The organism is Mycobacterium sp. THU-M104, assembly GCF_049197365.1.
In the GTDB taxonomy this organism is placed as follows: domain Bacteria; phylum Actinomycetota; class Actinomycetes; order Mycobacteriales; family Mycobacteriaceae; genus Mycobacterium.
This window is the reverse complement of sequence record NZ_JBMIOP010000229.1, coordinates 1-47,651: the sequence shown is the minus strand read 5'-3', so window position 1 is coordinate 47,651 and position 47,651 is coordinate 1. Positions and strand designations below refer to the sequence as shown.

Annotated in this window: 45 protein-coding genes and 2 pseudogenes; 12 read left to right on the top strand and 35 right to left on the bottom strand. The window is 68.7% G+C overall.

What is annotated here, in order from left to right:
- Positions 1-314 precede the first annotated feature (314 nt).
- From ACOJVU_RS17505 to mutA, 10 genes and pseudogenes are all read right to left on the bottom strand, one after another.
- A complete protein-coding gene (locus tag ACOJVU_RS17505) occupies positions 315-731 on the bottom strand; it encodes a type II toxin-antitoxin system VapC family toxin (protein WP_421530928.1) in 417 nt (138 codons plus the stop codon).
- The gene (locus ACOJVU_RS17500) at positions 728-979 is read right to left on the bottom strand and encodes a FitA-like ribbon-helix-helix domain-containing protein (RefSeq protein WP_421530927.1); all 252 of its coding nucleotides are present in this window, start codon (positions 977-979) and stop codon (positions 728-730) included. Before ACOJVU_RS17500 ends, ACOJVU_RS17505 begins: the two co-directional genes overlap by 4 nt.
- A gap of 96 nt (positions 980-1,075) precedes the next feature.
- Positions 1,076-1,405, bottom strand: coding sequence for a type II toxin-antitoxin system PemK/MazF family toxin (locus tag ACOJVU_RS17495; protein ID WP_421530926.1), 330 nt, complete (start codon positions 1,403-1,405; stop codon positions 1,076-1,078).
- A pseudogene (locus tag ACOJVU_RS17490) lies at positions 1,402-1,662 on the bottom strand (antitoxin); the annotation flags it as partial. The gene ACOJVU_RS17495 and the pseudogene ACOJVU_RS17490, both read right to left, overlap by 4 nt.
- 70 nt (positions 1,663-1,732) lie before the next feature.
- Positions 1,733-4,333: an SEC-C metal-binding domain-containing protein gene (locus ACOJVU_RS17485; RefSeq protein ID WP_421530925.1), complete on the bottom strand. Its 2,601-nt coding sequence runs from the start codon at positions 4,331-4,333 to the stop codon at positions 1,733-1,735.
- 78 nt (positions 4,334-4,411) lie between these two features.
- Positions 4,412-5,698 (bottom strand): serine hydrolase domain-containing protein, encoded by a 1,287-nt coding sequence (locus tag ACOJVU_RS17480; RefSeq protein WP_421530924.1) that lies wholly within the window; start codon positions 5,696-5,698, stop codon positions 4,412-4,414.
- 123 nt (positions 5,699-5,821) lie between these two features.
- Positions 5,822-6,856 carry a patatin-like phospholipase family protein gene (locus ACOJVU_RS17475; RefSeq protein WP_421530923.1) on the bottom strand — a complete coding sequence of 345 codons (1,035 nt, stop codon included), beginning with the start codon at positions 6,854-6,856 and terminating at the stop codon, positions 5,822-5,824.
- A 36-nt stretch (positions 6,857-6,892) separates the two neighbouring features.
- The gene (gene meaB, locus ACOJVU_RS17470; RefSeq protein ID WP_421530922.1) at positions 6,893-7,873 is read right to left on the bottom strand and encodes a methylmalonyl Co-A mutase-associated GTPase MeaB; all 981 of its coding nucleotides are present in this window, start codon (positions 7,871-7,873) and stop codon (positions 6,893-6,895) included.
- Positions 7,874-7,955: 82 nt separating this feature from the next.
- A complete protein-coding gene (gene scpA, locus ACOJVU_RS17465; RefSeq protein WP_421530921.1) occupies positions 7,956-10,178 on the bottom strand; it encodes a methylmalonyl-CoA mutase in 2,223 nt (740 codons plus the stop codon).
- A gap of 5 nt (positions 10,179-10,183) precedes the next feature.
- Positions 10,184-12,073, bottom strand: coding sequence for a methylmalonyl-CoA mutase small subunit (mutA, locus tag ACOJVU_RS17460; protein ID WP_421530920.1), 1,890 nt, complete (start codon positions 12,071-12,073; stop codon positions 10,184-10,186).
- 178 nt (positions 12,074-12,251) lie between these two features.
- On the opposite strand from mutA, the gene ACOJVU_RS17455 reads away from it, so the two are divergent.
- On the top strand, positions 12,252-12,974 hold the full coding sequence (locus tag ACOJVU_RS17455) for a TVP38/TMEM64 family protein (RefSeq protein WP_421530919.1): 723 nt from the start codon (positions 12,252-12,254) through the stop codon (positions 12,972-12,974).
- The gene (locus ACOJVU_RS17450) at positions 12,968-13,444 is read left to right on the top strand and encodes a nitroreductase family deazaflavin-dependent oxidoreductase (protein ID WP_421530918.1); all 477 of its coding nucleotides are present in this window, start codon (positions 12,968-12,970) and stop codon (positions 13,442-13,444) included. The genes ACOJVU_RS17455 and ACOJVU_RS17450 overlap by 7 nt, the downstream gene beginning before the upstream one ends.
- Here the strand turns inward: ACOJVU_RS17450 and ACOJVU_RS17445 are convergent.
- The 4 genes from ACOJVU_RS17445 to ACOJVU_RS17430 all read right to left on the bottom strand — a co-directional run bounded on the left by ACOJVU_RS17445 (position 13,441) and on the right by ACOJVU_RS17430 (position 15,765).
- Positions 13,441-13,797, bottom strand: a complete 357-nt coding sequence (locus ACOJVU_RS17445; RefSeq protein ID WP_421530917.1) for a DoxX family protein — start codon at positions 13,795-13,797, stop codon at positions 13,441-13,443. The genes ACOJVU_RS17450 and ACOJVU_RS17445 overlap by 4 nt on opposite strands.
- 76 nt (positions 13,798-13,873) lie before the next feature.
- Positions 13,874-14,149 (bottom strand): hypothetical protein, encoded by a 276-nt coding sequence (locus ACOJVU_RS17440; protein ID WP_421530916.1) that lies wholly within the window; start codon positions 14,147-14,149, stop codon positions 13,874-13,876.
- Positions 14,150-14,153: 4 nt separating this feature from the next.
- A complete protein-coding gene (locus ACOJVU_RS17435) occupies positions 14,154-15,296 on the bottom strand; it encodes an SPFH domain-containing protein (RefSeq protein ID WP_421530915.1) in 1,143 nt (380 codons plus the stop codon).
- A 37-nt stretch (positions 15,297-15,333) separates the two neighbouring features.
- Positions 15,334-15,765, bottom strand: coding sequence for an NfeD family protein (locus ACOJVU_RS17430; protein WP_421530914.1), 432 nt, complete (start codon positions 15,763-15,765; stop codon positions 15,334-15,336).
- Positions 15,766-15,831: 66 nt separating this feature from the next.
- Here ACOJVU_RS17430 and ACOJVU_RS17425 point away from each other — a divergent pair, with 66 nt between their 5' ends.
- Positions 15,832-16,755 (top strand): hypothetical protein, encoded by a 924-nt coding sequence (locus ACOJVU_RS17425; RefSeq protein WP_421530932.1) that lies wholly within the window; start codon positions 15,832-15,834, stop codon positions 16,753-16,755.
- 93 nt (positions 16,756-16,848) lie between these two features.
- Here ACOJVU_RS17425 and ACOJVU_RS17420 read toward each other — a convergent pair whose 3' ends face one another.
- The 3 genes from ACOJVU_RS17420 to fabG1 are packed head-to-tail and all read right to left on the bottom strand — an operon-like array spanning position 16,849 to position 19,457.
- On the bottom strand, positions 16,849-17,856 hold the full coding sequence (locus ACOJVU_RS17420; protein ID WP_421530913.1) for a ferrochelatase: 1,008 nt from the start codon (positions 17,854-17,856) through the stop codon (positions 16,849-16,851).
- Positions 17,857-17,862: 6 nt separating this feature from the next.
- Positions 17,863-18,672, bottom strand: coding sequence for an NADH-dependent enoyl-ACP reductase InhA (gene inhA / locus ACOJVU_RS17415; RefSeq protein ID WP_421530912.1), 810 nt, complete (start codon positions 18,670-18,672; stop codon positions 17,863-17,865).
- A gap of 17 nt (positions 18,673-18,689) precedes the next feature.
- Positions 18,690-19,457 (bottom strand): 3-oxoacyl-ACP reductase FabG1, encoded by a 768-nt coding sequence (fabG1, locus tag ACOJVU_RS17410; protein WP_421530911.1) that lies wholly within the window; start codon positions 19,455-19,457, stop codon positions 18,690-18,692.
- A gap of 185 nt (positions 19,458-19,642) precedes the next feature.
- On the opposite strand from fabG1, the gene ACOJVU_RS17405 reads away from it, so the two are divergent.
- Complete coding sequence (locus ACOJVU_RS17405; RefSeq protein WP_421530931.1) at positions 19,643-20,485, top strand: hypothetical protein; 843 nt, start codon at positions 19,643-19,645, stop codon at positions 20,483-20,485.
- Positions 20,486-20,543: 58 nt separating this feature from the next.
- Here ACOJVU_RS17405 and ACOJVU_RS17400 read toward each other — a convergent pair whose 3' ends face one another.
- From ACOJVU_RS17400 to ACOJVU_RS17375, 6 genes are all read right to left on the bottom strand, one after another.
- Positions 20,544-21,551 (bottom strand): VWA domain-containing protein, encoded by a 1,008-nt coding sequence (locus tag ACOJVU_RS17400; RefSeq protein ID WP_421530910.1) that lies wholly within the window; start codon positions 21,549-21,551, stop codon positions 20,544-20,546.
- Positions 21,548-22,459, bottom strand: coding sequence for a DUF58 domain-containing protein (locus ACOJVU_RS17395; RefSeq protein WP_421530930.1), 912 nt, complete (start codon positions 22,457-22,459; stop codon positions 21,548-21,550). The genes ACOJVU_RS17400 and ACOJVU_RS17395 overlap by 4 nt, the downstream gene beginning before the upstream one ends.
- Before the next feature lie 50 nt (positions 22,460-22,509).
- On the bottom strand, positions 22,510-23,643 hold the full coding sequence (locus ACOJVU_RS17390; RefSeq protein WP_421530909.1) for an AAA family ATPase: 1,134 nt from the start codon (positions 23,641-23,643) through the stop codon (positions 22,510-22,512).
- 163 nt (positions 23,644-23,806) lie between these two features.
- Entirely contained in the window at positions 23,807-24,541 is a 735-nt protein-coding gene (gene ripB / locus ACOJVU_RS17385; protein ID WP_421530908.1) for an NlpC/P60 family peptidoglycan endopeptidase RipB, read from the bottom strand.
- A 10-nt stretch (positions 24,542-24,551) separates the two neighbouring features.
- A complete protein-coding gene (gene ripA, locus ACOJVU_RS17380) occupies positions 24,552-25,985 on the bottom strand; it encodes an NlpC/P60 family peptidoglycan endopeptidase RipA (protein ID WP_421530907.1) in 1,434 nt (477 codons plus the stop codon).
- Positions 25,986-26,210: 225 nt separating this feature from the next.
- Entirely contained in the window at positions 26,211-26,765 is a 555-nt protein-coding gene (locus ACOJVU_RS17375) for a DUF6676 family protein (protein ID WP_421530906.1), read from the bottom strand.
- Positions 26,766-27,027: 262 nt separating this feature from the next.
- Here ACOJVU_RS17375 and ACOJVU_RS17370 point away from each other — a divergent pair, with 262 nt between their 5' ends.
- A complete protein-coding gene (locus ACOJVU_RS17370) occupies positions 27,028-29,847 on the top strand; it encodes an aconitate hydratase (protein WP_421530905.1) in 2,820 nt (939 codons plus the stop codon).
- Between the two features lie 68 nt (positions 29,848-29,915).
- Positions 29,916-30,497, top strand: a complete 582-nt coding sequence (locus ACOJVU_RS17365; protein ID WP_421530904.1) for a TetR/AcrR family transcriptional regulator — start codon at positions 29,916-29,918, stop codon at positions 30,495-30,497.
- A gap of 54 nt (positions 30,498-30,551) precedes the next feature.
- Here the strand turns inward: ACOJVU_RS17365 and ACOJVU_RS17360 are convergent, their stop codons facing one another.
- The 4 genes from ACOJVU_RS17360 to ACOJVU_RS17345 are packed head-to-tail and all read right to left on the bottom strand — an operon-like array spanning position 30,552 to position 33,650.
- Positions 30,552-32,180: an ABC-F family ATP-binding cassette domain-containing protein gene (locus tag ACOJVU_RS17360; RefSeq protein ID WP_421530903.1), complete on the bottom strand. Its 1,629-nt coding sequence runs from the start codon at positions 32,178-32,180 to the stop codon at positions 30,552-30,554.
- 15 nt (positions 32,181-32,195) lie between these two features.
- Positions 32,196-33,050, bottom strand: coding sequence for an enoyl-CoA hydratase (locus ACOJVU_RS17355; RefSeq protein WP_421530902.1), 855 nt, complete (start codon positions 33,048-33,050; stop codon positions 32,196-32,198).
- Positions 33,051-33,066: 16 nt separating this feature from the next.
- On the bottom strand, positions 33,067-33,426 hold the full coding sequence (gene trxA, locus ACOJVU_RS17350) for a thioredoxin (RefSeq protein ID WP_421530901.1): 360 nt from the start codon (positions 33,424-33,426) through the stop codon (positions 33,067-33,069).
- A complete protein-coding gene (locus ACOJVU_RS17345) occupies positions 33,423-33,650 on the bottom strand; it encodes a hypothetical protein (protein WP_421530900.1) in 228 nt (75 codons plus the stop codon). Before ACOJVU_RS17345 ends, trxA begins: the two co-directional genes overlap by 4 nt.
- 130 nt (positions 33,651-33,780) lie before the next feature.
- Here ACOJVU_RS17345 and ACOJVU_RS17340 point away from each other — a divergent pair, with 130 nt between their 5' ends.
- Positions 33,781-34,599: a DUF5666 domain-containing protein gene (locus ACOJVU_RS17340; RefSeq protein ID WP_421530899.1), complete on the top strand. Its 819-nt coding sequence runs from the start codon at positions 33,781-33,783 to the stop codon at positions 34,597-34,599.
- 275 nt (positions 34,600-34,874) lie between these two features.
- Here ACOJVU_RS17340 and ACOJVU_RS17335 read toward each other — a convergent pair whose 3' ends face one another.
- Positions 34,875-35,456, bottom strand: coding sequence for a transposase (locus ACOJVU_RS17335; RefSeq protein ID WP_421530898.1), 582 nt, complete (start codon positions 35,454-35,456; stop codon positions 34,875-34,877).
- A 148-nt stretch (positions 35,457-35,604) separates the two neighbouring features.
- Here ACOJVU_RS17335 and ACOJVU_RS17330 point away from each other — a divergent pair, with 148 nt between their 5' ends.
- Positions 35,605-36,465, top strand: coding sequence for an acetamidase/formamidase family protein (locus tag ACOJVU_RS17330; protein WP_421530897.1), 861 nt, complete (start codon positions 35,605-35,607; stop codon positions 36,463-36,465).
- Positions 36,466-36,514: 49 nt separating this feature from the next.
- On the opposite strand, the gene ACOJVU_RS17325 is transcribed toward ACOJVU_RS17330, so the two are convergent.
- From ACOJVU_RS17325 to ACOJVU_RS17295, 7 genes are read right to left on the bottom strand one after another with little or no spacing between them, the layout of a single operon-like run.
- Complete coding sequence (locus ACOJVU_RS17325; RefSeq protein WP_421530896.1) at positions 36,515-36,865, bottom strand: metal-sulfur cluster assembly factor; 351 nt, start codon at positions 36,863-36,865, stop codon at positions 36,515-36,517.
- Positions 36,862-37,329 (bottom strand): Fe-S cluster assembly sulfur transfer protein SufU, encoded by a 468-nt coding sequence (gene sufU / locus ACOJVU_RS17320; protein ID WP_421530929.1) that lies wholly within the window; start codon positions 37,327-37,329, stop codon positions 36,862-36,864. The genes ACOJVU_RS17325 and sufU overlap by 4 nt, the downstream gene beginning before the upstream one ends.
- Positions 37,326-38,576 (bottom strand): cysteine desulfurase, encoded by a 1,251-nt coding sequence (locus ACOJVU_RS17315; RefSeq protein ID WP_421530895.1) that lies wholly within the window; start codon positions 38,574-38,576, stop codon positions 37,326-37,328. The genes sufU and ACOJVU_RS17315 overlap by 4 nt, the downstream gene beginning before the upstream one ends.
- A complete protein-coding gene (gene sufC, locus ACOJVU_RS17310) occupies positions 38,577-39,386 on the bottom strand; it encodes a Fe-S cluster assembly ATPase SufC (protein ID WP_421530894.1) in 810 nt (269 codons plus the stop codon).
- Complete coding sequence (sufD, locus tag ACOJVU_RS17305; RefSeq protein WP_421530893.1) at positions 39,383-40,543, bottom strand: Fe-S cluster assembly protein SufD; 1,161 nt, start codon at positions 40,541-40,543, stop codon at positions 39,383-39,385. The genes sufC and sufD overlap by 4 nt, the downstream gene beginning before the upstream one ends.
- Positions 40,540-43,113: a Fe-S cluster assembly protein SufB gene (gene sufB / locus ACOJVU_RS17300; RefSeq protein WP_421530892.1), complete on the bottom strand. Its 2,574-nt coding sequence runs from the start codon at positions 43,111-43,113 to the stop codon at positions 40,540-40,542. The genes sufD and sufB overlap by 4 nt, the downstream gene beginning before the upstream one ends.
- On the bottom strand, positions 43,110-43,877 hold the full coding sequence (locus tag ACOJVU_RS17295) for a helix-turn-helix transcriptional regulator (RefSeq protein WP_421530891.1): 768 nt from the start codon (positions 43,875-43,877) through the stop codon (positions 43,110-43,112). Before ACOJVU_RS17295 ends, sufB begins: the two co-directional genes overlap by 4 nt.
- A gap of 103 nt (positions 43,878-43,980) precedes the next feature.
- Between ACOJVU_RS17295 and mptB the strand changes: the two genes are divergently transcribed.
- From mptB to ACOJVU_RS17275, 4 genes and pseudogenes are all read left to right on the top strand, one after another.
- Positions 43,981-45,687: a polyprenol phosphomannose-dependent alpha 1,6 mannosyltransferase MptB gene (mptB, locus tag ACOJVU_RS17290; protein ID WP_421530890.1), complete on the top strand. Its 1,707-nt coding sequence runs from the start codon at positions 43,981-43,983 to the stop codon at positions 45,685-45,687.
- Positions 45,684-46,637 carry an ABC transporter ATP-binding protein gene (locus tag ACOJVU_RS17285; RefSeq protein ID WP_421530889.1) on the top strand — a complete coding sequence of 318 codons (954 nt, stop codon included), beginning with the start codon at positions 45,684-45,686 and terminating at the stop codon, positions 46,635-46,637. The genes mptB and ACOJVU_RS17285 overlap by 4 nt, the downstream gene beginning before the upstream one ends.
- Positions 46,634-47,410 (top strand): ABC transporter permease, encoded by a 777-nt coding sequence (locus tag ACOJVU_RS17280; protein WP_421530888.1) that lies wholly within the window; start codon positions 46,634-46,636, stop codon positions 47,408-47,410. Before ACOJVU_RS17285 ends, ACOJVU_RS17280 begins: the two co-directional genes overlap by 4 nt.
- A gap of 141 nt (positions 47,411-47,551) precedes the next feature.
- Positions 47,552-47,651, top strand: a pseudogene (locus tag ACOJVU_RS17275) (heme A synthase); the annotation flags it as partial.

Genomic DNA, 47,651 nt, shown 5'->3' with positions numbered 1-47,651 from the left:
GTCCGATTGTCGCACCGCGCAGCGAAAATCTGCGTCCACCCGCCTGATCGCAGAGATCCAACGGGCGAGCTGTCGGGATGGTGGACCCGCCGCGTCGGTGACCAGTGTCGGCTGTGAGCTCCCCACGAGCGTAACGCGGTTGCGAAATCCGGCTCGGAATGTCGCGGTGCCGTTACGCTCGCGGGGCCGCCAGCGCCGCCAGCATCGCGGCGTCACCAGCGTCGCGGCGTCACCATCGTCGCCAGCGAATTCGGAATCCCTTGCTCTCCGTGATCACTGGACCTGGGGAATTCTCAAGGAATCCGGGGTAGACGTCAGTCCCAAGGGTTTACCAGGTCGACGCCCGCTCCGTCGAAGTGGGGAGTATTGCGGGTAGCCACAGTTGCGTGCCGGGATGCGGCGATGCCGGCTATCTGCACATCACGAATTTGCACCGCGCGCCCGACTCGTTGACGGGTGGCGGCGATGGTCCCAGCGGAAATCGCGGCCGTCAGGTCGAAAGATTGCACACGACCATCAAGGTCTTCGTCGAGGAGTTGAGTAAACATCTCGTCGAGCCGCTTGCGCCGCCGGCTTGACGCCAAAAGTTCGATGCCGGTGCGGATCTCGAATACCGTCACCGATGTCGTCCAGATTGATTCGGTGGGCTGATGATCGAGCCATGCCACGACGGCCGGATCGGGTGTGTCCCGCATCAACGCGGAGAGCACATCGGTGTCGAGCACGATCATGATTCGTTGAACTGCGCAGGCTGGACGGGCTGGCCCCGCAGTTCGGGAATGTCCTCGGTGAGGCCCATGCCCGTGAAGCGCGACGCGATGCGAGACCCGAGCCGCCCGGGCGGATTGTCGACGTTCCGGACTGCGTTCCGCAGGATCTCGCGCACCTCTTCCTCGGTGCTGCGACCGTGTCGACGGGCTAGTCGCTGCAGTTTGGCCTTGGTGTCGTCCTCAAGTTGACGGATGAGAATCTGCGCCACCGAGCAACGATATCATGATATCGTTCAGAAAGTGCATTGACCTCGCGGTCGAGTTTGTGGAGCACTCCAAGAATGGCCCCGTTGACGGTGGTGCCATCATTCAGCGCAGTCGACCGCGGCCTCGAGAGCCACGCAAATGGCGCGCATCCGGGTGGCGGCGAGCCGGCCGAGCCGATTCACCAACACTGCGACCGAGACACTTTCGACCGAGTCCAGATTCACCGCAGAACGCCGCGGAATCGGGTCGGAACCGGGTTCGAGGACGACCTCGCTGACCAATCCCCGGATGGTTGTGGTGCAGGGCGCCACGAGTGCGCGTCGAAGCCGAGGGATCGCCGCATCGCGCGAGAGCACAACAACCGGACGCCGGCCGATCCCGGACATCTCACACCACCACACCTCGCCGCGTGCCGGAAGTGAGCTCACGAGTCTCCCACCGCCCGCCGCCACGACGCCAGGTCGCCCCACTCGTCGGGCTCGTCAATCGGGTGCTTGTCGTAGGCCGCATAACTCGCATCCACCTCCGCCGATCGATGGCGAGCAAGTAATGCCCGCAGGGCCTCGTCGATGAGCGCGGCGTCAGTGCTTCCCGCCCGCACGTCGCGTGCGCTGCTCAACAGCGCGGCGTCGACAGTAGTGCTCAGACGTATGCGGTTCATGCCACGATTATGCCACCGCCTGGGCAAACTCCTCTGCGCACATCTGGGCGCATCAGCGCACGCCGGCGACACTCGTCCTCCCGCGGTGGCGGAATCAATCCAGCCAGAGCGCCTCGCGCAGCCGCGCCGGACTCATGGCGCCGGGCCGGCCCGTGTCCGGCGGGAACGAATCGAGCAACCGGATCAGGTCCGGGCGCCGGGTCGGGTCGTCGGCGCATTGCCGGGGTGTGTGACCGGCCAGGGCGGGGAGCGATTCGTCGAGCCAGGCCGCCTCGTACGTGTGGATCATGTCCTGGAGGGCCGCGGCGAGGGCCGGGTCGGCAGCCACGTCGTCGATCACCTCGCTCTGCGCGTCGTCGCCGGCGAGCCGCCGGGCGTCGCGCAGATCGCCGAGCGGCTCCCGGGTCTCGCTGAGCACGCTCACCGACGCGTCGAGCGCACGCACAGCGGCGAGCACCCGGTCGAAGCGTTCCGCGCTGTTGGCGTGCACGTGCAGCTCGTCGCCGGTGAGCTCCAGGTGCGCCCGAACCCGCTGCATGCCGTGGGTGACGACGTGCTCGAACCACACCAGCGTGTCCCCCGACTCGCCTTCCTCCCGTTCGTAGAGGCCGTCGAGCCCGCGGGCCAGCGCCCCCGGGTCGGCGGCGCGCAACACCGCATCGCACATCGTCAACGACTCGCCCTCGGTGTTGAGCAGCACCGGCGGGGCGAACCGCCGCGACAGCGCCGCGACCAGCTCGACCGGGTCGGGCTCGTCGTCGAGCAGCGCGATCAACCCGTCGCGCTCCCCGAGCGAAACCGGCTCCAACCCGCCGAACACCTGCATCGTCTCCCCCGCGGGAACAACTCTGGCGCAATAGAATTCACCGGCCTTGACCTGCGTGCTGGCGGCCCGTTCACGCACCTCGTGCACGTCGCCGGTGCGCACGTCGCGCACCGTGAAACCCTGCCCGCGCGACACGTCGAGCACCTCGTACACCGACCGCTGCACCAGCAGCCACTGCTGGGCCAACGACTGTTCGTCGTCGGGCAACAGAACGCCACGGGTACCGACGAACTCGGCGAACGCCCCTCCCTCGAACAGCATCACGTCGGCGACCAGAGGATCGCGCAGCCCGTCGACGAGCGAATCGGGTGAGTCCCGGTGCTGCGACCGGACACGGGCGATCTCGAGGAACTCCGCCACGAACGGGCCGTCCAGCAGATCGATGGCCGCCTTCTGATACAGCCAGGCCGCCCGCTCTTCCAGCGGCAGCTGCTCGCGGTTGAGGTGGCACACCTTGTATTTGCGCCCCGAACCGCACCAACACCGCTGATTGCGACCCAGGTCGGCGCGCGGAGCCGGCCGGAACGCCTCGAGCAGTTGCTGAAGATGATCGTCGGGGGGCGCCCCCGCCCGGCGCAGCAGCGACAACCCCCGCTCGGCGTCCCCCCGATCGCCGGCGTAGCGGGCCAACTCCAGCAGCGTCAACGGCCACGACGGGTCCAGTGACTCGGCGTCATTCAGCGCCGCCTCGGCCTGTTCGACGTCCCCGAGCGCCTCGTGGGCCTTGGCGCGCATCCAGCGCAAGGCCGGGCGGGCAGCCCGCGGCGCCATCGGCTCGGCCGATTCGGCGAAGACCCCCAGGGCCATGGCCGAGGTCTCGTCGTCCACGTCGATCTCGCGCAGCACGGCGGCGGCCACGGCCGGTTCGCCCAGCAGCTCCAGGACAGTGCGCACCGTGGTGCGGTCCGGCTCGGATGACGGCTCGCCGGCCACCGGGGCCGGGGCGATGTCGGCGACGTCGGGCTCGTCGCCGTCGTCCAGGCGGGCACGCACGGCCTCGACCACGTCGAGGGTCTGCTCGTGCAGTGTGAGCGTGGCCAGCACGGCCAGCGCCTCGTCGTCGTCGAGTTCGTAGCGTTCCTTGATCGTTTCGAGCCGGTCGGCCGTCCGCGCTGCGGCGAAGTCGAAGCCCCCGCATGCGACCCGATCGCCGTCGCGAGTCAGCCCGCTCGCGGCGAGCAGATCACCCAGCGGTGCTGTGGGCTCGCGAAAGAGGCTGTCGTCGTCGGCGCACACCGTCCACGTCGCGATGTCGAGCATCTCGGGGCGGTCGGGACGCTCGCCGAGCAGCGCCGCCAGCGCCTCGCCGGGGTGGCCCGCAACCGGTTCCGCGACCGGCTCGGCGACCGCGACGAGCTCGAGGCCGCTCGCCCCGACCCCCAGCCCGACGAGGTCACCGGCGCGCACGCCCAGAGCGGCGAGGTGACCGCTCGGCAGCAGCAGCGCCCCCGAGAAGTCGACCGCGTCCGCGGGCACCCCGCGGGCGGCCAGGACCTCGTCGTGCAGGAATGGAAACACGTCGCTCAGCGGCGAACCATCGGCAAGTCGCCGATAGGCCTCCACCTCGGTCAGGATCGACACCGGCGCCAAGTCGGGTCCCCACGCCAGCAGGTCGTGGTCGACCTCGACCGCGGTGAGGCGGTGGGTGAAAATTCTGCCTTCGAGCAAGGCCGGAATCCAGGCCCACCGCCCGTCGGCCAGGGGCAGGACCGGCTCGTCGTCGTCAAGAATGTCGTCGAGGGCCTCGACAGGGTCGGGTCCGAGGTCGGCACCGTCGGCTTCGAGCGCGTCCAGCAGGTCGTCCTCGCTCATCGGGCCGCGCGTCGAAAGAACCTGGCGCACAACGGCAGCAAGCGAATCTTGAGGCATCGGCCCGAGACTACTCGCCCCGGCTTGCGCTGTCAGCGGCCGGTGAGGCGTCACGCCGTGGCGAAACCCGGACCCCCGTCAGCCGACGGCGGCCCCGGCCTGCGCGTAAGGCGCGCCGAACTCGGTCACCGGCTGGAAACCGTGCTTGCGGGCCCTGGCGGCGGCCTGGCGCATCAGCGCGTAGATCCCGACGAACGCGGCGTGATCGGTCATCAACAACGGCGGCAACAGCCGGTTGTGCACCAGGGCGAAGGCGATCCCGTCGGCGGGATTGGTCCAGCCGAGCGAGCCGCCGAACCCGACGTGCCCGAAGCCCGGCATGATGTTGCCGATCGGCAGACTGTGATAGCCCAGGTGGAAAGCCAAGGGCACGAACAGGTTTCGATCCGGCCACAGGCTTTTTCGGCCGGTCAGGCCCGCGACGAGTTCACCCGAGAGGAACCGGGTGCCGTCGATCTCGCCACCGTTGGCGATCGCACCGTACATGCGCGCCAGGCCGCGGGCGGTCACCACCCCGTTGGCCGCGGGGATCTCGGCGTCCAGCATCGCGTTCTCCCCCTTGACGGCATCGGTGATGCCCGGGAAGTACATCGAGCGGTATGCGCCGGACATCTCGTTGGCGACCTTGCGCAGCACGAAGTTCGCCACCGGATTGCCGATCATGTTCTGCGGCATGACGATCTCGGCCGCCCGCGTCGGCGCTCCGGCCGGCGGCCGGCCCAGGTGCAGGCCGTCGGTGTCCAGCGGCTCGGCGAGCTCCTCGCGGATCAGCGCACGCATGCCCTTTCCGGTCACCGCCCGGGCCAGGCCCGACATCAGCCACCCGAACGTCAGCGCGTGATACGCCGGCTTGCCCAGCAGGCGCCCCGGCGGCGCCGCGGCCAGTCGTTCCTCCATCACGGTGTGGTCGAAAAGGTCTTCCCGCGTGGCGCCGCGCAGACCCGACAGCCCGGCCGCGTGCCTCATCACGTCGCGCACCGTCAGGTACGCCTTCCCGTTCGCCCCGAACGCCGGCCAGTACTCGGCCACCGGTGCCTCGTAGTCGATCAGCCCCCGATCGGCCAGCCGGTGAATGACGGTGGCGGCCATGCCCTTGGTCGCCGAGAACACCATCGGGGCGGTGTCCTCCGACCACGGCTCGTCTCCGGCGCGGTCGGCCCAGCCCGTCCACACGTCCACCACGGGCTGGCCGTCGAGGTACACCGCCAGGGCGCCGCCGCCGAACCGGCGCGCCGGGAACATGCCGGCGAAAGCGCGAACGACGCACGTGAAATGTGAGTCCGCCGCACCGGACATCCGATGACCCGCGTCAGGGTCATCGGGCATCGGGACCGCGCGTCGATCGACTCCAGTGTCCACCGTCATACTTTTAATTTACTAAGGCTTCATATTCGTCTTCGGCGCGCGCCGGATTACGTTATCCAACCGTTAGCCTCGGCGGGGCTCACGCACACCCCGGACCCGGTCTGGCGGCGTCGCCGCGGCGCATCACTGGCGCGGCGTCGCGTCGGGCCACCGGAACCGAGCGCGGTATTCCGGCCAATCCCACGTCGACAGGAACGCCTGGGCCGCCTCGTAGCCCTTGTCGAAGAGCTGTTCGAGACGCTGTCGGGATGCGTCGAAGTCGAGCACGCCGACGTCGGTCGATTCGACCAGGATGGCGCGGGAACGGACCCACGGCTGGTTGAGCTGGGTCTGGTCATGGCCGACCAGCATGGTGGTCAGCAGACTTTCCAACAGTGACGTCTGCTCGAAGAACCGCAGCGGCCGCAGAGCCGGCATCACTTCACCGAGTCCCTCGGCGATTCGGGGTAGCACCGTGATCCCGAAGGTGGGCCGGCGCGGCGCCTTGCCGTCCCAACGGTCGAAGGTGTCGATCGGGAAGTTCGACAGAACGCCGCCGTCGACCAGCGTCGACGGGCGCCCGGTCGCGCTGAACAAGGTGATTGGGCGGTAGAAGAACGGGATCGCCATCGACGCGCGGACCGCGTCGGCAACGGATTGTTCGTCGGGGTCCAGACCGTAGATCGGCCGGTAATCCCAGGGAAATCGCACCAGCTGCGCCGCCGTCACGTCCGCGACGGTGACCACCAGCCGGCTGCGCCGCCCCTCGGGCAGGTGGTCGTCATCGAGTTTCAGGTCACCGAACGTCTCGACTCCCAGGTTCTTCAGCTCAGCGCGCACCCACTCGTGGGCGAAGTCGCCGCGGTACATGCTCGTTTCCCGAACCAGTCCCCACGCCGCACCCAGAAAAGGGACCGGCGGCGCGTCACGCCATTTGCTCAGCGGCACCGACAGCGCCAGTTCCTTGATCTCCTGGCTCGTCAGCTGGTCACCCTGGGACGCGGCGGCAAGAACCGCGGCGACGACCGAGCCGCCAGAGACCCCCGACACCCTGGTGAACGAATACCCGTCCTCCATGAGCGCGACGATGGCACCCACCAGGCCGATGAACTTGACACCCCCGCCCGAGAGCACGAGGTCGGCATGTTTCGGCTCGCTGGTCTCGTTGCCGTCTGCCATGGCCGCCTTTCCGTCGCGAGGTGGCTCAGCTCGACGTTACTGCGCTGCAGCTGCCAGGATCTGTTGGGCCGCAAGCGCCGGAGTCAGCTCGCCGGCCCTGACCTTCTGCTCGACGTCGGCCCGGATCCTGCGCACCGCCGGATTCGACAGCACCCGGTCGAGCACCGTGTCGCGCACCATCTGCCAGGTCCAGTCGACCTGTTGAGCCCGTCGGCGCGCCTCGAACTCGCCGGCCTCGGTGAGCACCCGGCGATGACGTTCGATGGTGTCCCACAGCTCGGCCAGACCGGTGCCCTCGGTTGCGCTCGTCGTGAGAACCGGCGGCCGCCAGAGCGTTTCGCGTGGATGGATCAACCGGATGGCAGCAGCGAGTTCCCGTGCGGCCGACCTCGCCTCGGCCAGGTGGTCCCCGTCGGCCTTGTTGACGACGACGATGTCGGCCAGCTCCAGGGCTCCCTTCTTGATGCCCTGCAGGGAGTCGCCGCTGCGGGCCAGGGTCAGCAGCACGAAGGTGTCCACCATGTTGGCGACGGCCACCTCCGACTGGCCGACACCGACCGTCTCGATCAGGATCGCGTCGAACCCGGCGGCCTCCAGCAGCACGACGGTCTCCCGGGTCGCCTTCGCCACACCGCCCAACGTCCCCGACGTCGGGGACGGCCGGACATAGGCGTCGGCGTGCACGGCCAGCCGCGGCATCCGGGTCTTGTCGCCCAGGATCGACCCGCCGGTGCGCGTCGACGACGGGTCCACGGCCAGCACCCCCACCCGGTGGCCCCGCTCGATCAGGTGCATGCCCAGCGCTTCGATGGTGGTGGATTTGCCCGACCCCGGCACCCCGGTGATGCCCACCCGGTGGGCGCCGCCGGAGTCCGGCATCAGCTCCAGCAGCAGTTGCTGGGCCTGCTCGTGATGGTCGGGCCGGGTGGACTCCAGCAAGGTGATGGCCCGCGACAGCGCAGCGCGGTCTCCGCGGCGGATGGCGGCGCCGAGGTCCTCGACCGTTTGCGCGCTCATCGGGCCGCAACCGCGCGCGAGCGTAACGCCACCGCGATTTTCGGCGCCGATTTTCGCAGTGGCGTTACGCTCGCGGGAAATATCATGCGCCCAAGTCATACCCAAGCCGCTCGGCCAGCTTGTGCAGCAGGCCGATCGCCGCGTCGGCGATCACGGTCCCGGGCGGGAAGATGGCGGCGGCTCCGGCGGCATACAGCTCGTCGAAGTCACCCGGCGGGATGACCCCGCCGACCACGATCATGATGTCGGGCCGGCCCACCTGCACCAGGGCGTCGCGCAGCGCCGGCACCAGCGTCAGGTGGCCCGCGGCCAGCGACGACACCCCGATGACGTGCACGTCGTTGTCGGCGGCCTGCCGGGCGACCTCCTCGGGCGTGGAGAACAGCGAGCCCACGTCGACGTCGAAGCCGATGTCGGCGAACGCCGTCGCGATCACCTTCTGACCGCGGTCGTGGCCGTCCTGACCCATCTTGGCCACCAAAATCCTGGGCCGGCGGCCGTCGGCCTCGGCGAACTTCTCCACCAATTCGGTGGCTTGAGAAATAGGGGCGATGTTGGTGGCCTTTCCGGCTTCGTCACGGTAGACCCCCGAGATGGTACGGATCTCCGCCCGGTGCCGTCCGTACACCTTCTCCAGCGCGTCGGAGATCTCCCCGACGGTGGCCTTGGCGCGGGCCGCGTTGATGGACAGCGCCAGCAGGTTGTTGCCCAGGCCGTCCGCCCCGGCGCGACCGTGGGCGCCCGCCGCCCGCGAGAGCTCGGCCAGGGCGGCATCGCAGGCCGCCTGGTCCCGGGTCGCCCGCAGCTCCTGCAACTTGGCGTGCTGCTCGGCGCGCACCCGGCTGTTCTCGACCTTGAGGACCTCGATCTCGGTGTCCTCGTCGACCTGGTACTTGTTGACCCCGATCACCGGCTGCTGACCGGAGTCGATGCGGGCCTGGGTGCGCGCGGCAGCCTCCTCGATGCGCATCTTGGGGATGCCCTCGCTGATGGCCTGGGTCATCCCGCCGTACTCGGCGATCTCTGTCAGGTGGGCGCGGGCCTGCTGCGCGAGCTGGTGAGTCAGCCACTCCACGTAATAGGACCCGCCCCACGGGTCGATCGGGCGGGTGGTGCCCGACTCCTGCTGCAACAGCAGCTGGGTGTTACGCGCGATCCGCGCCGAGAAATCCGTCGGCAGGGCCAGCGCCTCGTCGAGGGCGTTGGTGTGCAGCGACTGGGTGTGGCCCTGGGTGGCGGCCATCGCCTCGATACAGGTGCGGGCCACGTTGTTGAACGCGTCCTGGGCGGTCAGCGACCAGCCCGAGGTCTGCGAATGCGTGCGCAATGAGCTGGATTTTGGGTTTTGGGGTCCAAATTCTGCGACGAGTTCGCTCCACAGCAGCCGGCCGGCGCGCAGCTTGGCGACCTCCATGAAGAAGTTCATCCCGATGCCCCAGAAGAACGACAGCCGGGGCGCGAAGTCGTCGATGTGCAGGCCCGCGTCCAGGCCGGCCTTGATGTAGTCGACCCCGTCGGCCAGGGTGTAGGCCAGCTCCAGATCCGCTGTGGCACCGGCCTCTTGGATGTGGTAGCCGGAGATCGAGATGGAGTTGAACTTCGGCATCTTGGCGCTGGTGTAGGCGAAGATGTCGGAGATGATGCGCATCGACGGCTTGGGCGGATAGATGTAGGTGTTGCGCACCATGAACTCTTTGAGGATGTCGTTCTGGATGGTGCCCGCCAGCTTCTCCGGCGGCACCCCCTGCTCCTCGGCGGCCACCACGTACAGCGCCAGGATCGGCAGCACGGCGCCGTTCATCGTCATCGACACGCTCACCGCCGACAGGTCGATGCCGTCGAACAACTGGCGCATGTCGAGGATGGAATCGATTGCCACACCGGCCATTCCGACGTCTCCCTGCACGCGCGGGTGGTCGGAGTCATAGCCGCGGTGGGTGGCCAGATCGAAGGCCACCGACAGCCCCTTCTGGCCCGCGGCCAGGTTGCGCCGGTAGAACGCGTTGGAGTCCGCGGCGGTGGAGAACCCGGCGTACTGCCGGATCGTCCAGGGCTGGTTGACGTACATCGTGGGGTAGGGCCCGCGGATGAACGGCGGCTCGCCGGGGAAGCTGTGCAGCGGGTACCCGTCGGCCGCCGCGGCGGCCCGGTCGGCGGCGACGTAGACCGGCTTGACGTCGATTCCCTCCGGGGTCTGCCAGGTACGGTGCTCGTCTCCCACCGCTTCGGCGGGCCGCTGCGCCGTAGCGTCGCCATGCAGCGGAATGTCGGAGAAATTCCCAATCACAGAGGCGCTGCTCGTCATCGCGGCTACGCCCCCAATCGGGTGAGCAGATCCGACAATGCTTGGACTGCATCGATTTTCGCGGTCAGGTACTCATCTGGCCGGTGCGCCGGGTCTTTCGGGTCGCCCATTGCCCGCTCCGGCCCGGCCAGGCACACCCGTGACACTCCGGCGCTGCGGGCCGCCGCCACGACAGCGGCGGCTTCGTCGCCGTAACGCTTGTCGGTGCCACAGATGACCGCAACCGCCGGCGAACCGGCATCCGATACGGCTGCGGCCACCCCGGCGGCGTCGAGCGGTCCCGGGTTGAGCGCCTCGATTCCGCCCGACGCCAGCAGGTTTGACGCAAACGTCGCCCGGATATTGTGCTCGGCGAGCGGCCCCAGCGGCAGCAACAGCGCCCGCGGTCGCGCCCCGGTGCGGGCCAGGTGGGCGTCGGAACGGTCCCGCAGCGCTTCGAACGCGGCGGCGTAGCGCTTACCGTGTTGCTGCGAATCCTGCTGCGGCAGTGCGTCTTCTGCCAGATTCGGGAACTCGTTGACGCCGGTGATCGCGGTGCGACGGTGTGCGATGTCGTCGGCGCGCTTCGCGGCCACCTCCGCGATCTTTTCGGCGAGGTAGTCGCGGGCGTCGGCGAACCCGCCGCGGGACTCGATCGTCTGGAAATGCCCCCAGGCGTGGCGGGCCAGCTCCTCGGTGAGGTCCTCGACGAACCACGAGCCACCGGCCGGATCGAGCACCCGCCCGACGTGGGACTCCTCCAACAGCAGCAGCTGGGTGTTGCGGGCGATGCGGCGCGCGAAACCCGCAGACACGCCGGGAAACCCGCCCGGGATCGCCACGTCGAACGGGTGCACCAGCATTGTGTCGGCACCGCCCACGCCCGCGGCGAAGGCGGCCACCGTGCCACGCAGCATGTTCACCCAGGGATCGCGCTGGGTCATCATCGGCAACGATGTCTCGGCGTGCAGCACGGCCGCGCCGCCCTCGGGGTCACCGGCGACCTCGGCGACGCGCGCCCACAGCCGGCGCGCGGCCCGCATCTTGGCGATCGTCATGAACTGGTCGTCGTCGGCGGCCAGGCGGAAGCTGATCTGCCGCAACGCGTCGGCAACGGAGATCCCTGACTCGGTGAGGATCCGCAGGTAGGCCACCGCGGCCGCCAGGCTGCCGGCGAGCTCCCACGCCGCGCTGGCGCCGAGATTGTGGAAGGCCGGCCCGTCGACCGTGATCGAGCGCAGCCCGCGCTGCCCGGCCACCCGGGTCGCGACCGCCACCACCTGCTCGACCGTGCAGGACTTTCGCCCGCCCAGCGACGCGCTCAACGGGTCGGCGCCCAGGTCCACCGACACCGTGGCCCGCGCGGCCGGTTCCAGCCGGTCCACCAGCCCCAGCAGTGCGTCGCCGGCCGCCGGATAGTCGGGGCCGGCGTCGAGGATCACCGGCGCCAGATCCAGGTACACGCCGGCGAGCAGCGCGGCGAGCCGATCGGGAGCCACACCGGACTCCCCCACCCGGATCAGCAGCGCGCTGACCCCGTCGGTGAGCGCGCCCAGTACCGCTGCATTGCCGTCGTCGGCGCCTGAACCCGGTTTGGGGAACGCCTCTTTGGGGAAGGCCTCGGCGACCTTCCAGCCGGCGTCGACGTCCCGCGTTGCGTCGCCGCCGCGCACGTAGGGCCACTCACCCGGCAACGGCGGCTCGGGCAGCTCGTCGAGCGCGGTGTAGAGCGCGCGGACGGCAAACCCGTCATAGGTGGGGGTATCCAGGGCGTGCTCGGGTTGCGCACCCAACTCCGCGGGGTCGCGCCGGGCGCTTTTGGCCAGCACACCCGCGACCGCGGTGCGCCACCGCGCCAGCGCTTCCTCACCGGCCGCTGGATCGGCTGCCACCCTCGTTGGTACGTCCACGGACACCGACGGCTCCTGTAATCGCAGGAAATGGGAATTTCTCAACCCGGGGTCGCCACTTTTCCACCAGGCTAATTGATCGGTTGCGTCGCTCCTGCGGCGAGGTCCGGCGCGGGCCGGTCCGGGGCGAAACGCCAGACGCGGGCAACGCGGTATTCATCTGCGCCCCGTAGCCTTGACAAGCGTGACGGTACCCGCCACCGGCAAAGCCACCGGCGCCCTGCGCAGCCTCGGCTACGTCCTGGGCACGACCGCGCGTCAACTGTCCCGGCCGCGGGCCGTGGCGACGGCGGTCGGCATCGCGATCGTCGTGGCGGTGGCGCTGCTGGTTCCGCTGCCGACCGCCGTGCAATTGCGCGACTGGGCGCCGTCGGTGGGCCCGTGGTTCCCGCTGGCGTTCCTGGCCGCGCACGTCGTCGTCACCGTGGTGCCGATCCCGCGCACGGCGTTCACCCTGGCCGCCGGCCTGCTGTTCGGACCGGTTCTGGGGGTGCTGATCGCCGTGTCCGCCAGCGCGGCCAGTGCGCTGATCGCGCTGCTGCTGGTGCGCGCGGCGGGCTGGCAGCTCAACCGGCTGGCTCGCCACCGCGCCGTCGAGAGGATCGACCAGCGGCTGCGGGAGCGGGGCTGGCTGGCAGTCTTGTCGCTGCGGTTGATTCCGGTCGTGCCGTTCTCCGCGCTGAACTACGCCGCCGGCGCGTCTGCGGTGCGGGCGCTGCCGTTCACGCTGGCCACGGTGGCCGGGTTGCTGCCGGGCACCGCCGCCGTGGCGGTCCTCGGCGACGCGCTGGCCGGTCATCCGAGCCCGCTGCTCTTCCTGATGTCGCTGTGCACGAGCGCGCTGGGGATGTGCGGGATCATCATCGAGATCCGCCATTACCGGCGCCGGCACTCGCGGGCATGGTGACGATCGCCATCCGCACCAGGATCTTCGGCCGGCTCGTGCGGTCGCGCCGGCTGATGCGCGCACCGATCTGGATCTACCGGGCCCGCGCGGGCGCGCTGTTCGGCTCGCGAATCCTGATGCTCGAACACATCGGGCGCACATCCGGCACAAAGCGCTACGTCGTGCTGGAGGTCATCGATCACCCTGCCCCGGACCTTTACGTCATCGCCTCCGGATTCGGCCGAAACGCCCAGTGGTTCCGCAACATCCAGGCCAACCCACGGGTGCGTGTCTACGCCGGCAGCCATGCGCCCCGACGCGCCACCGCACGCATCCTCGACCAGGAAGAGGTCGACCGCGCCCTGGCGGTCTACCGCAGCCGCCATTCCCGGGCATGGCAGCAGCTCAGACCGGTGCTCGAGGACATGCTCGGCGTGGCGATCGCCGACACCGGCACGCCGCTGCCCATGGTCGAGCTGCGCCTCGACTAATCGCGGTCGGGGCCCTTGACCGTCATCGCCGCGAAGACGGCCAGGAACGACGCGGCCGGCACGGTGTTGACGATCTTGTCGCGGGCCCGGAGGTGCGCACCCACCGCCAGCACGAAATACAGCGTCAGCATCGCCGTCGTCAGCCTGGCCAGCGCCGGGAACCGCGTGACCGACAGCAGACCGACTGCGGCCGCGGCCTTGACCACCGGCAGCACGGGCCGAACGCTGTCCGGAACGTCGAGATCGTCGAGGATCTTCTTGATCGGGGGCACCGGAACCGCGCAGGCCACCGCGTCACCGGCATGGAACACCGCAAGCGCCACATATGTTTTCGGTGAAGTCAGCATACTCATGTGCCGATCCTAGTGCGCGCTGCCGACGATAGCTCTCGCACCCGCGCCGTGCGGGTGTGGCGCGAGCCGAACCGGGCTACACCGCGCCGCCGCCCAGGCCTCCGTCACCGCCGGTGCCGCCCGCGCCGGGTGAGCTGCCGGTGAACCCAGTACCACCGGTGCCACCGGCGCCACCGTCACCGCCCTCACTCAAAGCGCTACTCGACGTCCCACCCTGGCCGCCAGCCCCGCCCTGGCCGCCAGCCACACCGGCGGCTTCAGCGGACCGTTCACCGGCGGCGGGGTCGGTGGTCACGGCGGCTGCGGTGGTCTGAGCGGCGGCACCGGTGGGGACGGCGGGGCCGGCGCGCACCCGCCTACTGGCCCAGTTGCGGCGGCGTCCCCAAGTGCCCGTCCACCGGCTTCTGGGCAATTGCCTCGGCCTTGGCCACCGCCCGGACGATCGCCGGGTCGGTCTCGGTGGAGAACCAGTCGGCAATGTCGGCGTCGTCGGTGTCGGCCGGCGCAGGCGCGTCCTCGACCGGCGACGGCTCGAACCGAAACACCCCGTCCTCGCCCGGTTTCCCCAGCATCCTGGTGAAACCCTGCAACGCCGCGGAGAAGTCGCTGGGCACCACCCACACCTTGTTGGCGTCGCCGCGGGCCAACTCCGGCAGCGTCTGCAGATATTGGTAAGCCAACAACTCCGGGGTCGGTCGGCCGGCCTTGATCGCGGCGAACGTCTTCTCGATGGCCTTGGCCTGCCCCTGCGCCTGCAGGTAGACCGCGGCGCGCTCACCCCGGGCGCGCAGCATGCGCGACTGCCGGTCGGCTTCGGCGCCCAGGATCGCGGCCTGTTTGGCGCCTTCGGCGGCCAGGATCTGAGCCTGCTTCTGCCCCTCGGCCTCTTTGATCGACGACTCGCGCATACCTTCGGCGGTCAAAATCATGGCCCGCTTCTCACGATCGGCCTTCATCTGCTTCTCCATCGACGCCTGGATCGACGGGGGCGGGTCGATGCTGCGCAACTCGACGCGCGCCACCCGCAGGCCCCACCGGTTGGTGGCCTCGTCGAGCACACCGCGGAGCTGGGCGTTGATCACCTCGCGTGAGGTCAGGGTCTGCTCCAGCGTCATGCCGCCGACGACGTTGCGCAACGTGGTCGTGGCGAGCTGCTCGACCCCGACGAGGTAGTTGCTGATTTCGTAGACAGCCGCCTGGGGGTTGGTGACCTGGAAGTAGACCACCGTGTCGATCGACAGGGTCAGGTTGTCCTCGGTGATCACCGGCTGCGGCGGGAACGACACCACCCGCTCGCGCAGGTCCACCCGCGCGCGGATCCTGTCGATGAACGGCACCAACAGTGCCAATTGGCCGCTGACCGTGCGGCTGTACCGGCCGAGCCGTTCGATCACCGCCGCCTCCGCTTGGGGGACCAGCGCAACCGACTTGGCCACCACCACGATGGCGAAGACAACCAAAACCGCCAGCAACACCAGGCCTGTCACCGCACCATGCATCGGAGTTCCTCTCTCTCCCAGCGTCTGCCGACAGCCGTCACGCGGTTCTGAACACCACTGCTACGGCGCCATCGATGTGCACGACGGTGACCGACTCCCCCGGTTCGTAGACGTCGCCATCGTTGAGCGGCCGCGCCGTCCAGACCTGGCCGTCGAGCTTCACCCGGCCACCGTCGCCGGCCACCCGGTCGAGCACCAGCGCGTTCGCGCCTTCCAACGCCTGGATGCCCAGTCGCGGCACCTTGGGCGTCAGCCTGCGCCGCAGCGCCGGGCGGACCAGCACCAGCAGCAGCAGCGAAACGATCAGGAACACCAGCCCGTCGGCCCAGATCGGCCACTGGGCCAGTGCGCTGGCCGCCGACGCGGCCAGCGCACCGCCGCCGAGCATCAGCAGGAACATATCGCCGGTGAGGGCCTCCGCACCGGCGAGCACCAGTGCGAATATCAGCCAAAGCACCGCGCCGGGCATGCGGCCAGAATACGCGGATCGCGCATGATCAGCCTGCGGCAGCCAAAGCAACTACACTGCGACATCGTGTGGTGTCCCAGTGCCTCGCTGTCCGTGTGGGCCAACGCCTGGCTCGCGGGCAAGGCCGCGCCCGACGACGTCCTGGACGCATTATCTCCTTGGGCGCCAAAGCAATTCGTAACCGCCTATGATTCGGTCGCGGCGACGCGCACCGGGCTGTCGTGGCCCGATGTCGACGACACCGGGGCGGTGTCGTTGTTGCAGACCCTGCGCACGGCGGCGGGACGCTCGGCGGCCGGCGATTCGGCCCGGTTGCGCGACTCCATCAACGTAGTGTTACCGGTGCCCGGCGACGTGCGGGGGCTGACCGCGGGAACCCAGTTTCAGCGCGACGCCCTGGCCGCGGGCGAGGCGATCATCATCACCGGCCCCGAGGCACACGGCAGCGCTGTCGGGCTGGTCCCCGAGTTCGCCTACGACGACTTCGAGCACGCCACCGACGGCGCGGGGCTGCCCGAGTCGTCTGCGCTGTCGTGGACGGTCTACTCGCTGCCTGGTGCGCCGGTGCTGGTCCACCACGAACTGGGCGACGCCGAGTACTCCCTGCGGTCGGCCGTGCGCTCGGCCGCCGACACACTGGGTGCCCTCGGGCGCGGCTCGGCGGCGTCCGACGTCGACGACCCGCGCGGGCTTGTCGAGCAGTTGATGGAATCGGCACGGCAGCACCGGATTCCCGACCATGCGCCGTCTCGGGCCCTGCGGGTGCTGGAGAACGCCGCGCACGTCGATGCGATCATCGCCGTCAGCGCCGGGCTCAGCCGGATATCGGATTCTCCGCGCGGGTCGTTCGCTGCGCTCGAGCCCATCGTGGGGCAATCCTCGTCGGAGTCACGCATCGCCGACGACGCGCTGCGGCCGCTGACCGCGGTGGTGAGATCGGCGCGGATGGCCGCGGTCACCGCGATACTGCACTCGGCGTGGGCGGACTAGCGTTCTGGGCGTCGAGTGTGATTTGACGGCGCCGAGCGTGAAGCGTCGGCGGGGCATTTCGGCGTGTCGCCGACCAGGTTTCACACTCGACGACTACACGGTGCGCGCCATGCAGTGCGGCGGGCGGCACGGCTCACCGTTGACGCCGGCCAGGCAACCTGGCACCGGGTCACGGCCGCTCACCCGCTCGGGCGCACGACCGGTGCGCAACTCGTCGATCAGACCGGCGGCCAGCCGGGCGAATCGGCGGTCTGCGTTGGGTGTTGCCGCCCGGGCGAAAGCCACGCCCGTCGCCTCGGCCTGCAGGCGCAAGTCGTGGTCGAGATCCCACACCACCTCGATGTGGTCTGCGACGAAGCCGATCGGGCATACCACGACGGCGTCGGTGCCGGATTCCGCCAACGCGGCCAGATGGTCACCCACGTCGGGTTCCAGCCAGGGCACCTGAGGCGGCCCCGACCGCGACTGCCACACCAGGTCGTAATCGGCGTAGCCGGCGGCGGCGGCCACCAGCCTTGCGGCATAACCGACTTGGCGGCTGTAGAGGTCCGGACCGCAGCGCCGGTCGGCGGCCACCGGGATCGAATGCGCGGTGAACACCAGCCGCGCACCACCGGGGACCGTCGCTGCGGCCGCGGCGATCGACTCCGCGAACATCTCGACGAACAGCGGATGGTCGAAGTAGGGCCGCAATTTCACCAGTTCCGGCGCGCCGGGCCCGGTGACCCGCCGGGCCCGGGCGATGTCCTCGACGTACTGGGTGCAGCTGGAATAGCCGCTCCACGCCGACGTGGTGAACACCGCTGCCCGGCGGACGCCGTTGTCGCGCATGGCCGCGACGGCTTCTTCGACGTAGGGCTCCCAGTTGCGGTTTCCGAAGTACACCGGCAGGCCCACCTCCGCCCGCAGCTCGGTGATCAGCGCGCGGTTGATCCCGTTGATCGGCGAGACCCCACCGAAATGCAGGTAGTGGTGCGCGACCTCGTCGAGGCGTTCGGGTGGCACGTCACGGCCACGGGTGACGTTCTCCAGGAAAGGCCGTACCTGCTCGGGCCCCTCCGGACCGCCGAACGACAGCAGCAGGACCGCATCGAATTGCATTGGGGCCTACAATAACTGCGTGCTGGCGCCGCCGTCGGCATAGACGATGGTGCCGGTGGTGGCGGGTAGCCAGTCCGACAGCAGCGCGCACACGGTCTTGGCGACCGGCGTGGGGTCCTTCATGTTCCAGCCGATGGGCGCGCGCTGGTCCCAGCCCTGCTCGAGCAGCTGCATCTGGGCGCCGGCCTCGTCGCCGAGCGCGCCACCGACGATCGCACTCATGGCCAGCGTCCGGATCGGGCCGGCGGCAACCAGATTGGAGCGCACACCGTACTTGCCGGCCTCACGCGCCACGAACCGGTTCACCGACTCCAGCGCGCTCTTGGCCACCGTCATCCAGTTGTAGGCGGGCATGGCACGGCTCGGGTCGAAATCCATGCCGACGATGCTGCCTCCTGGATTCATGATGGACAGCAACGCCTTGGCCAGGGATGCGTAGGAGAACGCCGAGATGTGAATGCCCTTGGACACGTCTTCGTAGGGCGCGTCGAAGAACGGGTTGATGCCCATCCCGGTCTGCGGCATGAAGCCGATCGAGTGCACCACGCCGTCGAGCTTGTTGCCCTGCCCGATCACCGCGCTCACCCGCTCGGCGAGCGTGGCCAGGTGCTCCTCGCTTTGCACGTCGAGCTCGATCAGCGGCGCCTTCTCGGGTAGCCGGTCGGCGATGCGCTGGATCAGCCGCAACCGGTCGAACCCGGTCAGCACCAACTGCGCGCCCGCCTCCTGGGCCACCTTGGCGATGTGAAACGCGATCGACGAGTCGGTGATGATCCCGGAGACCAGGATCCGTTTGCCGTCGAGCAGTCCTGCCATGTCCGTCCTATCGTTCCTCAGTGCCCCATGCCCATGCCGCCGTCGACCGGGATGACCGCGCCGGAGATGTAACTGGCGTCCTCGGACGCCAGGAAGCTGACCACCCCGGCGACCTCGGCGGCGGTACCGACCCGCTTCGCCGGGATGAATTGCAGCGCGCCCTCCTGAATCCGCTCATCCAGCGAGCGCGTCATGTCGGTGTCGATGTAACCCGGGGCCACCACGTTCGCGGTCACGTTGGCTTTCGACAACTCCCGGGAGATCGAGCGGGCCATTCCGATCACGCCGGCCTTGGACGCCGCATAGTTCGCCTGGTTGCCGATGCCCCAGGTACCGGAGACCGAACCGATGAAGATCATCCGGCCGAAGCGCTTCTTCTGCATACTGCGGGATGCCCGCTGAGCGACCCGGAAAGCCCCGGTGAGGTTGGCGTCGATGACCTTCTGAAACCTCTCCACGGTCATCCGTATGAGGAACGCGTCGGCGGACACTCCGGCGTTGGACACCAGCACCTCGACCGGGCCCTGGTGTTCCTCGACGGCGGTGAAGGCGCGGTCGACGGCGTCGTCGTCGGTGACGTCACACTCGACGCCGAACAGCCCCTCGGGCGCTCCGGAACCGCGGTGTGTGACCGCCACTTTGTGGCCGTCGGCGGCCAATCGCTGTGCGATCGCCAGACCGATCCCCCGGTTTCCTCCGGTGACCAGGACGGAACGGGACACGAACGCGGGCCTGACCGCTGCCGCGGCGTTCTCGGTGCTCTTGTCGGTGGCCGTGTCAGTCACTGCGCCAACCTATCGCCTTGCCGCGTGGGCGCTGCACGTACCCCCTGGGCCTGCACGTACCCCCTGGGCCTGCACGTACCCCCTGGGACGTCGCGAACGTAACCAGGCTGCGACTTTCGGACCGGTTTTTCGCACTGGGGTTACGCTCGCGGGCCTTGTCGGTGCCGATCAGCACACTTTCGGCCATGACAGACCCCTTTCTGGGCAGTGAAGCCCTGGCTGTGGGCGCAGTGACGGGTTACGAGCTGCGCAGTCGGTATGTACCGCTGCACAAAGACGTCTACATGCCGAAAGATGCCGCGCTGACGGCGGTGTCGCGCGCGAAGGCGTGCTGGCTGCGCTCGCGTCGGCGAGGCGTCCTCGCGGGCTTCTCCGCCTCCGCGCTGCATGGCTCGAAGTGGATCGATCCGGCATTGCCCGCCGCGATCATCGACACCAACCGCCGCCCCGCCACGGGCGTGCAGATCTGGGAAGAACGCATCGAGCCCGACGAGATTGCCGTCGTCGACGGCATGCGGGTCACCACACCGGCTCGAACGGCCCTCGACCTCGCCAGGCGCTGCCGGTTGGGCATGGCGGTCGCCGCGATCGACGCCCTCGTGCAGGCGACCGCCGTGAAAACGACCGACGTCGAGCTGTTGGTCGACCGCTATCGAGGACGTCGGGGAATGAAGGCTGCCCGTGCCGCGCTCGCACGCGTCGACGGCGGGGCTCAATCCCCGAAGGAAACCTGGGTACGCCTGCTACTGGCAAGCGCCGGCTTTCCCCCGCCGCGGACGCAGATCCCAGTCCTCAACGAATGGGGTTGGGCAGAGGCATATTTGGATATGGGTTGGGAAGACATCAAGGTCGCCGTCGAGTACGACGGCGACCAGCACCGGTCCAGTCGTGCCCAATACGTGAAGGACATCCGCCGCCTCGAAATGCTGGACCAGCGTTACGGCTGGGTCGTGGTCCGCGTCGTCGCCGAGGACCATCCCGCGGACATCATCCGCCGAGTGGGTGCGGCACGCGCTTCGCGAGCGTGACCAGACTGCGAAAATTCGGACCGCAAATCGCAGCCACGTTACGCTCGCGGACGAAAAGTCAGCCGGGCAGGCGGCGATTGATCAGCAGCGCGGCCAGGGCGGCCAGCGCCAGCACCACCGCGCCCAGCCGCAGCCACCCCGCACTCGCGTCGCCCTTGATGGTCTCGTAGCCGATCTGCTGCTGCAACGACCCGTAGACGGCCCTGAGCTCGGAGAGGCTGGCGGCGTTGTAGGCATTCCCGCCGGACAGCTCGGCGACCTTCTTCATGGTGGAGTCGTCGACCGGCACCGGCTGGCGCTGGTCGTTGATCTCGACGAATCCGTACGGTGTGCCGAACGAGATGGTCGAGATCGGCACCCCCTGGTCCTTGGCGGTGCGTGCCGCGGTGAACGCCCCCTTGGGGTTGTTCGGATTGGTCGGCATCGTCTCCTTGCCGTCGGAGAACAACACGATGCGCGCCGGTGGCGGGGTGTCGCCGCCGCCGATCACCGCGCCCACCGTCGCGATCGCCTGCAGGGCGGTGAAGATGCCCTCCCCGGTGGCGGTGCGGTCGGCGAACTGCAGCTTGTCCAGTGCCCGCTTGGTCGCGTCCCGATCGGTGGTCGGCGACACCAGCACCGTGGCGGTGCCCGCATAGGAGATCAGCCCGAGGTTGATCCCCGGGGTCAGCTCGTCGGCGAACTGCTTGGCGGCGTCCTGCGCGGCGACCATCCGGTTGGGCGGGACGTCGGTGGCGCGCATCGACTGTGACACGTCGATCACCAGCATCACCACCGCCCGGTTGCGCGGAATCCGGACGTCGCGCGTGGGCCCGGCCATCGCGACCGTGAGCAGCACCAGCGACAGCACCAGCAGGATCGCCGGGACGTGCCGCCAGGTAGACGGCCGCTTGGGCGCGACGCTTTCCAGCAGTTCCATGTTGGCGAACCGCAGGATCCGCCGTTGCCGGGCCAATTGCATCAGCACGTACAGCACGGCCAGCCCGGCGACCACCACAAGGAACAGGAAGAACCACGCGTGTTCGAAGCCCGACATCGACATCGGACCGAGCAACGGCAGCGTCACTGCCGCCCCGCCAGGGCACCGCGCCGCCGGGACTCCACGAACCGGACGATGTCGGCGAGCCAGTCCCGGTCGGTGCGCAGCGTCAAAATCGGCGCGCCGCAACCGCGGATGGTGCGCGCGACGTCGGCTCGGTGTGCCGCGGCCGCCTTGGCGAAATCATCGCGCAGCTGGGCGTCGATGGTGAACTCGCGAGTCACCCCGGACTCGGCGTCCTGCAGCACGACGTCCCCCACATCGGGCAGTTCGACGTCGCGGGGGTCGAGCACCTCGATGGCCAGCACCTCGTGGCGCGCCGAGATCGCCCGCAGCGGGCGCATCCAGTTGATCGGCCCCAGGAAGTCGCTGATGATCACCGCCATGCCGCGGCGGCGTTCCGGGCGGCGCAACGCGTCGATGGCCACGCCCAGATCCCCGCGCACCCCGAGCGGCGCCCGTGGGGTGGTGGCGATAGTGCGCAGCAGCGTCTGCTCGTGCTGGCGTCCGGACCGCGCGGGCACCCGGATCATCCTCTCGCCGTTGGTGATCAGCGCGCCGAGCCGGTTACCGCCCCCGCTGTTGAGGTAGGTGATCGCGGCCGCGGCCGCCACCGCCAGGTCGCGCTTCTCGCACCCGACGGTGCCGAAGTCCAGGCTGGCCGACATGTCGACCACCAGCCAGGTCTCCAGTTCCCGGTCGGCGATCATCTGCCGGACGTGAGGGTGGGTGGTGCGTGCGGTGACCGCCCAGTCCATCCGCCGGACGTCGTCGCCGGGCTGGTATTCCCGCGACTCCCCCGGTTCGCTGCCCGGCCCCGGGATCAGCCCGAGGTGATTGCCGTGCAGCACGCCGTCCAGCTTGCGCTGCACGGTGAGCTCCAGGGTGCGCAGCGCCGCCGACAGCTTGGGGTCGTTGATCTGCCCGCGCTGCATCGACGGTGGATGGCGAGGAGCCGCGGGTACCGCGGCGGAGTCGGTGTCGGTCACCGACCGCTGGCCGCGCCCGCGGCCTGCATCACCGGGGGCACCGATTGGCCTTGCTGCGGAACGGCATTCACCTGGGGAAGGGCAACCGTCTGCAGAACCCGGTTGATGACGACCTCGGGCGAGATCTCGTCGGCCAGCGCGTCATAGGTCAGCACCAACCGGTGCCGCAGCACGTCGGGGATGACCTCGACGATGTCCTGCGGGATCACGTAGTCGCGGCCGCGCACCAGCGCCAGCGATCGCGACGCGGCGATGATCCCCAGTGAGGCGCGCGGGGACGCACCGAAGGAGATCCACGCCTTGACGTCATTCATGCCGAGCTGTTCGGGATGCCGGGTGGCGGTCACCACGCGCACCACGTAGTCGACCAGCGCGTGATGGACGAAATTGTTGGCGGCGATGTCCTGCAGGCGCAGCAGGTCGCCGGGGTTCATGATCTGCTTGGGCTGCGGCGGCTTGACGCCCATCCGGTAGATGATCTCGCGCTCCTCCTCGGGAGAGGGGTAGCCGACGTTGATCTTGAACAGGAAGCGGTCGCGCTGCGCCTCGGGCAGCGGGTAGACGCCCTCGTGCTCGATGGGGTTCTGGGTTGCCATCACCAGGAACGGGTTGGGCAGCGGGAACCTCTTGCCACCGATGGACACCTGGCGCTCCTGCATGACCTCCAGCAGCGCGGACTGCACCTTCGCCGGGGCCCGGTTGATCTCGTCGGCGAGCAGGAAGTTGACCACCACCGGGCCGAGCTCGGTGTCGAACTCCTCGCGGCCCTGGCGGTAGATGCGGGTACCGATGATGTCGGTGGGCACCAGGTCGGGCGTGAACTGGATGCGCGCGAACGTGCCGCCCACCACCTTGGCGAAGGTCTCCACGGCCAGCGTCTTGGCCACGCCGGGCACCCCCTCGAGCAGCACGTGTCCCCGCGACAGCAGGCCGACCAGCATCCGCTCCACCAACTGGTCCTGGCCGACGATGATCCGCTTGACCTCGAAAATCGCACGCTCCAGTGTGTGGACCTCGGCGGCCAGCCCGTCACCGCCCCCGGAGGGCGCGTCCTGGGCCGGCCCGGCCGCGTGCGCGCCCGGGCCCGAGTAACCGCTGGCGCCCGGGGGCGGCCCGCCTGCTGATGTCATTAGCAATCCTCCACAGCTCAATCGGACACCTCTGCCGGCACGACCGAAATCGTGGGGCAGCCACGTGCCCGCGTCCAACTATTCCAGGCTCGCCCGATTCCGTCGACGCCGCGGCTCCCGCCCGGCGAGTGCACGGGCGACCCTTCCTGGCCGGCGCCCGGCTTCAGTACTCGATGATCCTAGTCAGGAATGGCGTCATACCGGCCTTGCGTACCGAGCTCACAGTCACCTTGCCGGCGCTTCCGGACGCCTCGAGCATCCGGCCGTTGCCGAGATACATCGTCACGTGCTGGCCGCCGCCGGGGCCGTAGAAGATCAGGTCACCGCGCCTGGCCTGGTCCGGCGGGATGTGGCGGCCGGCGTTGTACTGGTCACCGGAGAACCGCGGGATCAGCACACCGACCCCGGCGAAGGCGTACCGCATCAAACCGGAACAGTCGAAGCCGTTGATGTTGGCGCCGTCGCCGACGCCCTTGCTGGGGCCCTTCAGCGAACCCCCGCCCCAGGAATAGGGCACGCCCATCTGCGAGCCGCCCCGCTTGATCACGTATTCGATGGCCTGGCGCCCGTAGACGCGCGGAATCTTGCCGCCCGGGTTGGTGGTGGCGGCCGCCGGGGCCTCGCCGCCGGGAAGGTTGATGCCGAGCCCGCCCAGGAACTGCCTGCCCAGATCGACGGTGGTCTGGGTGGCCTGTGCGGTCGCCTGCAGCGACGCCGAGGCCACCGAGAGCGGGTCCCCCGGCGCGCCCGCGCTGATCATCGCCGGCAGCGTCGGGTCCCACGGACCGGGGTCCGCGGTGGCCGGGGCGGCCCCGGACGACAGCGACGAGAATGTCAGACCGGCCGCCAACGCGGCGCTGCAGGCGAGATGGGTGAATCGAAACCGCTTGCGGTGCATGGCTCCTCGCTCAGTACTCGATGTAGCGGACCACGTAGGGGGTCATGCCGCTGGTGCGCACGGGCGCGACACGCACCTTGAGGCCGACGTCGGGGGCCTCGAGCATCTGGCCGTTGCCGAGGTAGAGCGTCACGTGCTGGCTGCCGCCCGGTCCGTAGAAGATGACGTCGCCACGGCGCATCTGCGCCGACGGGATCTTGCGGCCCATCTTGTACTGCGCCCCCGAGTAGTGCGGCAGCTTGATCCCCACCCCGGCGAACGAATACAACACCAGACCCGAACAGTCGAAGCCGGTGGTCCCGGCTCCCGAGTCGATGCCCTTGCTGGGCCCGGCCGCGTTGCCACCGCCCCAGGAATACGGGACCCCGATCTGCGACATCCCGCGCCGGATCACGTACTCGGATGCCTGACTCCCGTAGACCCGCGGGATCCGGCCCGGGGCGTTGGTGATGCCGGTGTCGTCAGGTTTGAGAATGCCCACGCTCTGCAGGAACTTTCGCCCCATGCTGGCGGTCACCTGCGTCGAGGTGGCCGAATACCCCAGCACCTGGTTGATCACCGCGATCGGGTCGCCGGGGACGTTGGCGCTGGGCACCATGGGCAGGGTCGGGTCCCAGCCGCCGTCCCACGTGCGCCCTCCCGCCGTGGGTGCGGCGGAATCGCCGGATCCCCACCGGTCACCCGGTGCTCCGGATCCACCCCCGCCCGACGACCACTCGCGCGCGACCTCTTGCTTGGCGGCCTCGAGCCTGGCCTGAGCCTCATCACGCTCGGCTGCCAGTCGGGTGATTTCGTCGCGTTGCCGGACGAACTTGTCCCTGGAGTCCTGCAGCGCCGCCACCGCAGCATCCTGGCTGGCCTGCGCGTCGGCGGCAGCCCTGTCGGCCTTCTGCTTGGCAAGGCGCGCCGCCGACTCCTTGTTCACCTGCTCGGTGCGCGCGCGTTGCAGCTTGTCCATGGCCGACTGCGCGCTGGCGGTCAGGGCCTGGGCGGTGGCCTGGGTGCCGAGGATGTCCTCGGGGCTGGTCGCGGTCAGGTAGCTGCCCGACGGCCCGTTCATGTACGTCGCCACGGCGAAGCGGTCGAAGCGGCGCTGCGCCGCCGCAATCGCCGCATCGGCGTCCTTGACAGCCTCCCGGCCGGCCTCGACGTCGTGTTCGGCCGAGGCCGCGTTGTCCCGCGCTGTCTCGACGTCGACCATCGCCTTGTTGACGCTTTCGAGTTCGGTCTGGATTTCCGCGTTCAGGTCCTGGAGGCGCTGGTTGGCCCGGGCGACGTCGGCGATCGCGACGGCCAGCTTGCCCGACGCGGGATCGGCGTTCGCCAGTCCGGGCGTGCCCAGCAGCAGCGCCGCGCTCACGATGGAGCCCAGGATCGATGGAATGACCGGCCGCGTCAGCTTTGCGGCCCGTCGCACAGAAAAGCCCCCGCTGGTGCCTCTCATTCGTCTCAAATCTCCTACGTCTGACGCGGATGGACGGCGCGGGTCGTGACGTAAGGCGCCATGTATAACACGAGCATCATTTGCACCGTACGTCACATGTGACGCAGTAGAAACGGTGGTCACAAACTGCATTCCGGACGTGCGTTTACTGTGACCGGATGGTGACCTGCACTATTTGCCAGGAGGAGACGCGACGAGCCCGCCCGGTGGACGCTGCACGAAAAGCTACTGTTCAGCGGCCTTTATCGGCTGGACTGCTGGAGTTTCGGCCGTCCCGGCCGATGTTGCCGCACGCCGACCACGCACCTGCAGGAAACGGGCGCCGACGGCGGCCAGGAGCACCCCGATCAGCAGGAATATCGTCAGCCCGGTCCAGGGAAACTCGGGGGCGTCCAGGGTGTGCAGAAAGTTCTGCGCCGAGACCACCGGGTTGCCGGTCTTGGAGTGGTCCTCGCCGGCTTCGAGTGTCACGCGCGGGAACTGCGTGCTGTAGCTGCCGACATAGCTTGGACTGAGCGTGAGGACCGTGACGTCCGGATAGTCGGCCCCGACCACGGTGGAGATGTCGCGCAGGGACGTGTCGCTGGGCGGATTGTGGTCCAGCAGCACGATCTTGAGATCGATGCCGTCGGCGTGAGCCTGGTCGACCACATCCAGCAGTCCCGGGACCGCCGCCGGCGGTGCACTGACCCCACTCGCCGCCACCTGGGCCTTGACCACGGACATGTCGACGTCCTGCGGAATGTAGGTCGGCAGGAGTGGTTGCCAGAGAAAAGTCATCGTCTCGCTCCTGTTGCGCGGTCACGCTCGCGTGACACTCGGCCACGGCGGTCACTCTAGCGTGGCACTCGGCCACGGCGGTCACGCTCACGTGGCCGCCGGCGGGAATCGGGGCCGTGCGGGGGGCGAGGGGTTTAAACCCGGGCCCCACCCGACAAGACTGAGTGGTAGAACTGCGGCCGTAATGCAGGACAAACGTACTGTTAAAGTGGCTGCGCCGGCACGGCCCGTCGGCGCAAGAACTCAATCCCCGGGAGTTGATGTGACTAGCAAGGATCCTGTGAACTCGTTCGGTGCCCGCCACGACCTGAAGGTCGGCGACAAGAGTTACCAGATCTATCGCCTGGACGCGGTCCCCAACACCGAGAAGCTCCCCTACAGCCTCAAAGTGCTCGCCGAGAACCTGCTGCGCAACGAGGACGGCAGCAACATCACCAAGGACCACATCGAAGCCATCGCGAACTGGGATCCCGAGGCGCAGCCCAGCATCGAGATCCAGTACACGCCCGCCCGCGTGATCATGCAGGACTTCACCGGTGTGCCGTGCATCGTGGACCTGGCCACCATGCGGGAGGCCATCGGCGACCTGGGCGGCACACCGGACAAGGTCAACCCGCTCGCACCCGCCGACCTGGTGATCGACCACTCGGTGATCGCCGATCTGTTCGGCCGGGCCGACGCGTTCGAGCGCAACGTCGAGATCGAGTACCAGCGCAACGGGGAGCGCTACCAGTTCCTGCGCTGGGGCCAGGGCGCGTTCCGTGATTTCAAGGTGGTGCCCCCGGGCACCGGCATCGTGCACCAGGTGAACATCGAATACCTGGCCAGCGTGGTCATGGAACGCGACGGAGTGGCCTACCCCGACACGTGCGTGGGCACCGACTCGCACACCACGATGGTCAACGGCCTGGGCGTCCTGGGCTGGGGTGTGGGCGGCATCGAGGCCGAGGCCGCCATGCTGGGCCAACCGGTGTCGATGCTGATCCCGCGGGTGGTCGGCTTCAAGCTGACCGGCGAGATCCAGCCGGGCGTGACGGCCACCGACGTGGTGCTGACCGTCACCCAGATGCTGCGCAAACACGGCGTGGTCGGCAAGTTCGTCGAGTTCTACGGCCAAGGCGTCGCCCAGGTGCCGCTGGCCAACCGTGCCACCCTGGGCAACATGAGCCCCGAATTCGGTTCCACCGCAGCCATTTTCCCGGTCGACGAAGAGACGATCTCCTACCTGCGGTTCACCGGGCGCAACGAGGGGCAGCTGGCGCTGGTCGAGGCCTACGCCAAGGCGCAGGGCATGTGGCACGACCCCGACCACGCGCCCGCCTTCTCCGAGTACCTCGAGCTCGACCTCGCCGACGTGGTGCCCTCGATTGCCGGGCCCAAGCGTCCGCAGGACCGAATCCCGTTGTCGCAAGCCAAGACGACATTCCGCAACCAGCTGCCCGGCTACGTCGGTGACGACCCGGACAAGAAGGAGTACTCCAAGCTCGACGAGTCCGTCGACGAGTCGTTCCCGGCCAGTGATCCTGGCGCACTGGAGAACGGACACGCCGACGACACCCCGCCGGTGCACTCGGCGGCCGCGCACGCCAAAGGCCGGGTGAGCAACCCGGTGACGGTGAAGTCCGACGAATACGGCGAGTTCGTGCTCGACCACGGCGCCGTGGTGATCGCCGCGGTCACGTCGTGCACCAACACCTCCAACCCCGAGGTGATGCTGGGCGCGGCGCTGCTGGCCCGCAAGGCCGTGGAAAAGGGCCTGTCGTCCAAGCCGTGGGTGAAGACCACGATGGCCCCGGGCTCCCAGGTGGTCCACGACTACTACGACAAAGCCGGCCTGTGGCCGTATTTGGAGAAGCTCGGCTTCTACCTCGTGGGCTACGGCTGCACCACCTGCATCGGCAACTCCGGCCCGCTGCCCGAGGATGTCTCCAAGGCGATCAACGACAACGATCTCTCGGTGGCCGCCGTCTTGTCGGGCAACCGGAACTTCGAGGGCCGCATCAACCCCGACGTGAAAATGAACTATCTGGCGTCGCCGCCGCTGGTCATCGCCTACGCGCTGGCCGGCACCATGGACTTCGACTTCGAGAAGGAGCCGCTCGGCACCGGCAAAAACGGCGAGGCTGTCTATCTGAAGGACATCTGGCCGTCGCAGAAGGACGTCTCGGACACCATCGCCTCGGCGATCAACTCCGAGATGTTCACCAGGAACTACGCCGACGTGTTCAAGGGCGACGAGCGCTGGCGCAACCTGCCGACCCCGAGCGGCAAGACCTTCGAGTGGGATCCCGACTCGACGTACGTTCGCAAGCCGCCCTACTTCGAGGGCATGACGGCGGACCCCGAACCGGTCGGCGACATCACCGGCGCCCGGGTGCTCGCGCTGCTGGGCGACTCGGTGACCACCGACCACATCTCCCCCGCCGGCGCGATCAAGCCTGGCACCCCGGCGGCGCAGTACCTCGACCAGCACGGCGTGGACCGCAGGGACTACAACTCCTTCGGTTCGCGGCGCGGCAACCACGAGGTGATGATCCGCGGCACGTTCGCCAACATCCGGCTGCGCAATATGCTGCTCGATGATGTGGCGGGCGGGTACACCCGTGACTTCACCCAGGACGGGGGCCCGCAGGCGTTCATCTACGACGCCGCGCAAAACTATGCGGCACAGAACATTCCGCTCGTGGTGCTGGGCGGCAAAGAATACGGCTCCGGTTCCTCGCGGGACTGGGCGGCCAAGGGCACGCTGCTGCTGGGCGTGCGCGCGGTGATCGCCGAGTCGTTCGAGCGCATCCACCGCTCCAACCTGATCGGCATGGGCGTCATCCCACTGCAGTTCCCCGAGGGCAAGTCGGCCGGTTCGCTCGGGCTCGACGGCACCGAGGTCTTCGACATCACCGGGATCGGTGCGCTCAACGACGGTAAGACACCCAAAACCGTTCACGTCAGGGCCAGGAAAGACGGAGCCGACCCGGTCGAATTCGACGCGGTGGTGCGCATCGACACCCCCGGCGAGGCGGACTACTACCGCAATGGCGGCATCCTGCAGTACGTGTTGCGCAACATGCTCAAGTCGGGCTAGTGGCGATCGCAAGCGCAGCGTGGCCGGGCGCCGCGGGTCGCCACCCGAAGATGTAGCCCTGCCCACCCGTGCCCAAAGTCAGTCAGGACCATCTGGCGGCCCGCCGCCGCCAGATCCTGGACGGTGCGCGTCGCTGCTTCGCGGAGTACGGCTACGACAAAGCCACCGTCCGCCGGCTGGAACAGGCGATCGGGATGTCGCGCGGCGCGATCTTCCACCACTTCCGGGACAAGGACGCGCTGTTTTTCGCGCTGGCGCACGAGGACGCCGAACGGATGGCCGACGTGGCCTCCCGCTCCGGACTCGTTCAGGTGATGCGCGACATGCTCGCTGCGCCCGAGCAATTCGACTGGCTGGCCACCCGGTTGGAGATCGCACGCAAACTGCGCAACGACCCCGCGTTCAGCCGCGGGTGGGCGGAGCGGTCCGCGGAACTGGCAACGGCGACGACCGACCGCCTGCGCCGCCAGAAGGAAGCGCATCGGGTGCGCGACGACGTCCCCGCTGACGTGCTGCAGTGCTATCTCGAACTCGTCCTGGACGGCCTGGTGGCCCGGCTGGCGTCCGGGGAAGATCCGCGGCGGCTGTCCGCGGTGCTGGACCTGGTGGAGAAGTCGATGCGCCGCAACGGTTCCGGGATCGCGACCTAGAAACTCAGCGGGCGCTCGCCGTCGCCTGCGGCGACGTGCCCGAGCTACGCCGAGCTAAGCCAGCTCGATGAGATCGCGGTATTCGGCGGACCAATAGTCCTCGGTCCCGTCGGGCAACAGCAACACCCGCTGCGGATCGAGCGCCTCGGCGGCACCGGGGTCGTGCGTCACCAGCACCACGGCACCGGCGTAGCTGCGCAGCGCGTCGAGCACCTGCTCACGCGACGCGGGATCGAGGTTGTTGGTCGGTTCGTCCAGCAGCAACACGTTGGCCGTGGACGCCACCAGACCGGCCAGCGCCAGCCGGGTCTTCTCACCGCCGGACAGCGTGCCCGCCGGCTGGTCGAGCTGCGGGCCGCTGAACATGAACGCCCCGAGCAGGCCCCGCAGGTCCTGTTCGCCGGATTCGGGTGCGGCGTGCCGAATGTTCTCCCACACGGTCGCGTCGTCGTCGAGGGTGTCGTGCTCCTGCGCGAAATAGCCGATCCGCAAGCCGTGCCCGGGCTCAAGACCTCCGGTGTCGGGAGTTTCCACTCCGGCCAGCAGTCGCAACAGTGTCGTCTTTCCGGCGCCGTTGAGCCCCAGCACCACCACCCGCGAGCCGCGGTCGATGGCCAGATCCAGCCCGGTGAACACCTCCAGCGAGCCGTAGGTCTTGCTCAACTCCTTGACCACCAGCGGTGTTCGCCCGCACGGGGCCGGCGTCGGGAACTTGATGCGGGCCACCTTGTCGGCGACACGTTCGTCGTCGAGGGCGGCCATCATCCGGTCGGCGCGGCGCAACATGTTCTGAGCCGCAGCGGCTTTGGTCGCCTTGGCGCCCAGCTTGGCCGCCTGCTCGCGCAGCGCGGTGGACTTGCGTTCGGCGTTGGCGCGTTCGCGGCGGCGACGCTGCTCGTCGGTGGCCCGGGCGTCGAGATACTTCTTCCAGCCCATGTTGTAGATGTCGACCTCGCCGCGCACCGCGTCCAGAAACCACACCCGGTTGACGATGTCGTCGAGCAATTCGACGTTGTGGCTGATGACGACCAGGCCCCCGGTGTACGCCCGCAGGAAATCGCGCAGCCAGCCGAGCGAATCCGCGTCGAGGTGGTTGGTCGGCTCGTCGAGCAGCAGCGTGGTGTCCGAACCAGAACCGTTGTCGGATGCCGCGAACAGGATGCGCGCCAACTCCACCCGGCGGCGCTGCCCACCGGACAGGGTGCGCAGTTTCTGCGTCAGCACCCGGTCGGGCAGCCCCAGACTCGCGCAGATGCGGCCGGCCTCGCTTTCGGCGCCGTAGCCCCCCAGCGCGACGAACCGCTCCTCCAACTGCCCGTAACGGCGGATCGCGCGGTCACGCGCCTCGTCGTCGGCGACCTCGGCCATCAGCACCTGCTGCTTCTCGAGGTCGCTGAGCAGCACGTCGAGCCCGCGGGCCGACAGCACCCGGTCGCGCGCCAGCACCTCCAGATCTCCCTGCTTGGGGTCCTGCGGCAGATAACCGATTTCGCCGGTGACGGTGACCGCGCCCGCGTAGGGCTGCCCCTCCCCCGCCAGGATCCGCAGGGTGGTGGTCTTGCCCGCGCCATTGCGCCCGACCAGCCCGATGCGGTCACCGGGCTGCACGCGCAGGCTCGGCCCGTCGGGCGACAGCAGGATGCGCGCGCCAGCGCGGACCTCGAGGTCCGTGGCCGTGATCACGATCGCGCCCCTTGCCTATTTGTCTTTGTCGTCGGTGAAAACCGCCGGCCGGCGCTCTTTGCGCGCGGCGACGGCTTCTTCGAAGTTCTCGGTGAGCAGGCGGACGAACAGCTGTCCCAAACCCTCGGCCTGCATGTGCCCCTCCAGGCTACCGGCGTCGAGCCCGCTCCACAGTGTGCGCTTGGTCAACTCGGTCCCTGGCCGGGAAAACGCCGCGATCCGCGCGGCGATCGCATAGCAGGTGTCCAGCAGCTGGTCCTGGGGCACCTGACACGAGACCAGCCCGATCCGTTCGGCCTCCTCGGCGGTGACGTCACGACCGGTCAGCATGATCTCGAACGCGCGGGAGGATCCGATCGCCCTGGGCAACAGGTAGCTCAGCCCCAACTCGCTGGCGGTCAGACCGTTGTTGATGCCCGCGGCGCGGAAATACGCACCGGTCGAGGCGACGCGGATGTCGGCGGCCAGGGCCAGGCACAGACCACCGCCGATGGCCGGGCCGTTGACCGCGGCGATCACCGGTTGGTGCAGCCGGCGCAGCGCCAGGATGACCTCGTCGAGGACCTCCATGGAGCGCAGCGCGTAGGTCGGGCGGGTCAACCCGTCGACGTGGGGAACCGTGCCCGCGGATTTGTGGTCGGCGCCCGAGGAGAATCCCCGGCCTGCCCCGGTGAGCACCACCACGCGTACGGAATTGTCGTATCTGACCTGCTCGAGGGCCTCTTTGAGGGGCATCATGAGGTCGAACGCCATGGAGTTCATCCGCTCGGGCCGATTGAGGGTGATCAGTGCCACACCCGGTCGCGGTTGCTCCACCAGAACCAAACTCACCCGTGAACGGTAGCGCGCATCCCGGCGCGCGGCCGCCACGCGGCGCGCCGGCGCCTCAGGTCTGGTCGGCTTGATCCGCTCGAGCGGCCTCGACGTCGAAGGCCTTGACCTGCTGCACCAGATCCTCCAGGGCCGCCGGCGGCAGGGCTCCGGGCTGGTTGAACAGCAGCATGCCCTTCTTGAACGCCATCAGGGTGGGAATGGAGCGGATCTGGGCGGCCGCGGCGAGCTCCTGCTGGGCCTCGGTGTCGACCTTGGCGTGCACGATGTCGGGGTGTTTCTCCGACGACGCCTCGAATGTCGGCCCGAACTGCCGACACGGTCCGCACCACGAGGCCCAGAAGTCCACGAGCACGATGTCGTTGCCCTCGATCGTTTCGTTGAATTTCTCGTTAGTGAGTTCCATCGTTGTCACACTCGGCCCAACGCGGCCGGCGGAAGTTGTGTTCCCGCGGTGGCAACCCGCTTTCGGACGTGGTCTCGCCGGCCTGGATGCCCCCGGAGCACGCCGGCGCCGCGCGCGCCGCCCTCGACCGGGCGCGGCGGTACTGACACGGCGTTCTCTCGGGGCAGGATCGCGACCGCTGAGTTGTTGGCCAAGAACATGCTGCCCAGGCTGGGTTCCCTGGGCACCGTCATCGAATCCCTCGACGCCGACCAGATGCGGTTCCTCGGGGCAGCCTTCTGCGCTTGTTGCGCACAGGCTACTTTCAGCTTGAACAGGTAAACCCCTGACGTTGGTGACATAACCACGATTGGAGAAACGTTGATGTCTGTCAGCCCACAGTCGCCTCGACTGATCCGGTTCGCCGTCCTTGCAGTCACCGGAGCCGCCGCACTCTCCATCGCCGCCTGCACCTCGTCGGACAAGTCGAGCCCGACATCCACCCCGACGTCCACGTCCACGTCCACGTCCACGTCCACCTCGACGTCCGCCGAGACCTCCACGACCACTGAGGCGCCCGCCGAAGGTCAGGCGAAGGTCAGCGGCCTGGTCGCATCGGTGGCGGGCAATGCGATCCAGGTCACCCAGAAGGACGACTCCAACGCCACCGTGGACTACACGCCGACGACCAAGATCACCGAGACCACCTCGGCGGCCCTCACCGACGTCACCACGGGCAGCTGTGTCAGCGTGTGGCCCGCCAAGGCCGAAGCCGAGGCCGAGGCCGGACAGCCGGTCAAGGCGGCGTCGGTGCGGGTCAAGCCTGCCGTCGACGGCAAGTGCCCGCCGGGACCGAAGCCTGCAGCCGCCTCCAGCAGCCCGGCGCCTTCGGGTTCGGCTGCGCCGGCACCCGCCGAACCGGTGCGGATCCGCGGCACGGTGGCCTCCGTGGCGAACAACACCATCAACGTCACGACCAACGACGCCGCCGGCAATCCGCTGCAGACGGCGGTGACGGTCGATGACAAGACCACCTACACCAAGCAGGCGGAGGTCACCCTCGACGCGATCACAGCGGGCAAGTGCATCAAGGCGCGTGGCACCAAGGACAGCGCGGGCAAACTTCAGGCGACGAGCATCAAGCTGCGCGAAGCCGTCGACGGCAAGTGCGACATGCCCGCGCAGCCCGGCCACGGCGGATAGCCGCGACACGCTCGCCTCATCCACCTGAGATTCGTTGCGCCCGGTGGGGCCGGCAGAGTGTGGACCGCCGCACCGCACGCTCATGACCGCGGCAAGGTGCGGTGCAGCGGATCTGTCGTCATGCTCACCTTCCGGCGTTGCGCCGGCGGCACACTGGCGACCACGTCGGGATCATCGGCGCCGGCGCGCACGGTGGAGCACGGGGTGCGCAGTTCTTCTTTAGCGATCCACGCCGACAGGATCTGGCCGCTGGGGTCTTCGTCGATGATCGTGTTTTACATGGTGGCGAAACTCTTGTCCGACAATCGTTCTCGGGAACGCAGTAGTCGGCGCCGGTTGGCCAATTCGGGGTCGTATGTGCGGTCGCGGCGATCCCGAAGGCCCCAGGTGACCCGGCGGCGCACCTCGGTGACCGCGTCGTTGGCCAATGTCACCAAATGGAAATGGTCAACCACCAGTGTCGCATTCGGCAACAACCCCGGTGTGCGGACCGCCGCCGTGTACACCGCGGCCGCGTCGATCGCCGCATACTGCACACCGGCGCGGAACTCCTCGCTGCGTTCGCGCAGCCAGTCGATCACCGCAGCGCCGGTGCGGCCCTCGCGTCGCCCCAACAGGCCCTGATCGCCGGCCAGGCCGACGAACCCGGTGTCCCACGGGTAGACCCGCACCCAGCGGCCCGTCCTGGCGCACTGCTGCCAGCGGGGCTTTCCGCGCCGGGTCCCGTCGAAACCGAGCACCGCCGCCGCCGGCTCGGCGGTCACCGCGTGCACCACCCGCGTCCCATCTGCCCACCGCTCGACACGCTCAACCTCGACACCTGGCAGCCCAAACAACAATGTCGTACCGTCGATCACGGCCCTTGGCTTCCTTCCTTCGCCTGAAATCCGCAAACTTCAGACTTCGGAAGACCAAGGGCCTCCCCACGCAGCGGCACGATCTATGTGGGCGCGATCACAACTGCCCGGTTAAAATTCAAGAGCCCTCAACGCGCCGCTAAAGGATGTGCATTGCCTCTCCGGCGCATTCGCGATCGAAGGCGCCGAACCCGGCGACCTACTCATCGTCGACATCCTGGACGTCGGACCTATCCTGCAGAAGGATTCGGGCCCGCTCGCCGGCCAGGGCTGGGGCTACACCGGAATCTTTTCCACACTCAACGGCGGCGGATTTCTCACCGACCGCTTTCCCGATGCCTACAAGGCGATCTGGGATTTCGCCGGGCAAAGCGCGACGTCGCGACACATTCCCGGCGTCAAGTACACGGGTACCGTGCATCCGGGCCTGATCGGTACGGCTCCGTCTGTAGAACTCCTGGCGACATGGAACAGACGCGAGGGCGCGCTCATCGCCACCGATCCGCAGCGGGTGCCACCGCTCGTGCTGGCACCGCTCCCCCGCGCGAGAACGGCGGAAATCAGGATATCAAGAACCTCGCCAAAGGCAGTCGGGTTGCGGAGCGATCGAGATGGGTGGGTTCATCGACTGACGCGTCGACGTGATCAAAGGCGGCATGGAGATTTACGGCGTGCGCGAACGCGCGATCTTCATGCCCGGCAACACCGCACCCCAGCATTCGGAGTGGATCGCCTTCTCGGGCACGTCGGTGACACTGGATGGCGAACAAAGATATCTGGACTCCGATCTTGCGTATCAGCGCGCATGCCTGCATGCCATCGACTATCTGACGAAATTCGGTTACAGCCGGCCCCCATCGAGGGACGCCTGTCGGGCGTGGTGGACATCCCGAATTCATGCGCCACCGTGTACATTCCGGCGGCGATCTTCGACTTCCCGGTAGTCCCGTCGGCATCCGGCCCGCATCGAATCGACTCCGGTATCGGCGCGCCACACGCCAGCTCCTGACCGCCGCCAGGGCGGCTACCACGCTTCAGACGGCGCTTCAGACGGCGCTTCAGACAGTGAAGCCCAGGGCGCGTAGTTGCTCCCGGCCGTCGTCGGTGATCTTGTCCGGACCCCAGGGCGGATTCCAGACCCAGTTGATCCGCAGCTCGTTGACCAGGCCGCTGCCGACCAGCGCCATGCGGGACTGGTCCTCGATGACGTCGGTCAGCGGGCAGGCCGCCGACGTCAACGTCATGTCGATGACGGCGACGGTTCCCTCGCCGCCCTCATCGACGACGTTGAGGCCGTAAACCAGCCCCAGATCCACGACGTTGATGCCCAGCTCCGGGTCGACGACATCACGCATCGCCTCCTCGACGTCGGCGAGCAGTGCGTCATCCGGTGCGGTCGTCTCACTCATCTGCAACCTCCTGAAAAAGCTTCGCTGGCCCGGGCCAGCGCGTCCTTACAGGCCATCCATCCCAGCAGTGCGCACTTCACCCGGGCCGGGTACTTGGCGACGCCGGCGAAGGCGATCCCGTCACCGAGGACGTCCTCGTCACCCTCGACGGCGCCGCGGGAGGACACCATCTCGGTGAACGCGGCGATGGTCGCGAGCGCCTGCGGCACGCTCTGCCCGATCACCTGCTCGGTGAGCACCGATGTGGCCGCCTGGCTGATCGAACACCCCTGCCCGTCGTAGGAGACGTCGGAGACGCGCTCGCCGTCGTCGGACAGGGCCACCCGCAGGGTCACCTCGTCACCGCAGGTCGGGTTGACGTGGAAGACCTCCGCGCCGAACGGCTCCCGCAACCCCCGGTGCTGCGGATGCTTGTAGTGATCGAGGATCACTTCCTGGTACATCTGCTCCAAGCGCACCGTCAGTCTCTCCCGAAGAACTCGAGCGCCCGGCGCACGCCGGCCACCAAACGGTCGACCTCCTCGGCGGTGTTGTACACCGCGAACGACGCGCGCGCGGTGGCCGCCACCCCGAAGCGGCGGTGCAGCGGCATCGCGCAGTGGTGTCCGACGCGCACCGCGATACCGTCGTCGTCGAGCACCTGCCCGACGTCGTGCGCATGCACCCCGTCCACGACGAACGACACCGGCGAGCCACGGTCCGCCAGGGAGGTGGGCCCGACGATGCGGACACCGTCGATGCCCGACAGGCCCTCGATGGCGGCGGCGACCAGCTCGCGTTCGTGGGCTTCGACGGCGTCCATACCGATGGCGCCCAGATAGCGCGCGGCCGCGCCCAGCCCGACGACCTGGGAGGTCATCGGGGTGCCCGCCTCGAATCGCTGCGGCGCGGGCGCGTAGGTGGAGCGTTCCATCGTCACGCTCTCGATCATCGAGCCGCCGGTGAGGAACGGCGGCAGCGTCGCCAACAGCTCGCGGCGCGCGTAGAGCGCGCCGATCCCGGTGGGGCCCAGCATCTTGTGCCCGGAGAACGCCGCGAAGTCGACGTCCAGGGCGTGCAGGTCGACCGGCTGGTGCGGCACCGACTGGCAGGCGTCCAGCACGGTCAGCGCCCCCACCGCCTTCGCCCGCGCGACCAGCTCGGCCACCGGCGCCGCCGCGCCGGTGACGTTGGAATGATGGCTGAAGGCAACGACTTTCACCCGCTCGTCGAGCCGCAACGAGTCCAGGTCGATGCGGCCCTCGTCGGAGACCCCGAACCATCGCAGCGTGGCGCCGGTGCGGCGGGCCAGCTCCTGCCACGGCACCAGGTTGGCGTGATGCTCGAGCTCGGTGGTGACGATGACGTCATTTTCACCCACGGCCTGCTCGAACCGGTTGTCACCCAGCACGTAGGACACCAGGTTGAGCGCCTCGGTGGCGTTGCGGGTGAAGACCAGCTCGTCGGGGTCGGCGCCGACGAACGCCGCGATGTCCGCACGGCCCCGCTCGTAGGCGTCGGTGGCCTCCTCCATCAGCTGGTGCGCGCCGCGATGCACGGCGCCGTTGGAGGTCAGCAGGAACTCCCGCTCGGCGTCGAGCACGGGCAGCGGACGCTGGGAGGTCGCGCCGGAGTCAAGGTAGGCCAATTGATTCCCGCCGCGCATGACGCGCTGCAGGATCGGGAAGTCGGCCCGGATGGCCGTGACGTCCAGTCGGGTCGGGGTCGGCATTCAGGCCCCCGCTGCGGCCGCTTCGGTGAAGCGCACGTAGCCGTTCTGTTCGAGTTCGTCGGCCAGCTCCGGGCCGCCGGATTCGGCGATGCGGCCGCCGACGAAGACGTGGACGAACTGCGGGTGGATGTAGCGCAGGATGCGGGTGTAGTGGGTGATCAGCAGGATGCCTCCCCGCACCGGCTCGCCGCTGCCGTCGTCCCAGCCGGTCTCGGCGTAACGGTTGACCCCTTCGCTGACCACTCGCAGCGCGTCGACGTCCAGCCCGGAGTCGGTTTCGTCGAGGATGGCGATCTTGGGCCTGAGCAGCTCGAGTTGCAGGATCTCGTGGCGCTTCTTCTCACCGCCGGAGAAGCCCTCGTTGACGCTGCGCTCGGCGAACGCGGGGTCGATCTCGAGCGAACCCATCGCCGCCTTGACCTCTTTGACCCAGTGCCGCAACTTGGGAGCCTCGCCGCGCACGGCGGTGGCCGCCGAGCGCAAGAAGTTCGACACCGACACCCCCGGCACCTCGACGGGATACTGCATGGCAAGGAAGATGCCGGCCCGGGCGCGCTCGTCGATGCCCATGGCCAGCACGTCCTCGCCGTCCAGGGTGATCGAGCCCGAGGTCACCCGGTACTTCGGGTGGCCGGCGATCGCGTAGGACAGCGTCGACTTGCCTGAGCCGTTGGGGCCCATCAACGCGTGCGTCTCACCGGATTTCACCGTGAGGTCCACACCGTTGAGGATGGGGATCTCGCGCTGTCCTTCGGCGGCGTCGGGATTGTCGACGCTGACGTGCAGGTCCTTGATTTCCAGTGTCGTCATGAAGCTTTCGTCTTCTCCGTGAATTCGAGTTCGTGTTCGATGGCGGTGGTCAGGCGTTCCCGGATGTCCGGCACGGCGATCTTGGAGATGATCTCGCCGAAGAACCCGCGGATCACCAACCGGCGCGCCTGCTCCTCCGGGATGCCGCGGGAGCGCAGGTAGAACAGCTGCTCGTCGTCGAAACGCCCGGTGGCACTGGCGTGCCCGGCACCGGCGATCTCGCCGGTCTGGATCTCCAGATCGGGCACCGAGTCGGCGCGCGCCCCGTCGGTGAGCACCAGGTTGCGGTTGGCCTCGAAGGTGTCGGTGCCGGTGGCCTCGGCGCGGATCAAGACGTCGCCCACCCAGACGGTGTGCGCGTCGGGCAGCGCGGAGTCCGGATCCCCTTGCAGCGCACCCTTGTACAGCACATTGGACTTGCAGTCCGGCTTGGCGTGGTCGATCAGCAGGCGCGACTCCAGGTGCTGGCCGTCGTCGGCGAAGTACATTCCCAACAGCTCCGCATCACCGCCGGGGCCGGCGAACAGTACGTTGGCCGACGTCCGCACGAGTTCCCCGCCCAGGGTGACCGCGACGTGGCGCAGCACCGCGTCCTTGCCCAACCTCGCGTGGTGGCTGCTGACGTGGACCGCGTCGTCGGCCCAGTCGGCGATCCACACGACGGTGAGCCGGGCCGCGTCACCGATGACGAATTCGATGTTGTCCGCGTAGGTTCCGCTGCCGCGGAGATCGATGACCACCACCGCCTCGCCGAGCTCGTCGACCCGGATCTGCAGGTGCCCGTAGGCGACCGCGCCCTCCCCGGGCCCGGTCACGGTGACGTTGACCGGCTCGGCGATCTGCACGTCCCGCCCGACGGTGACAACCGTCGCCGAATCGAACGACGAAAACGCCTGCGCCGCAACACGATCAGTGGGGACTCCGGCCTGGCCCAGTCGCTGGTCGCCGCGGCGCAGGGTCTCGGTGCGCACACCGGCACGTTCGTCGACGTCGATGCGCGCGCTGCCGGTGGCGGGCGCCGAGCCGTCGTGCAGTCCGCGCAGCCGCCGCAGCGGGGTGAACCGCCAGAGCTCGTCGCGGCCGTGCGGGATCTCGAAGGCGTCGACGTCGAAGGAGGCGAACAGCTCGCCCTTGGTGATCGCGATCGGAGCGGTCATCCGACCGCACCCTCCATCTGCAGTTCGATCAGCCGGTTGAGCTCCAGGGCGTACTCCATCGGGAGTTCCTTGGCGATCGGTTCGACGAAGCCGCGCACCACCATCGCCATCGCCTCGTCCTCGGTCATCCCGCGGCTCATCAAGTAAAACAGCTGGTTGTCGCCGACCTTGGACACGGTGGCCTCATGACCCATCGTGACGTCGTCCTCACGGATGTCGACGTAGGGGTAGGTGTCGCTTCGGCTGATCGTATCGACCAGCAGCGCATCACATTTCACGCTGGACTTGGAGCCGTGCGCCCCCTTGTTGACCTGCACCAGGCCGCGGTAGGAGGCGCGGCCGCCGCCGCGGGCCACCGACTTGGACACGATGTTGCTCGACGTGTTGGGCGCCAGGTGCAGCATCTTGGCGCCGGTGTCCTGGTGCTGACCCTCACCGGCGAACGCCACCGACAGGACCTCGCCCTTGGCGTGCTCGCCGGTCATCCACACCGCCGGGTACTTCATCGTGACCTTGGAGCCGATGTTGCCGTCGACCCACTCCATGGTGGCGCCGGCCTCGGCGCGGGCCCGCTTGGTGACCAGGTTGTAGACGTTGTTCGACCAGTTCTGGATCGTGGTGTACCGGCAGCGGCCACCGGGCTTGACGATGATCTCGACCACCGCGGAGTGCAGCGAGTCCGACTTGTAGATCGGCGCAGTGCAGCCCTCGACGTAGTGCACGTAGGCGCCCTCGTCGACGATGATCAGCGTCCGCTCGAACTGGCCCATGTTCTCGGTGTTGATCCGGAAGTAGGCCTGCAGCGGGATGTCGACGTGCACGCCCGGCGGCACGTAGATGAACGAGCCACCGCTCCACACCGCGGTGTTGAGCGCCGAGAACTTGTTGTCCCCCGCCGGGATCACGGTGCCGAAGTACTGCTGGAAGATCTCGGGGCGCTCCCGCAGGCCCGTGTCGGTGTCCATGAAGATGACGCCCTGGGCCTCGAGGTCCTCGCGGATCTGGTGGTAGACCACCTCGGAGTTGTGCACCACGAGACCTTCGGCCACGAAGTTGTGCGGTCCGTCCACCTCGACGTCGAAGACCGGCTCGACGGTGTGCGGCTCGATCGACTTGACCCGCTCGAACCCGAGCCAGTCGTTGGTGTGCGCCCGGATCGTCGTCCCGTGTGCACCGTTCGAGGAATGCAGGTAGCGGCGACGGCCGAAGCGGTCCGTCCGCTTCGGGTTGCGACAGCCGAGCCGCTCGAAGTCACCGGAAATACCGAGGCGCCAGGCAGTCTGGGTGCGCTCCGGGGCATGCCGATACGGTTGGCTGAACGCCCACGGACCACCCGCGCGCAGACCGGACAATTCGGCCAGTTCGCGCGCTTGTCCGAGCAACGCTTCATTGGCACAAGTCAGCAACACTGAGTCGCCGCTCGCCGGGCCGACGTACCCGTCGGCGTCGACCCAGCCGCCGAGAAAGGCCAGCCGCTGCTCAACCGGCAAGCCATAGACCCAGTCGGGCACCCGCTTGGTCAGCGACACCCCGCCGAACCCTAATGCAACGATCCACTCCGTCAAGGCCTTTGAGTTGACGACGATCCGGTAGTCGTCTGCCTCGATACAACGGAGTCCGAATAGCTCCCCGACGACGCGAGTCACCTCGGCCCGAAATCGGACGTCGGTGGCGGGAACCGCGAACTGCACTCGATAGGTCTTCGGTGAGAGGTGCAGGTTGCCGTCGCCGATGTAAAGACCAAGCAGCCACATCAAGTCGACAGAGCTGACCCGAGGGACATCCAACCCGGCCACGTCAGGAAGTTCCGCGGTGACGCCGAACTCGGGAATACGCCGCGGCACGCCGATGAAGTCGCCCGGCTTGATCTCATCCACCGTCACCCATCGCCGGGCGAAGCGGGCGCGCTGCCGCCCGTCCTTGCGCTCGTCCCGCAATACCAGCATGGGGTGGTTACCGGTCGCGCGGACGCTGCGGCGCGTCGTCTGCACCGTGTAGGTGAGCCGGGTGTCCGTCTGTGCGGCGGCCTTGACCGGGGCCACGACGAATCGTTCGGCGCCCTCGTCGTACGCGAATACGTAATCGCCGAACTCGATCTCCTTGATCGGAATCTGGCCCCGGTTCGCGGTCCACACCAAGGTCTCACCTGCCAGGCATTCGTACTGAGCCGCTACACCGGCAACCAACCGCTGCTTCTCCGCCTCCGGGATGCCCAGCCTGTCGTAGGTGTTGCGGATGTCCTCGGGCAACTCCTCCCAGCTCGCGGCCTGCTTCTCGGTGGAGCGCACGAAGTACTTGATGTTGTCGAAGTCGATGCCCTCCAGGTTCGACCCCCACGACGGCATGGGCTTGCGCTCGAAGATGCGCAGCGCCTTGAGCCGTGTCGCCAGCATCCACTCGGGCTCGCTCTTCTTCGCCGAGATGTCACGCACCACCGCCTCAGACAGCCCGCGCTGCGCGCTCGCGCCGGCGACGTCGGTGTCCGCCCAGCCGTAGCCGTAGCGGCCCAGCGAGGCGATGGTCTCCTCTTGGGTGAGCGGTGCGACGATTTTGTCGGCCTCCAGGGTCATGCGGACGCTCCTTTGATGCTCATAGTGTCGGCGCGGCGCGGGCTGTGCGCCGTGCTCGGTGACTGCGTCAGTGGTACGTGCGTCGTGCAGGCGCAGTCGCCGTTGACGATGGTCGCCAACCGCTGCACGTGGGTCCCGAGCACCTCGGCCATGGCCTGCTGCTCGGCCTCGCACAGCTCCGGAAACTCCTCGGCGACGTGCGAAACCGGGCAGTGGTGCTGGCAGATCTGCACGCCATGAATCGGCCCGCCGACCCGCGTGGTGGTCGCGACGTAGCCGGCCTTGGTGAGCGCGCCGGCGATCCGCTCGGCGGCCGCCTCGATGTCGGTGTCGGCCAGGCTGCCTGCCGCCTCGACACCGGTCAGGATCGCGTCGATGCGGCGCCGCGCGAACACCTGGATCGCCCCTTCGCCGCCGACTTCGCGCAGTTGCCGCATCGCGGCGGCCGCCAGGTCGTCGTAGGCGTGACCGAGCTTGGCCCGCCCCCCCGGGGTCAGCCGGTAGCGCTTGGCGGGACGCCCCCGCCCCGCCTGCTGCCACGCCGCGGCGGCCACGGACTCGGCGTCACCGGCTTCGATCAGCGCGTCGAGATGACGCCGCACCCCGGCCGCCGCCAGGCCCAGCCGGTCGCCGATCTCGGCGACGGTGATCGATCCGGATTCCAGCAGCAGCCGCACGATCGCGCGGCGGGTGTGACCATCCTGGGATGCGGCGTACACCGCCGCATCGCATGCAGCGGTCTCCAGGCCGAGCCGGATTTTCACAACACCAGTGTGACGCAATTCCGGGCGCAGGTCCACCGCGGACTCCGCCTGCGAGAGTTGCGCTGCTCACACCGAGGACATCGACTGCCGCTACGCTGCACTGATGCCAGCCCGCCACCACTCGCTGAGCTCGTCGATCGCCAGTCTGCACGGCGACGAACAGACGGTGGCCCCGCCGCTGACCGACACCGAGCTGACCGCGCTGCGACGCACGCGATTGTTCGGGGGCACCGGCACCGTCCTGATGGCGATCGGCGCCCTGGGCGCCGGCGCGCGGCCCGTCGTCCAGGACCCGACGTTCGGGGTGCGGCTGCTGAACCTGCCGTCCCGGATCCAGACCGTGTCGCTGACGATGACGACGACTGGGGCGGTGATGATGGCACTGGCCTGGCTGATGCTGGGCCGATTCGCGCTGGGCAGCAGGCGGATGTCACGCGGCGACCTGGACCGCACCCTGCTGCTGTGGATCCTGCCGCTGCTGCCCGCGCCTCCGATGTACAGCAAGGACGTCTACTCCTATCTGGCCCAGAGCCAGATCTCCCTGGAAGGGCTCGACCCCTATCGCGTGGGCCCGGCCTCCGGGCTGGGGCTGTCGCACGTGTTCACCCTTTCGGTACCCAGCCTGTGGCGCGAGACGCCGGCACCCTACGGCCCGTTGTTCCTGTGGATCGGGCGGGGGATCTCGTCGCTGACCGGCGAGAACATCGTCGCCGCCGTGCTCTGTCACCGCGTCGTGGTGCTGGTCGGTGTGGGGCTGATCGTGTGGGCGACGCCGCGGCTGGCGCGGCGCTGCGGCGTGGCCGAGGTCAGCGCGTTGTGGCTGGGCGCCGCCAACCCGTTGCTGATCATGCATCTGGTCGCCGGCATCCACAACGAGGCGCTGATGCTCGGGCTGATGCTGACCGGCGCCGAGTTCGCGCTGCGCGGCCTGGACCCGTCCCGCTTCCCGCGCCTGTTGCCCACCAGCTGGCGAAACCCGGGTGAGTGGGAGCCCCTGGGACTGGTGCTGGCCGGGGCCGTCCTGATCACGCTGTCGTCGCAGGTCAAGCTGCCCTCGCTGCTCGCGCTCGGCTTCGTCACCATGGCACTGGTCAACCGCTGCGGCGGCAGCCTGCGCGCGCTGCTCGTCTCCGGCGGCGCGATGGCCGGGTTGTCGCTGACGGTGATGGCCGTCGTCGGCTGGGCCAGCGGGCTGGGATTCGGCTGGATCTACACGCTGGGCACCGCCAACGTGGTGCGCAGCTGGATGTCGCCGCCGACGCTGCTGGCCCTGGGCACCGGCCAGGTGGGCATCCTGCTCGGGGTGGGCGACCACACCACCGCGGTGCTGGCGCTCACCCGCGTCATCGGTGTGCTGATCATCACGGTGATGGTGGGCTGGTTGCTGGTGTCGGTCCTGCGGGGCCGGCTGCACCCGATCGGCGGCCTGGGCGTCGCGCTGGGCGTGACGGTGCTGCTGTTCCCCGTCGTGCAGCCCTGGTATCTGCTGTGGGCCATCATCCCCCTGGCCGCCTGGGCGACCCGCGCCGGTTTCCGGATGGCCGTCATCGCCATCACCCTGGTGGTGGGCATCTTCGGGCCGACGGCCAACGGCGACCGCTTCGCGCTGTTCCAGATCGTCGACGCCACCCTGGCCAGCGCCGTCATCGTCGTGGTGCTCATCGCGCTGACCTACACCCGGTTGCCGTGGCGGGGCCCCCGACCCGATTCCCCGGAACCGGCCGGTCCGGCGCCGGACGCGGCGGACCCCGAGTCTGCCGAGACCCCGCGGCAGGCCGCGGCGCCGGACGCCTACGCTGATTCCACGTGAGCCCGCCCGCCCCACTCCCCGACGCGGTGGTACGGCTGCGTGGAGTGAGCAAGCGGTACGGTTCCGGCGCGGCCGCAGTGGAGGCCGTCGCCAACCTCGATCTGCACGTGCACGCCGCCGAGGTGTTCGCGTTGCTGGGCCCCAACGGCGCCGGGAAGACGACGACGGTCGAGATGTGCGAGGGCTTCGTACGCCCCGACTCCGGCTCGATCGAGGTGCTGGGGATGGACCCGGTCACCGACAACGCGCTCCTGCGCGCGCGCATCGGGGTGATGCTCCAAGGCGGCGGCGGCTACCCCGCGGCCCGCGCCGGGGAGATGCTCAATCTGGTGGCCTCCTACGCCGCCGACCCCCTGGACCCGGCGTGGCTGCTGGACACCCTGGGCCTGACCGAGGCCGCGCGCACCACTTACCGGCGGCTCTCCGGCGGCCAGCAGCAGCGGCTCGCGCTGGCGTGCGCCCTGGTGGGCCGCCCGGAACTGGTCTTCCTCGACGAACCCACCGCCGGCCTCGACGCGCACGCGCGACTGCTGGTGTGGGAGCTGATCGACGCGCTGCGCCGCGACGGCGTGACGGTGGTGCTGACCACACACCAACTCAAGGAAGCCGAGGAACTCGCCGATCGGCTGGTCATCATCGACCACGGGGAGACGGTGGCCGCCGGCACCCCGGCGGAGCTGATGCGCACCGGCGCCCAGGGCCAGCTGCGGTTCACCGCGCCGCCGCGGCTCGACCTGTCGTTGCTGACCTCCGCCCTGCCGGAGGACTACCGGGTCGGCGAGGCGATGCCGGGCGAGTACCTGGTCGAGGGCCGCGTCGACCCGCAGGTGCTGGCGACCGTCACGGCGTGGTGCGCGCAGATCGACGTGCTCGCCACCGACATGCGGGTCGAGCAACGCAGCCTCGAGGACGTGTTCTTGGATCTCACCGGCAGGGACCTGCGCCCATGAGCGAATCCGCTTTCCCCGCAGGCACTTTCACTCCCGACCCGCGGCCCAACAGCGTGCCCCGGATGCTGGGCGCGCAGTTCGGCCTGGAGCTGAAGCTGCTGCTGCGCAACGGCGAGCAACTGCTGCTGACCATGTTCATCCCGATCACGCTGCTGGTGGGGCTCACGCTGCTGCCGCTGGGTTCCTTCGGCGCCAACCGGGCCGCGACGTTCGTCCCGGTCATCATGGCGCTCGCGGTGATCTCGACCGCGTTCACCGGCCAGGCGATCGCGGTCGCGTTCGACCGTCGCTACGGTGCGCTCAAACGGCTGGGGGCCACCCCGCTGCCGGTGTGGGGAATCGTCGCCGGCAAGTCGCTGGCCGTGGTCGCGGTGGTCTTCCTGCAGTCGCTCATCCTGGGCTCCATCGGGATTGCGCTGGGCTGGCGGCCCGCGTGGGCCGGCCTGGTCCTCGGCGGGCCGATCATCGTGCTGGGCACCGCCGCGTTCGCCGCCCTGGGCCTGTTGCTGGGCGGCACGCTGCGGGCCGAGATCGTCCTCGCGGTCGCCAATCTCCTGTGGTTCGTCTTCGCCGGCCTCGGCGCGCTGACCGTCGAGACGGGGATGATCCCGGCTTCGGTGAAATGGCTGTCCCGGCTGACCCCGTCGGGCGCGCTCACCGAGGCGCTGTCGCAGGCGATGAGCGTGTCGGTGGACTGGTTCGGGGTCACCGTGCTGGCGGCGTGGGGTGCGGTGGCAGCACTGGCGGCGCTGCGCTGGTTCCGGTTCACCTGACACGTGCGCGGCTGTCCGGCTCGCGACACATAAACGTCTGCGAGGACACGCCGGCACCGGTGTGCGTGGTTTATGTCTCGCGGAACTCCCGGGCGTACTACAGGCTGTAGTTTTCGGTGCCTTACGATCGGACACGTGCTGATGCGTCTGGTGGACCTACTCCCGCGTCCGAGCCTGCGCGCTCAGCGCGTCATCGCCGCGCTGGTGGTCCTCACCCAGGGCGGCATCGCCGTCACCGGCG

Bases quoted from the DNA above. Each gene is read 5' to 3' on its own strand.
- ACOJVU_RS17505 (WP_421530928.1), bottom strand. From the start codon at position 731: ATGATCGTGCTCGACACCGATGTGCTCTCCGCGTTGATGCGGGACACA.
- ACOJVU_RS17485 (WP_421530925.1), bottom strand. From the start codon at position 4,333: ATGCCTCAAGATTCGCTTGCTGCCGTTGTGCGCCAGGTTCTTTCGACG.
- ACOJVU_RS17480 (WP_421530924.1), bottom strand. From the start codon at position 5,698: ATGACGGTGGACACTGGAGTCGATCGACGCGCGGTCCCGATGCCCGAT.
- ACOJVU_RS17475 (WP_421530923.1), bottom strand. From the start codon at position 6,856: ATGGCAGACGGCAACGAGACCAGCGAGCCGAAACATGCCGACCTCGTG.
- meaB (WP_421530922.1), bottom strand. From the start codon at position 7,873: ATGAGCGCGCAAACGGTCGAGGACCTCGGCGCCGCCATCCGCCGCGGA.
- scpA (WP_421530921.1), bottom strand. From the start codon at position 10,178: ATGACGAGCAGCGCCTCTGTGATTGGGAATTTCTCCGACATTCCGCTG.
- ACOJVU_RS17450 (WP_421530918.1), top strand. From the start codon at position 12,968: ATGGTGACGATCGCCATCCGCACCAGGATCTTCGGCCGGCTCGTGCGG.
- ACOJVU_RS17445 (WP_421530917.1), bottom strand. From the start codon at position 13,797: ATGAGTATGCTGACTTCACCGAAAACATATGTGGCGCTTGCGGTGTTC.
- ACOJVU_RS17435 (WP_421530915.1), bottom strand. From the start codon at position 15,296: ATGCATGGTGCGGTGACAGGCCTGGTGTTGCTGGCGGTTTTGGTTGTC.
- ACOJVU_RS17430 (WP_421530914.1), bottom strand. From the start codon at position 15,765: ATGCCCGGCGCGGTGCTTTGGCTGATATTCGCACTGGTGCTCGCCGGT.
- ACOJVU_RS17420 (WP_421530913.1), bottom strand. From the start codon at position 17,856: ATGCAATTCGATGCGGTCCTGCTGCTGTCGTTCGGCGGTCCGGAGGGG.
- inhA (WP_421530912.1), bottom strand. From the start codon at position 18,672: ATGGCAGGACTGCTCGACGGCAAACGGATCCTGGTCTCCGGGATCATC.
- ACOJVU_RS17405 (WP_421530931.1), top strand. From the start codon at position 19,643: ATGACAGACCCCTTTCTGGGCAGTGAAGCCCTGGCTGTGGGCGCAGTG.
- ACOJVU_RS17395 (WP_421530930.1), bottom strand. From the start codon at position 22,459: ATGCAGCGCGGGCAGATCAACGACCCCAAGCTGTCGGCGGCGCTGCGC.
- ACOJVU_RS17390 (WP_421530909.1), bottom strand. From the start codon at position 23,643: ATGACATCAGCAGGCGGGCCGCCCCCGGGCGCCAGCGGTTACTCGGGC.
- ripB (WP_421530908.1), bottom strand. From the start codon at position 24,541: ATGCACCGCAAGCGGTTTCGATTCACCCATCTCGCCTGCAGCGCCGCG.
- ripA (WP_421530907.1), bottom strand. From the start codon at position 25,985: ATGAGAGGCACCAGCGGGGGCTTTTCTGTGCGACGGGCCGCAAAGCTG.
- ACOJVU_RS17375 (WP_421530906.1), bottom strand. From the start codon at position 26,765: ATGACTTTTCTCTGGCAACCACTCCTGCCGACCTACATTCCGCAGGAC.
- ACOJVU_RS17345 (WP_421530900.1), bottom strand. From the start codon at position 33,650: ATGACGGTGCCCAGGGAACCCAGCCTGGGCAGCATGTTCTTGGCCAAC.
- ACOJVU_RS17340 (WP_421530899.1), top strand. From the start codon at position 33,781: ATGTCTGTCAGCCCACAGTCGCCTCGACTGATCCGGTTCGCCGTCCTT.
- ACOJVU_RS17325 (WP_421530896.1), bottom strand. From the start codon at position 36,865: ATGAGTGAGACGACCGCACCGGATGACGCACTGCTCGCCGACGTCGAG.
- ACOJVU_RS17315 (WP_421530895.1), bottom strand. From the start codon at position 38,576: ATGCCGACCCCGACCCGACTGGACGTCACGGCCATCCGGGCCGACTTC.
- sufC (WP_421530894.1), bottom strand. From the start codon at position 39,386: ATGACGACACTGGAAATCAAGGACCTGCACGTCAGCGTCGACAATCCC.
- sufD (WP_421530893.1), bottom strand. From the start codon at position 40,543: ATGACCGCTCCGATCGCGATCACCAAGGGCGAGCTGTTCGCCTCCTTC.
- sufB (WP_421530892.1), bottom strand. From the start codon at position 43,113: ATGACCCTGGAGGCCGACAAAATCGTCGCACCGCTCACCCAAGAGGAG.
- mptB (WP_421530890.1), top strand. From the start codon at position 43,981: ATGCCAGCCCGCCACCACTCGCTGAGCTCGTCGATCGCCAGTCTGCAC.
- ACOJVU_RS17280 (WP_421530888.1), top strand. From the start codon at position 46,634: ATGAGCGAATCCGCTTTCCCCGCAGGCACTTTCACTCCCGACCCGCGG.